This window comes from Alteromonas sp. ABH4_454, assembly GCF_056311775.1.
On record NZ_CM149972.1, the window covers coordinates 922,745 to 980,415 of the forward strand.

At 44.8% G+C, this 57,671-nt stretch carries 53 protein-coding genes, 1 pseudogene and 1 riboswitch (2 of these 55 running past the window's edge); of the genes and pseudogenes, 28 read left to right on the forward strand and 26 right to left on the reverse strand.

Features of this window, described 5'->3' with window-relative positions:
* Positions 1–55 carry the 3' portion of a protein DpdD gene (gene dpdD / locus ACYX4W_RS04060; protein WP_476074748.1) on the forward strand. Its footprint begins 2,153 nt before the window's first position, so the window shows 55 of its 2,208 coding nt (coding positions 2,154–2,208); its start codon lies beyond the left edge, outside the window; it ends in the stop codon at positions 53–55.
* 133 nt (positions 56–188) lie between these two features.
* Here dpdD and ACYX4W_RS04065 read toward each other — a convergent pair whose 3' ends face one another.
* From ACYX4W_RS04065 to queD, 7 genes are all read right to left on the reverse strand, one after another.
* Positions 189–1,085 (reverse strand): HNH endonuclease, encoded by an 897-nt coding sequence (locus tag ACYX4W_RS04065; protein ID WP_476074749.1) that lies wholly within the window; start codon positions 1,083–1,085, stop codon positions 189–191.
* Positions 1,085–2,359, reverse strand: a complete 1,275-nt coding sequence (locus ACYX4W_RS04070) for a ParB N-terminal domain-containing protein (protein WP_476074750.1) — start codon at positions 2,357–2,359, stop codon at positions 1,085–1,087. Before ACYX4W_RS04070 ends, ACYX4W_RS04065 begins: the two co-directional genes overlap by 1 nt.
* A gap of 142 nt (positions 2,360–2,501) precedes the next feature.
* Positions 2,502–3,161 carry a 7-cyano-7-deazaguanine synthase QueC gene (gene queC, locus ACYX4W_RS04075; RefSeq protein ID WP_476074751.1) on the reverse strand — a complete coding sequence of 220 codons (660 nt, stop codon included), beginning with the start codon at positions 3,159–3,161 and terminating at the stop codon, positions 2,502–2,504.
* Positions 3,162–4,256 carry a DGQHR domain-containing protein DpdB gene (dbpB, locus tag ACYX4W_RS04080; protein ID WP_476074752.1) on the reverse strand — a complete coding sequence of 365 codons (1,095 nt, stop codon included), beginning with the start codon at positions 4,254–4,256 and terminating at the stop codon, positions 3,162–3,164.
* A gap of 2 nt (positions 4,257–4,258) precedes the next feature.
* Complete coding sequence (gene dpdA, locus ACYX4W_RS04085) at positions 4,259–5,509, reverse strand: tRNA-guanine transglycosylase DpdA (RefSeq protein ID WP_476074753.1); 1,251 nt, start codon at positions 5,507–5,509, stop codon at positions 4,259–4,261.
* Positions 5,510–5,516: 7 nt separating this feature from the next.
* Entirely contained in the window at positions 5,517–6,461 is a 945-nt protein-coding gene (locus ACYX4W_RS04090) for a DUF6884 domain-containing protein (protein ID WP_476074754.1), read from the reverse strand.
* On the reverse strand, positions 6,454–6,813 hold the full coding sequence (gene queD, locus ACYX4W_RS04095) for a 6-carboxytetrahydropterin synthase QueD (RefSeq protein ID WP_476074755.1): 360 nt from the start codon (positions 6,811–6,813) through the stop codon (positions 6,454–6,456). The genes ACYX4W_RS04090 and queD overlap by 8 nt, the downstream gene beginning before the upstream one ends.
* A gap of 189 nt (positions 6,814–7,002) precedes the next feature.
* Here queD and ACYX4W_RS04100 point away from each other — a divergent pair, with 189 nt between their 5' ends.
* Positions 7,003–7,188 carry a hypothetical protein gene (locus ACYX4W_RS04100; protein ID WP_474834174.1) on the forward strand — a complete coding sequence of 62 codons (186 nt, stop codon included), beginning with the start codon at positions 7,003–7,005 and terminating at the stop codon, positions 7,186–7,188.
* Here ACYX4W_RS04100 and ACYX4W_RS04105 read toward each other — a convergent pair.
* Entirely contained in the window at positions 7,185–7,367 is a 183-nt protein-coding gene (locus ACYX4W_RS04105) for a helix-turn-helix domain-containing protein (RefSeq protein WP_476074756.1), read from the reverse strand. The two genes, ACYX4W_RS04100 and ACYX4W_RS04105, sit on opposite strands and share 4 nt — an antisense overlap.
* A 167-nt stretch (positions 7,368–7,534) precedes the next feature.
* Between ACYX4W_RS04105 and ACYX4W_RS04110 the strand changes: the two genes are divergently transcribed.
* Entirely contained in the window at positions 7,535–7,726 is a 192-nt protein-coding gene (locus ACYX4W_RS04110) for a hypothetical protein (RefSeq protein ID WP_476074757.1), read from the forward strand.
* Positions 7,727–7,772: 46 nt separating this feature from the next.
* Here ACYX4W_RS04110 and ACYX4W_RS04115 read toward each other — a convergent pair whose 3' ends face one another.
* Positions 7,773–9,470, reverse strand: a complete 1,698-nt coding sequence (locus tag ACYX4W_RS04115; RefSeq protein WP_476074758.1) for a class I SAM-dependent methyltransferase — start codon at positions 9,468–9,470, stop codon at positions 7,773–7,775.
* A gap of 200 nt (positions 9,471–9,670) precedes the next feature.
* On the opposite strand from ACYX4W_RS04115, the gene ACYX4W_RS04120 reads away from it, so the two are divergent.
* Positions 9,671–11,764 carry a TonB-dependent siderophore receptor gene (locus tag ACYX4W_RS04120; protein ID WP_476074759.1) on the forward strand — a complete coding sequence of 698 codons (2,094 nt, stop codon included), beginning with the start codon at positions 9,671–9,673 and terminating at the stop codon, positions 11,762–11,764.
* A gap of 501 nt (positions 11,765–12,265) precedes the next feature.
* On the forward strand, positions 12,266–14,992 hold the full coding sequence (locus ACYX4W_RS04125; protein ID WP_476074760.1) for a TonB-dependent receptor plug domain-containing protein: 2,727 nt from the start codon (positions 12,266–12,268) through the stop codon (positions 14,990–14,992).
* Positions 14,993–15,116: 124 nt separating this feature from the next.
* On the opposite strand, the gene ACYX4W_RS04130 is transcribed toward ACYX4W_RS04125, so the two are convergent.
* Positions 15,117–16,337 carry an acyl-CoA dehydrogenase family protein gene (locus ACYX4W_RS04130; RefSeq protein ID WP_476074761.1) on the reverse strand — a complete coding sequence of 407 codons (1,221 nt, stop codon included), beginning with the start codon at positions 16,335–16,337 and terminating at the stop codon, positions 15,117–15,119.
* 232 nt (positions 16,338–16,569) lie between these two features.
* On the opposite strand from ACYX4W_RS04130, the gene ACYX4W_RS04135 reads away from it, so the two are divergent.
* The 4 genes from ACYX4W_RS04135 to ACYX4W_RS04150 all read left to right on the forward strand — a co-directional run bounded on the left by ACYX4W_RS04135 (position 16,570) and on the right by ACYX4W_RS04150 (position 21,130).
* A complete protein-coding gene (locus ACYX4W_RS04135) occupies positions 16,570–17,493 on the forward strand; it encodes a LysR family transcriptional regulator (protein ID WP_476074762.1) in 924 nt (307 codons plus the stop codon).
* 200 nt (positions 17,494–17,693) lie between these two features.
* Positions 17,694–18,455, forward strand: a complete 762-nt coding sequence (locus ACYX4W_RS04140) for an MBL fold metallo-hydrolase (protein ID WP_476074763.1) — start codon at positions 17,694–17,696, stop codon at positions 18,453–18,455.
* 201 nt (positions 18,456–18,656) lie between these two features.
* Positions 18,657–20,048 carry a YcjX family protein gene (locus ACYX4W_RS04145; protein WP_476074764.1) on the forward strand — a complete coding sequence of 464 codons (1,392 nt, stop codon included), beginning with the start codon at positions 18,657–18,659 and terminating at the stop codon, positions 20,046–20,048.
* The gene (locus tag ACYX4W_RS04150) at positions 20,045–21,130 is read left to right on the forward strand and encodes a DUF697 domain-containing protein (RefSeq protein WP_476074765.1); all 1,086 of its coding nucleotides are present in this window, start codon (positions 20,045–20,047) and stop codon (positions 21,128–21,130) included. The genes ACYX4W_RS04145 and ACYX4W_RS04150 overlap by 4 nt, the downstream gene beginning before the upstream one ends.
* 98 nt (positions 21,131–21,228) lie before the next feature.
* Here the strand turns inward: ACYX4W_RS04150 and ACYX4W_RS04155 are convergent, their stop codons facing one another.
* From ACYX4W_RS04155 to hemC, 11 genes and pseudogenes are all read right to left on the reverse strand, one after another.
* Positions 21,229–22,455 (reverse strand): threonine/serine exporter family protein, encoded by a 1,227-nt coding sequence (locus ACYX4W_RS04155; RefSeq protein ID WP_474857257.1) that lies wholly within the window; start codon positions 22,453–22,455, stop codon positions 21,229–21,231.
* A gap of 211 nt (positions 22,456–22,666) precedes the next feature.
* Entirely contained in the window at positions 22,667–23,800 is a 1,134-nt protein-coding gene (thiH, locus tag ACYX4W_RS04160; protein WP_476074766.1) for a 2-iminoacetate synthase ThiH, read from the reverse strand.
* Complete coding sequence (locus ACYX4W_RS04165; RefSeq protein ID WP_476074767.1) at positions 23,797–24,567, reverse strand: thiazole synthase; 771 nt, start codon at positions 24,565–24,567, stop codon at positions 23,797–23,799. The genes thiH and ACYX4W_RS04165 overlap by 4 nt, the downstream gene beginning before the upstream one ends.
* Position 24,568: 1 nt before the next feature.
* Positions 24,569–24,778 (reverse strand): sulfur carrier protein ThiS, encoded by a 210-nt coding sequence (thiS, locus tag ACYX4W_RS04170; RefSeq protein WP_476055306.1) that lies wholly within the window; start codon positions 24,776–24,778, stop codon positions 24,569–24,571.
* Complete coding sequence (locus tag ACYX4W_RS04175; protein WP_476074768.1) at positions 24,765–25,589, reverse strand: HesA/MoeB/ThiF family protein; 825 nt, start codon at positions 25,587–25,589, stop codon at positions 24,765–24,767. The genes thiS and ACYX4W_RS04175 overlap by 14 nt, the downstream gene beginning before the upstream one ends.
* Complete coding sequence (gene thiE / locus ACYX4W_RS04180) at positions 25,582–27,204, reverse strand: thiamine phosphate synthase (RefSeq protein ID WP_476074769.1); 1,623 nt, start codon at positions 27,202–27,204, stop codon at positions 25,582–25,584. Before thiE ends, ACYX4W_RS04175 begins: the two co-directional genes overlap by 8 nt.
* Complete coding sequence (gene thiC, locus ACYX4W_RS04185) at positions 27,201–29,111, reverse strand: phosphomethylpyrimidine synthase ThiC (protein ID WP_476074770.1); 1,911 nt, start codon at positions 29,109–29,111, stop codon at positions 27,201–27,203. Before thiC ends, thiE begins: the two co-directional genes overlap by 4 nt.
* Positions 29,112–29,389: 278 nt before the next feature.
* Positions 29,390–29,501: riboswitch (TPP riboswitch) on the reverse strand.
* 115 nt (positions 29,502–29,616) lie between these two features.
* Positions 29,617–30,792 (reverse strand): heme biosynthesis HemY N-terminal domain-containing protein, encoded by a 1,176-nt coding sequence (locus ACYX4W_RS04190; protein ID WP_476074771.1) that lies wholly within the window; start codon positions 30,790–30,792, stop codon positions 29,617–29,619.
* Positions 30,789–31,958: a uroporphyrinogen-III C-methyltransferase gene (locus ACYX4W_RS04195; protein WP_476074772.1), complete on the reverse strand. Its 1,170-nt coding sequence runs from the start codon at positions 31,956–31,958 to the stop codon at positions 30,789–30,791. Before ACYX4W_RS04195 ends, ACYX4W_RS04190 begins: the two co-directional genes overlap by 4 nt.
* Entirely contained in the window at positions 31,959–32,690 is a 732-nt protein-coding gene (locus ACYX4W_RS04200; RefSeq protein ID WP_476074773.1) for a uroporphyrinogen-III synthase, read from the reverse strand.
* Between the two features lie 79 nt (positions 32,691–32,769).
* Positions 32,770–33,709 (reverse strand): annotated as a pseudogene (gene hemC / locus ACYX4W_RS04205) (hydroxymethylbilane synthase).
* Positions 33,710–33,906: 197 nt separating this feature from the next.
* Between hemC and ACYX4W_RS04210 the strand changes: the two are divergent.
* Complete coding sequence (locus ACYX4W_RS04210; RefSeq protein WP_476074774.1) at positions 33,907–34,968, forward strand: GGDEF domain-containing protein; 1,062 nt, start codon at positions 33,907–33,909, stop codon at positions 34,966–34,968.
* 163 nt (positions 34,969–35,131) lie between these two features.
* Here the strand turns inward: ACYX4W_RS04210 and ACYX4W_RS04215 are convergent, their stop codons facing one another.
* Positions 35,132–35,803 carry an alpha/beta hydrolase gene (locus tag ACYX4W_RS04215; RefSeq protein WP_474802980.1) on the reverse strand — a complete coding sequence of 224 codons (672 nt, stop codon included), beginning with the start codon at positions 35,801–35,803 and terminating at the stop codon, positions 35,132–35,134.
* A 277-nt stretch (positions 35,804–36,080) separates the two neighbouring features.
* On the opposite strand from ACYX4W_RS04215, the gene gmk reads away from it, so the two are divergent.
* The 12 genes from gmk (at position 36,081) to ACYX4W_RS04275 (ending at position 48,823) form a co-directional block, all read left to right on the forward strand.
* Positions 36,081–36,722 carry a guanylate kinase gene (gmk, locus tag ACYX4W_RS04220; protein WP_476074775.1) on the forward strand — a complete coding sequence of 214 codons (642 nt, stop codon included), beginning with the start codon at positions 36,081–36,083 and terminating at the stop codon, positions 36,720–36,722.
* Positions 36,723–36,890: 168 nt separating this feature from the next.
* Entirely contained in the window at positions 36,891–37,163 is a 273-nt protein-coding gene (gene rpoZ, locus ACYX4W_RS04225) for a DNA-directed RNA polymerase subunit omega (RefSeq protein WP_015065914.1), read from the forward strand.
* A 142-nt stretch (positions 37,164–37,305) separates the two neighbouring features.
* Entirely contained in the window at positions 37,306–39,417 is a 2,112-nt protein-coding gene (gene spoT / locus ACYX4W_RS04230; RefSeq protein WP_474802975.1) for a bifunctional GTP diphosphokinase/guanosine-3',5'-bis pyrophosphate 3'-pyrophosphohydrolase, read from the forward strand.
* Between the two features lie 24 nt (positions 39,418–39,441).
* The gene (locus tag ACYX4W_RS04235; RefSeq protein ID WP_025257011.1) at positions 39,442–39,828 is read left to right on the forward strand and encodes a RidA family protein; all 387 of its coding nucleotides are present in this window, start codon (positions 39,442–39,444) and stop codon (positions 39,826–39,828) included.
* 3 nt (positions 39,829–39,831) lie between these two features.
* Positions 39,832–40,539 carry a tRNA (guanosine(18)-2'-O)-methyltransferase TrmH gene (gene trmH / locus ACYX4W_RS04240; protein WP_474857269.1) on the forward strand — a complete coding sequence of 236 codons (708 nt, stop codon included), beginning with the start codon at positions 39,832–39,834 and terminating at the stop codon, positions 40,537–40,539.
* A 188-nt stretch (positions 40,540–40,727) separates the two neighbouring features.
* Positions 40,728–42,800, forward strand: coding sequence for an ATP-dependent DNA helicase RecG (recG, locus tag ACYX4W_RS04245; RefSeq protein ID WP_476074776.1), 2,073 nt, complete (start codon positions 40,728–40,730; stop codon positions 42,798–42,800).
* Positions 42,793–43,593 carry a class I SAM-dependent methyltransferase gene (locus ACYX4W_RS04250; protein ID WP_476074777.1) on the forward strand — a complete coding sequence of 267 codons (801 nt, stop codon included), beginning with the start codon at positions 42,793–42,795 and terminating at the stop codon, positions 43,591–43,593. Before recG ends, ACYX4W_RS04250 begins: the two co-directional genes overlap by 8 nt.
* 1 nt (position 43,594) lies before the next feature.
* Positions 43,595–44,068, forward strand: a complete 474-nt coding sequence (locus tag ACYX4W_RS04255; protein ID WP_269917564.1) for a peroxiredoxin — start codon at positions 43,595–43,597, stop codon at positions 44,066–44,068.
* Positions 44,069–44,409: 341 nt separating this feature from the next.
* A complete protein-coding gene (locus ACYX4W_RS04260) occupies positions 44,410–45,219 on the forward strand; it encodes a hypothetical protein (protein WP_474802966.1) in 810 nt (269 codons plus the stop codon).
* A gap of 9 nt (positions 45,220–45,228) precedes the next feature.
* Positions 45,229–46,263: an extracellular solute-binding protein gene (locus ACYX4W_RS04265; protein WP_476074778.1), complete on the forward strand. Its 1,035-nt coding sequence runs from the start codon at positions 45,229–45,231 to the stop codon at positions 46,261–46,263.
* Positions 46,260–47,783, forward strand: coding sequence for an ABC transporter permease (locus ACYX4W_RS04270; protein ID WP_474802961.1), 1,524 nt, complete (start codon positions 46,260–46,262; stop codon positions 47,781–47,783). Before ACYX4W_RS04265 ends, ACYX4W_RS04270 begins: the two co-directional genes overlap by 4 nt.
* Positions 47,783–48,823, forward strand: a complete 1,041-nt coding sequence (locus ACYX4W_RS04275) for an ABC transporter ATP-binding protein (RefSeq protein ID WP_476074779.1) — start codon at positions 47,783–47,785, stop codon at positions 48,821–48,823. Before ACYX4W_RS04270 ends, ACYX4W_RS04275 begins: the two co-directional genes overlap by 1 nt.
* Positions 48,824–48,914: 91 nt before the next feature.
* Here the strand turns inward: ACYX4W_RS04275 and ACYX4W_RS04280 are convergent, their stop codons facing one another.
* The gene (locus tag ACYX4W_RS04280) at positions 48,915–49,745 is read right to left on the reverse strand and encodes a mechanosensitive ion channel family protein (RefSeq protein WP_476074780.1); all 831 of its coding nucleotides are present in this window, start codon (positions 49,743–49,745) and stop codon (positions 48,915–48,917) included.
* Positions 49,746–50,038: 293 nt separating this feature from the next.
* Between ACYX4W_RS04280 and ACYX4W_RS04285 the strand changes: the two genes are divergently transcribed.
* On the forward strand, positions 50,039–51,220 hold the full coding sequence (locus tag ACYX4W_RS04285; RefSeq protein WP_476074781.1) for a BaiN/RdsA family NAD(P)/FAD-dependent oxidoreductase: 1,182 nt from the start codon (positions 50,039–50,041) through the stop codon (positions 51,218–51,220).
* On the opposite strand, the gene ACYX4W_RS04290 is transcribed toward ACYX4W_RS04285, so the two are convergent.
* Positions 51,217–51,696, reverse strand: coding sequence for a hypothetical protein (locus ACYX4W_RS04290; RefSeq protein ID WP_476074782.1), 480 nt, complete (start codon positions 51,694–51,696; stop codon positions 51,217–51,219). The genes ACYX4W_RS04285 and ACYX4W_RS04290 overlap by 4 nt on opposite strands.
* A 220-nt stretch (positions 51,697–51,916) precedes the next feature.
* Between ACYX4W_RS04290 and ACYX4W_RS04295 the strand changes: the two genes are divergently transcribed.
* Both ACYX4W_RS04295 and ACYX4W_RS04300 read left to right on the forward strand, forming a co-directional pair.
* The gene (locus ACYX4W_RS04295) at positions 51,917–52,225 is read left to right on the forward strand and encodes a hypothetical protein (protein WP_476074783.1); all 309 of its coding nucleotides are present in this window, start codon (positions 51,917–51,919) and stop codon (positions 52,223–52,225) included.
* Positions 52,226–52,354: 129 nt separating this feature from the next.
* Entirely contained in the window at positions 52,355–53,938 is a 1,584-nt protein-coding gene (locus ACYX4W_RS04300; protein WP_476074784.1) for a diguanylate cyclase, read from the forward strand.
* 7 nt (positions 53,939–53,945) lie between these two features.
* On the opposite strand, the gene ACYX4W_RS04305 is transcribed toward ACYX4W_RS04300, so the two are convergent.
* The gene (locus tag ACYX4W_RS04305) at positions 53,946–54,830 is read right to left on the reverse strand and encodes an ArgP/LysG family DNA-binding transcriptional regulator (protein WP_476074785.1); all 885 of its coding nucleotides are present in this window, start codon (positions 54,828–54,830) and stop codon (positions 53,946–53,948) included.
* Positions 54,831–55,047: 217 nt separating this feature from the next.
* On the opposite strand from ACYX4W_RS04305, the gene ACYX4W_RS04310 reads away from it, so the two are divergent.
* Together ACYX4W_RS04310 and ACYX4W_RS04315 are read left to right on the forward strand one after the other, a co-directional pair.
* Positions 55,048–55,650, forward strand: coding sequence for a LysE/ArgO family amino acid transporter (locus tag ACYX4W_RS04310; RefSeq protein WP_179981984.1), 603 nt, complete (start codon positions 55,048–55,050; stop codon positions 55,648–55,650).
* A gap of 109 nt (positions 55,651–55,759) precedes the next feature.
* Positions 55,760–56,077, forward strand: a complete 318-nt coding sequence (locus ACYX4W_RS04315) for a DMT family transporter (protein ID WP_118490751.1) — start codon at positions 55,760–55,762, stop codon at positions 56,075–56,077.
* Between the two features lie 125 nt (positions 56,078–56,202).
* Here ACYX4W_RS04315 and ACYX4W_RS04320 read toward each other — a convergent pair whose 3' ends face one another.
* Positions 56,203–56,919 (reverse strand): DUF1499 domain-containing protein, encoded by a 717-nt coding sequence (locus ACYX4W_RS04320; protein WP_476074786.1) that lies wholly within the window; start codon positions 56,917–56,919, stop codon positions 56,203–56,205.
* Between the two features lie 164 nt (positions 56,920–57,083).
* Between ACYX4W_RS04320 and ACYX4W_RS04325 the strand changes: the two genes are divergently transcribed.
* On the forward strand, positions 57,084–57,671 hold the 5' portion of the coding sequence (locus ACYX4W_RS04325; RefSeq protein ID WP_476074787.1) for a DNA-J related domain-containing protein. The gene runs 84 nt beyond the window's last position; only the first 588 of its 672 coding nucleotides appear in the window; its start codon is at positions 57,084–57,086; its stop codon lies off the right edge, out of view.

A 57,671-nucleotide genomic window follows, 5' to 3' on the forward strand; every position in this document is an offset into this window, starting at 1 on the left:
AAAGGGCAGTTCTTCGATTGTGAGAGCTTTAATTGCTAATTTAGAAAGTGTTTAAGTGATTTTGCACCAGGTACTTACAGAAGAAAAAATTAAAGTTTAGCTGTACTAGTTCAAAACTAACTCTTTGCCGATACCAAAGATTCTGGGGTAACGGGCAGATCAGCTTTAAGCTAGTACAAAAGAAATTACTAACTTGTACTGCACTGATAGCAAATAGTAACTAAATTTGTCAAAAGAAATCCTCCGTCTTGTCTAACTGGTCTAATAGTCAACTCATTTTCTTCTGAATTACACGATGTACACTTAAAGTTATCAATTTCTAGACGATTATAAAACATCCTAGCTCTGTGCCCCCACGGGATATCCTCTATGGATTGATAGCAATTTTCAAACTCTTTGACTAATGGTATGCCTAAACCATTATCTTTACCACGGTTACACATTAGACATAAAACTTGCAGATTATCTATACTATTATTGCCATACCCGGATATAGGGTGAATGTGATCAACTTCTTTAGATAAACACTTTAGTTGATGCTTTTCATTATAAAGAGGTTTAAATTTGTCAGGTGATTGGCCACCTGACTCTTGTACTTTCCTATCAAACTCTAACTCCGCTTCTTCGCTAAATGAAACCTTACATGAATTGCAGCGATTGGATTGACTCTTTATCAGTTGTTCTAACTTATCCCTAACATTACCTCTCTTCTGTTCCCATTCAACTAAAGTTTTAACTACACTTATAGCCAATTTATCATTAAGTTCGCCATTCAATTTGAATTCACTAGCAATGTATTGTTTTACAACATTGACTCTAGATTCAGAGTTTGTTTTGTCCCAATTTATTGCTCTCACCGGGGCCAAATGCATTGCTAGACGAAGCCTGAACTCATAAAGCGAAAGCCTGCTGTTTAACTCATCTAACTTTAGGGTTGAAATTAAACTGTCTAAAGTGAACTTTTGAAGTTCTTTATTCTTAAGTTCACTTTGCCCTAACTTGTTTCTTTTTTCAGTTGTATTAAATAACGTAGTAGACAATATCCACTGGCATAATTCAAATTCAATATGCGAAGTGTCAAACATTATTCTTCCTTGAATATATCCAAGTTAGTTATAAATTTTCCTTGGTTTTGGATCGCTTTATCCATACAAGTTCTTAAGCGCTGATGGCCCCTTTGTGTGTCCAGGCTTTTTGCTTTCCATTCTGTAACAAAAAAAGTTTCAGGTAAAAAATCTAAAGCTACGGCTACTTCTTCTTCGATTTGTATTACGTCATTTAAAGGAGAACCTTCATTTTTTCTTATTCTTCTCGGCATATCCTGATTCATAGAGTCCAAAATTAACTCTTGCAAAACAATGAGAGATACTTTGTAGAATAATTGCCCTTCACCTTCCGTAGCACTTCTCCAAGCATCTGGATATTTGGATCTGACTGCACTCCAAAGATGAAAAAATGCACTTAACCTATATTCGTTTTCCTGTAAATCCCAGTTATTAACGTCCTTCACTAATAATTTATATTTTCTATGGAGATGCATAAATTTACTTACTAACTGATAAGCAATATTTTCAGTAATGGCTCCATTTTCACCTTCAAATCCCATATCTATGAGGCCGCGAAATGGTGAATCACGATCGTTGTTCATCTTGTGAGTCCATTCAGCCTGTTTTGCTTCAACACCTGCTTGTTTGAACCGGTCATAAAGATTTGCAATCTCTTGTTTACTAAGAGATGTTGATATAATTTTTCTGAGGTGCGTTTTATTTAGTGGCTTTGCTTTATTGTTCAACACATAAAAGTGAAAAACTTGCTCCATGTGAGGTAATCCAGGAATGATTATAACGGGAAACTTTACATCAAAATCTGGAATTTCCTTAGCTCCGAATACCCTATGCTGACCATCAAGAATTAAACCAGGTTTCGATAATCCTTTAAGGAATCCCTCTATTTCAGCCTTTTTTGTTGGTGTTAGATCAGGAAAGTTTTGTTTCGCGTTCCTTAAATTAGCGGTTAATTCTGCTAGATATGATTCTGGTGGAATATCATCGGTTATATCATCTTCTTCCACGTTTCCTGAAAATTCATCCTTGATTTTGCTATCTATACTTTCAATCTCTTGTACACTAAGTCTTTTTTCGAAAGATTCTAAAGTTATTGAAAGGAGTTGCTCTAAGTTTCGTTCTGCGGTTGAAATCACAATTTCCGGTTGGGTAATTTCGTTATCATTGACCCGGAAATTTTTTTCATCGACAGCGATAATAATAGCATTCGGAATTATGTTGTTTATTGGGTCTTCTAAAATAAAATCACTGATTTTTTCAAACCTTGAATCTAAGTCTCTCTGGTATCCAGCCATGAACCCCTCTTTACTTCGGGGGACATCGCACCATTCCAAAATATTTGAAGCTGAACAAGATGTCACGTAAATTGGTTTTGATTCAGGAGTTTGATTTATCTTTAGCGCGGGATACTTATATTCCATATATTCTATTTTCCCATTAAATATATTCAATTAAATCTGTAGATTTGTTCATTGCAAATGCTTCTAACCTTTCAACACACGAGCCACATTTGCCGCAAGCTTTTTCGAGACCTTTATAACAGGTCCAAGTTTTAGAGTAATCTAACCCCATTGCTAGGCCATCTTTTAAGATTCCAGTTTTATCTGAGTTAAGGTATGGAGCATATACTTTGACTGGTTCAAAGTTAGCTATTTTGGAAGCCTTATCCATGATTTCAACAAATTCCGGTCTGCAATCTGGGTATATCACATGATCACCAGAGTGCGCTCCATACCATACTTCACATGCCTCAATATTTACTGCGTACCCAATAGCCAGAGACAGTAAGATCATATTCCTGTTCGGCACTACGGTCGATTTCATATTGTCGGCTTCGTAGTGGCCCTCTGGTACGTCGATTTGGTCAGAAACCAACGATGAATTAGTGAACAAGGAGCTTATACTTTGGATATCTAGTATTTTATGCGGAATAGAATGTTCTTCGGTAACCTCTTGGGCACAGATGAGTTCCTTGCTGTGCTTTTGGCCATAATTAAATGATAAAGCATAAACCTCATGACCGGCATGAAGAGCTTTGTGAAGAACGGTAAAAGAATCCATACCGCCTGAATAAACCACGACTACTCTACTCATCATTTATCTCCATACTTCATTACGATACTTGCGTAACAAGTGATTGGTAAGAGTTTGTAAATCTTTAGAGATGTTTTGTAGTTCATTCCATTTTACTTTGTGGTCGATACCAAAGTCCCAGTACCCATTAGTCCATTTACAATGTGGTTTTAATAGCTCTAAATCTTGTTTGAATTGCTCTTTAGATACTAAAGCGTCATGAGTTTCAGAATGATAACGATCGTATATTGCATCCATCACATGTCCCATTGCTGAGATGCCTGCACCATGCATTAATCGTGAATCTTTTGGGTTTACGTCCCAAGCCTCAGGAAATACCTCGCTTATTGCGGTCCAGTAGTTACATAACAACGTAAACATAGAGTCAATATCGCCTTCTCCTGTTTCTGAATCTCTAAACCTATAAAGTGCACCTTCTGTAAGGCTACTTTCAATTAACTTCAAAATAGAATTGTCTTTAATCTTCCCATCAGGATTGGTCGCTGTTTTGATCATCCGATACATAGGCGACGCTTTCTGATAATTCAATTCATCTAATAACTTTGCAGGGAAACGTTTTTTCTGTAAAGGTCGAGCGAGCTTTGTTTCAGTAAATGGTAACAATTCATAAATTAACCCTTTAGGTAAAGGTTTTGTAGAATTTACTAGTATAAATTGCTCTCTTTGCTCTTGCGTATCGTTCGTTATAAATGCCGATACTGGCATTTGAAAGTCACCGCAGTCTGCCTCTCTTAGAGCTGCTGAGCGTTGCTGACCATCTACTACCCACCCAGGCTTAGTTTCTTCGGCATCAACAAGTGGAATTTTAAGTTCACCAAAAGTACCGTCTTCCGACAAAGGAGTAAAGGAAACCCGTTCATCAAATGCTATTACGATTGCGTTGGGAATCATCGGGTTATCTGACTCTAGATATCTTGCAATTTCTCCAATGTGAGAAGATACTTCTGGGCGTTGATACCCGGCTAGGTTATTTTCTTCCCGTTTAACCCGAGAAATAGAAGCGATTTCTTGAATAGATTTTCCATTGATCGCGAAGCTGAAAAGTTCTCTCTTGGGACCTTGTTTTATTTTCAAAGCAGGTATAGTCAGCATTTTCATTATTATTCCGAAATTTTCTCTAGTTCTTTGCTAATTGCATTATAAGCGTTGTAAAGATTATGAAAGCCTCTCCGGCGATTACGCGCAGCAGCTCGCTTTAGAATGACATGTATTCCAATATCTTGGCATATTTCACAAGGACAGCTTTTCCAAGGTGCGTCAGTTAACACCTTATCCATTAACTCTCTTCTGCTTTTCAGATGCGCATTTTTCAGATACAGCTTTTCATATTCGCATAGTGAATTTAATGTTTCTTCTTTTGAAACGAGCCCCTTGTCAAACTTATTAATTAAGTCCAAGCATTGCTTTTCTAATTTAAAAGCTTCTTCTTGGCTTACAGTGCCGCTAGCTACAAGTTTCCTCATTGTGTTGTTAGCGTCTACTTGAGGGACTGCTATCGATGTATACTTATGAGTTGGGGTATGGTAATTGAACTTTTCGTCTTTTAATCCTTGCATTAACGGTGAGGTAGAGTCGAAACTGGTGACACCATACTTATAAAATTCGGTGATATACTCAAGCCTGTTAATCCCAAGTAAATGCAGTTGCGTTTTCTTATTTCTTACTGTTTCTACCCGTTTCAGGATGTCTAGAATATCTTTAGTTTTGAGGGGAATCATGCCCCCTAAAGCTATCCGAGAGTACCCCATCGTTTGGAGTTCGTTGACTGATTCAGCATAGGAAGTCGGGTTCCAACCATGAGCAACTCCATAAGGCGTAAAAGGCTCATTTTCTGATACTTTCAAAAACTTACTTGCGTTCTCTAGGTTTAGTTCTTTTCTTCTCAAGCATTCAGTCAAGCGCTCGTCTACAACCTTTGGTGTTTTAACGTCATCATTTTCATAGTCAAAAATGATATGGTCCATCGCGATACCATAGGTCATTCCCGAGTTTGTGTAGAACTCTGCCACATCCTCAACAGTGTAAGGTGGTTCTTCTTCTTTTACATAGCTAAAAGCACCGCAGTCTCCAATAGTTTCATAGGATCTTGGTAGCCTGAAAAAGCGATAAATCCCTTCTCTAAAAAAGCGCTGTCTTTGTGCTACAGAATATCTACCTTTTACTCCACTTAAGCCCTCTACTATAGCTTTTGATACGAGAATTCCATCATAAACAGGCGATGAGAAAATTTCATGGGCGTATTTGTCATCTCTTTGGATAACTCGGTATTCATTGTTTGTTTCAGTAAGGAAATCAAACGTAGGGTCGACAAAATCGTGACTGTCGGGAAAGTAAAACTTAACTTTTTTCATTCTCTAACTAGCATTTAGTGTTGTTTGCGCTTTGATATAGTCTAAAGAAACGCTTTTGTTCGCACGAAAAACCTTCATCTCTGAACTGTCTAAGAAGTACAGAAGCACTTGTCTTTGTAGCAGTCGTGAGAGTTAGCTTAACTCTTATTTTTTCCAGTACTTCATCATCACTTAGCTTTTTAACAGGAGGCCTTATCACATCTTGAATTTCACTTTCTATGACTTCATAGGCTTTTTTCATTTTAGAAAGACTAAATTGGGTCTTTTGTCCTTCTTTCAGAAGATACCTCGCGACCCTGTTGTTAAGCGAGATGAGTGAACCTTTTATTTTGTTATGTGTTCGTAGTTTTTCTTTCGTTTTTACCGAATAAGTACTAAGTGCACTATGAATATCGCTCGAGACGATCAAAAGGTGGTCAGCATCAATAACTCCAGCAGAGATACAGTTGATTATGCTTTCTTGAACTACTTTTAAGTAGGCTGGGGCAGCAGCAATAATGAATATATCGCCTTTATGATTGGTAAATAAGTCTTCAATCGATAAAGAGACGTGGTTAGTTTCAACTAGTTCGTTCCACCAACGCCTATTTCGTTCATTTTGGGGGAAGTCCAAAGCGAAATTAGCACCAATAGAGTTTTTCGAGCCTGTAGCAAATGTTGCATCGTACTTTGTTATTTGGCAATTTGCATTTATGAGTCCGTACCCGGCCGATAAAATCCATAAATCGTCTGTATATTTGTTGAATATATCCCTTGCTACAGACCAATGGTCGCCAGTGTAAACATTTAGTGCTTTTGCTTTTGGGCTATTATCTAACAACTTATCAAGCCACTCACTAACATTAATGCTTCCAGTTTTTCTGATCTCAGATAAAGAGACTGGTTTCCCTAGTTTTGTAGACTTTGATTGTGTACAACTTGTTATAAAGTGCACTTTACAGTCGTTAGCCACGATAGATAACCCCAGACGTACAAGTTTCTTTTATCTCTACCGCGCTCAATTGTGGCAATAAAGGCTTTAATTTATCCCATATCCATATAGAAATTACCTCTGCGGTTGGATTTTCCAATCCATCGATTTCATTCAGATAATTATGATCTAGCATTGAAATAATAGGCTTTGCGATTGATTTAATATCTGAGAAATCAATAAACCACCCATCGGTTTCATCAATGTCGTCTTTCAGATACAGGCGAACTTTATACGAATGTCCATGAAGTCTTCCGCACTTATGACCTTTTGGTACATTAGGCAAAAAATGGGCTGCTTCAAATGTGAAATCTTTATATATCTCTACAGTCATTTAATGACCTCCTCTTTATATGAACATTGTATCGCAATGTCGCGCGCGACAGCTATACCGAATATCTGTTAAATGGCTTTATATGGTGTTATTTTTATTAAGAATGTATTAGACGGTGCTGTAATCTGTTTATATTGACATATATTCGATGAGGAACTTTACTGTACTAAGGAACGTTTAGGGGAAGCTATGATGAAAGAACAAGAATTGGTTCACTCTTTAGAAAGAATTGTAGAGGTTCTAAAGCAAAACAAAAATGGTTGTAAAGAAGAAGCAACCAACATAGCACTGGATGCGTTAGGTGTTCATGTCGAACACAATGTAATTCGAGAAATTTTAAATTCTACACAAGGCGATTACCGTCACCCTTCTTAGTCGTCTTTAACTTTTTCAAGCAAATCGCCAACACTGCAGTTAAATAGATCACATATTTTTTCTAAAGCTTCTATGTCAATTCTGGTGGCATTTTCTTTATAGAGAAGGGTGATGGTGTTCCTATTGAGACCAGTTTCCCTAGCCACATCTGCGACTTTCATTTTCTTCTCGCCCATCATTTTGGCTAAATTACACTTAATCAAACTGCTTAATCTCAACTCTTAAATAGAAAAATAGTTGAAAATGTCATTCAGGGTGCTATTTTGTCATTCTGGGTGGCATTTTCAACTTGGTCACATTCCATCTATAAAGTTACCATCTAATTTTGGCAAAAGTGAAACTATCTATGTCTAAATATGTAACAACTGCAGAGTTGGCTAGATTGATAAAATATGATGCCCGAACGATAAGAGAGCAGTTGGTTGATACTGTGCTTATCCAAGGCGTTCACTATATTCGCCCGTTTGGTGGCAGGAAGATATTGTACGATTGGGAAGTAATAGAAAAAGATATGCGACTTTTTTCAAGCGCTCGGTAAGACGCATTTTTCTGTGATTTACTGAGTTGTATTAGCTTGTTCATTATCATCGCCAATCCTCCAACTGTTGCAACGCTTTAATACGATCACGTTGCAGCGCGAACGCTTCAAATACGTCATCAAAGTTTGTGTTGCGCGGGCTTAAATTCGGAAGAGCCAAATTGGCTTGACTGAAAAATTCTGCTTGGTTATTCCGCCAACCTTGCTTCCACCAAGAGATAATTTGTTCACGAGAACTAAAAAGCTTCAAGCCAGTGGGTAACTTGTCTGATTTATTAGCGTTTATGCTCGATTTCGTTGGTAGCAAATTCCACAGGTCGTTGTTAGGCCATCGTGCAAACGGAAAAGCGTGATCGATAGCGTAGCTAGATAACCTCAAACGCTTACCTGACCAACAGCATACAACATCTTCACTTTCTAGTAATTCGTTAACGCGTTTTCGAATCCTTGAAGTGGTGCGTTCTGGATCGTCCCATTTAAGTGCATTTAGATAATCTGCTTTAGTAAGTGGCCTTTGTTTGTTTAAACCATAACCTGCCATTAAAGATGACCACTCGTTAATTAATGTCGGTTCAATCCACACGCTAAACTGTGTTAGTGAGTCCCAAATGTGCACAGGCACGTAGAACTTTCCTAGCGAAGACAAAAACTTGAAGTCTAATAATAAATCTGTTTTGGGTTTTTTAGTTTGATTAAGCTCTACGTGAAAAACACTTTTATCAGTACCAGGTAACGTGGTGTGTTTTGCGGGCATATTTTTTACAGTCGAAGCGATGTCTTTTAAAGTTCGGTAAATCGCTTGTACCGTTGCACTATCTGAATAGTGCGCGCCAATATAAAAATCATTACTGGAAAAGGCTGTAATCTGCTGCCAGCCGTCAGTTTTGATAAACCCCAACCCTCTACTAGAGTTGCTGTTTTGTTGCATTTCAAACTTATCAATTAACGGTTTATAAAGCTTCAACCAATAAAGGGCTACTAACCCAACAGGCAGAATTACGTGCTCGTTGGTTTGTTCTATAACCGCGCCCGGATGGCCTTCGGCTATTCTGAGTAGTGTCCGTAAAAGTGCAACCTTATATGTTGAGGATTTACTGTCGTTTATTACGATGTTTCTAATTAACGGAAATGCGCCTGTACCGTTATCGGGTAGTGTCAGTAAAACCGTTTGCCATTGAACGTCTGCGCGACCCAACTCATCGTTCGATTTTTCAGGGGTAAGCAGTCGATAGGTAAGCCCGAATTGACTTGCAAACTTAGCCAGTTCATCTGCTGAAACAGGGTACATGGTACGTTCGTCAGCGCAGTTGCCATGTCGCAGCGAGATAATTAACGTGCCATTAGGCTTTAGCAAAGAAGATAGCTTTCTAAAAGCCCGTTCTCGCGACGATGGCGCGATGTGCATCCAAACTGCACTTAGAAGTATCAAATCAAACTTTGTCTGCAAGCGAAAAACTTCAGTTAGTTCAGGTAATGAATCAGATATCCAATGAATTGGGTTTGAAACGGTATAGCCTTGCGCGAGTTCTCGAATGCCAGAGGCGGGTTCAACTGCGACTACACCTAAGCCTTTTGCTGCAAAATAACGAGCATCGCGACCGGAACCAGCACCTACATCCAGCACCATTCCTTCTTTAGGTATTGCCTGTAACCAGTCTTTGTGAACAGACTCGAAGGGTATGCTATCGTATTGTTTCGCAAGTTGCGAAGCGTTGGTTGAATAGTACGTTATATTTTGGGTCAAAACCGCTAACTTGTTGCCAGTCCATTGAGTTTCTATTTCTAAATCATTTACCTAATAAACTCAAACATTCCTTTCTAACAGCACCTCTCTAATTACCGAAAAGTAAATAATAACAATTATCATTTAAATTAATTTTAAGCTGTTTTATACTCCTGCCCCGAAAACATACAAACCCTTCAAAACCAATAACAGAGAAAACCATGAAATTAAGCAGTTTATTTGCACTAACGCCTATCGCGTTTGCATTGTCGGTAAATGCGCAAACTACGCAAAACGATACGGTAGAAGTTAAAGAAGCAGACGTTGAAAAAATTCGTATTGTTGGCGTTCGTCAAAATCGCGTTAGCCGCGGTGCAACGGGCTTAACCATGGAAATTAGCGAAACGCCGCAGTCTATTAGTATTCTTTCTGAAGACTTAATGCAGTCGTTTGGCGCGTTTAATATTAATGATGCGCTAAAGCTAGCGCCGGGTATTAATGTAGAAGAGTGGGAAACTAACCGTACTAACTACACCGCCCGTGGTTTTGAAATTAAAAACACCCAAATAGACGGTGTTGGCCTGCCGAACGACTGGGGCATTGTTACCGGTTCTGTAGAAGCTTACGGTTATGAAGAAATTGAAGTTATTCGTGGTGCCAACGGCCTGCTAACCGGTGTAGGTAATGCGTCGGGTACCATTAACTATGTGCGCAAGCGCCCAACGAATGAAGAGGGCGGTGAAATTGGCGCAAGCATTGGCTCGTACAACTTTAAGCGCGTGCAAGGCGACTATTCAATGCTGCTTACTGAAGACGGCAGCTGGGCAGCCCGCGTATTAGCAAGCGTTGAAGATAAAGAGTCGCACCTAGATGGATTAGAGAACGATCGCAGCTTTGTTTACGGTGTTATCGACGGCCAGTTAACCGACAACGCTACCGTAACTTTTGGTTTGTCTTATCAAGATGCAAACACCGACGGCAACACCTGGGGCGGGCTAGTATTTAACTATACCGATGGTACCCAAGCCGAGTGGGACATTAGCGATACCACGGCTCAAGAGTGGTCGAAATGGGATACCGAAACCACCAATGCGTTTGTAGAGCTAGATTACGTGTTCGACAACGATTGGCAGCTTCTGCTTAGCTATAACTACCGCGACTTTGAAGATCAAAGCAAACTGTTCTACGCCTACGGCGCAATTGATAAAGACACAGGCTTAGGCCTTGTTGGCTGGCCGGGTCGTTACGACTCAGAGCGCGATTCTCATCTTGTAGAAGGCCGTGTATTTGGTGATTTCGAGCTATTTGGTCGCAATCACGAAGTGAACTTTGGGGTAAGCCATGCTACTAGCGATGATGTGTCTTTTGTTCACGCCTTTGATTACGCTGCAACTCCTGCCTATGGCCCAACACCCGCGTTTCCTTATGCGCTTGATGCCATTGCCGAGCCAGAGTGGCTAGCTGCCGCTGAGTATTCAAATATTGAGCAAAACCTAACCCGTTACTTCGGTTCAGCCCGTTTTAGCGTTACCGATGCAATGCATGTTATTGCTGGCTTTAACGCTATTGATTTTGAGCGTACAGGGCAAAACGCTGGCGCGGTTATCGATAACTCAGAAAGCGAAGCCAGCCCTTACGTTGGTGCCACTTACGCGGTAACTGAAGATGTGAATGCGTACGTAAGTTATTCAGATGTGTACCAGCCGCAAGAACAGTACGACATTAACGGCCAGTACCTAGACCCTACCAAAGGTCAAAACTTTGAAGCGGGCGTGAAAGCCCAATGGTTCGACGACCGTTTATTAACTACGTTTTCTTACTTTACTGCCGAGCAAGATAACCTAGCCGCCTACGCTGGCACTAACCCAGAAACGCTACAGTATTACTATGAAGGCGTATCGGTAGAGTCTGATGGTTTTGAAATTGAAGTAGCCGGCCAGGTAACCGATGCATTGCGTGTTAACGCGTCTTATACCGCTATCGACGTAGAAGACGAGCAAGGTAACGATGCTAACCTTTGGGCACCGCGCGACGTAGTTACTTTCCAGCTAGCGTACACAGTGCCGCAAGCTCCAGAGGTTGAAGTAGGCTTTGGTGGTCGTTGGCAGTCTGAGATAAGCAATGTTGATTATAACGTTGAACAAGGTGCGTATTTCTTGGGTAATGTGTACGCATCGCAAGCGTTTACTGAAAACCTAACCGTTCGCATGAACATCAACAATATCTTTGATAAGAAATACATCAATAGCCTACATACCGTGGGTTACTACGGCGCAGGCATTAACGCGCAGCTAAGTGCTTCATATAGCTTTTAATTAAAGCGCTGTATTTAAGTGATGGTAGCTAATCTTTAAGGGTTAGCTACGGCTTCGCTTTTAATTGGATACCATGCCCGCCGTGTAAATGCATACCTAGCAAAACACTGTGGGCATTTTTGTTTCTTAATCTTAATTCCCTCACATTACCTACTAGCAACGCTATGCGCTAGTTTAACGCGCAAAAGTGCGCCCATTAAAAACCTAAAGAATCGTTAATCCTTTTTTGCCTAGCGCTGCCTACCGTCGAAAGCATCGCTAATTCTATCCTTCTGTAAATTCGTGAAAGCAGGATTATCCTAAAGGCTAATATAAATTGCGCCTTATGAGTGATAATTATCTCTATTGGTAAGATTTTTTAGTTGTTCTGTTCTAATTATTCAGTGTTTATTAGTTTGGCTGTCACGCACGTTAGCTGCGGCCACTTATAAGTATTGCTCACGCCAATAATAAAAATATAAAAACCATATAAAAAACAACAAGTCTTGAAGGAGAAACACAGTGGATCAAGGTAACTTCCCTAAGGGGAAAAAACTTAATCGAATAACCTCAGCCATTATTGCTAGTTCGTTACCGTTTTTTGCGGCAATGTCAGCGCCTACTTTTGCACAAGAAGCAGAAGAAAAAGCAGAAGATGTTGAAAATATAATTGTAACCGGTACGCGTATGAGCAACCGTTCAGCGGCTGATTCACCCGTACCTGTAGACGTAATTACCGGTGATGAATTCCGTCAAAACTCATCTAGCGACGTGCAAGATATGCTGCGTACTAACGTACCGTCGTTTGATGTAAACACCCAGCCAATTAGTGATGCGGCTACCATTGTGCGCCCGGCTAACATGCGCGGCCTATCACCAGATAACGTGTTGGTGTTGGTAAACGGTAAACGTCGTCACCGCGGCTCAATCATTTCTTTCCTAGGCGGTGGTATTTCAGACGGTGCGCAGGGGGTGGATATTTCAGCAATTCCTTCGCTTGCGCTAAAACAAGTTGAAGTACTGCGTGATGGTGCATCGTCTCAGTACGGTTCAGATGCTATCGCAGGCGTACTTAACTTCTTACTTCGCGATAACGACGAAGGGTTTGAGTTCCGCGCAAACTACGGCTCTACCTATGAAGGCGATGGTGACAACTACACCATTTCTGCTAACGCTGGTTTCTCACTAGGTGCCGACGGCTTTGTGAACATCACTGGTGAAATTCGTGATGTTGAAGGTACCGTGCGCTCAGTAGTACGTAACGACGTTCAAGGTATGGTAGATGCGGGTTACTTAAGCCAGTCAGACTTTTCTACTATCAATACCTATACCAATGAAGTGCCACAGTATTGGGGCCAGCCAGACGTAGAGGACGACTATAAAGTTTTTATTAACTCAGCGTATGAGCTAAACGACAAAGCTGAACTTTACCTATTTGGTAACTACGGCAAACGTACGGTTACCGGTGGTTTCTTCTACCGTAACCCAGTAACCGAAGGCAGCCAACGCGGCGGTGTATATGCAGGCCCACTGGTTGACCCACTAACAGGTTTAGAAGATCCAGACGGTGTACACTCAGTGCTTGTAGGCGACCTTGATGGCGTTGGCGTAGGTGGAAGCTGTATCGACGGTATTCCAATTGGCGGTAATGGTAATGTATTCCCAGACCCAACGTTCCTAGCGCAAGTACAGGCAGACGATAACTGTTTCTCGTTTATCGAAACTATTCCAACGGGCTTTGTACCGCGCTTTGGTGGCGATAACGAAGACATGGCGTTTACTGTAGGTGTACGTGGTGACTTAGAAATTGGTAACGGCTTAGGTTACGACTTCAGCGCGCAGCGTGGCTCTAACCGCACAGATTTCTTCATTAAAAACACCATTAATGCCTCGTTAGGCCCAGATACGCCTCGCGACTTTGTACCTGGTGGCCAAGAGCAAACCGAAACCCTAGTTAACCTTAACTTTGTGTACGGTGTTGATGTAGGTTTAGCGTCTGACTTAAATGTTGCGTTTGGTGCTGAATACCGTAAAGAAGAGTTTGACTTATTTGCCGGGGATGAAGCGTCTTATGCGCTTGGTCCGCTAGCAAGCCAAGGCTTCTCATCTAGCTCGAACGGTTTTGGTGGTTTTCCTCGTGATACTAGCTCGTCACAAGACAGTAACGCGGTCTATATTGACTTGGAAGCTGACGTAACAGACCAACTAACCTTGCAAGCAGCGCTGCGTCGTGAAGACTTCAGTGAATTTGGTGATACTACCGACTTTAAACTGGCCGGTATTTTCCACGTAACGGACGACTTCCGTTTACGCGGTGCATACTCAACCGGTTTCCACGCGCCAACAGCGGGCCAGGCAAGCATTACTAACGTTACCACGCAAAACGTGAATGGTGTGCTAATTGACCAAGGTACACTGCCATTATCATCGGCGGCAGGTCAGCTAGCGGCTGATTTCATTGAAAGTCAAGGCAACGGTCGTCCAGAGCTAGGGCCAGAGGAAGCGGTTAACTTCTCATTCGGTGCATCAATTGATGTGGCAGATATGAGCTGGACCATCGACTTCTACAACATTGAAATGGAAAATCGTGTAGCACTAGGTGCCAACGTAAACTTCCTAGATGCGCTTAATTTCGCTGGTGGCGGTACAGACTACGCAACCGTATCTGAAGCGCTTACTGAGCTTGATGCGTCGGGTATTATCGACCGCTCAGACTTTATCGGTCTAGATGACCTATCGCAGTTCCGCTTCTTCTCGAACAGCTTCGACACCACTACACGCGGTATCGACATTGTAGGTAACTACAGCTTCGATTTATGGGAAGGCAATTCACGTATTACGCTAGCGGCAAACTACAACGAAACCGAAGTAGACGATGTAGGTACGCTTAACCCTATTGGTGAAGGCCGTGTTGCTGCAATTGAAGACTTACTGCCAAACCTTCGCGGTAATATTTCATGGACACACACCCAAGGGGCACTTCGCACTCTAGTTCGCGCTAACTACTACGGTGGTTGGGACGACACAGGCAATGGTGTAGACGGCATTGATGCGGCTATTTTGATAGACGTAGAAGCCAAGTACTCTTATAGCGAAAACCTTGATCTTGTTATTGGTGTGAACAACCTGTTCGACGAATACCCAGAAGAAAACCCAAGCGCAGGAAGCTTAGGTCAGCTTTACTCAGAAGCTAGTCCGTTTGGTTTCAATGGTGGTATGTGGTACGTGCAAGCGCGCTACACTTACTAAGCCTTAAAGCAATAAAAAATGCCGTTTCATTGAAACGGCATTTTTGTTTCTGGCCCTAAATTGGGCGCCTTATAAGTAGGCTTCTATCAAGCTTGCTTTGTTTTCAAACGCCCTTGTAGAAAGCTTATTGATATTTTTTAAGTTCTAACCTAGAAACCATACCCTTGTGCACTTCGTCAGGGCCATCTGCCAAGCGAAGGGCTCTTGCGCCAGCGGCAAAACGGGCGAGTGGGAAGTCGCTACACATTCCCGCGCCACCGTGAATTTGCAGTGCCATATCCACTACGCTTTGCAACATGTTTGGCACTACCACTTTAATGGCCGAGATCTCTGTCATAGCGTGCTTAACGCCTAAGTTATCTATCTTCCACGCCGCGTGAAGAGTAAGTAATCGCGCTTGCTCAATCGCCATACGAGCATCGGCTACGCGTTCTAAGTTGCCACCTAAACGGATGATAGGCTTACCAAAGGCAACCCGTTCGTGTCCGCGTTTAAGCGCAAGCTCTAACGCTTTTTCTGCCATGCCGATAGCGCGCATACAGTGGTGAATACGGCCAGGGCCTAAGCGACCTTGTGCTATAGCAAACCCTTTGCCTAAACCCATGATAATGTTGTCTTTGCTTACGCGCACATTGTCGAAATGCATTTCGCCATGGCCGTAAGGCGCATCGTAATCGCCATAGGCATCTAGCATGCGCTTAATGGTAATTCCGGGTGTATCTAGCGGCACTATCACCATACTGTGGCGGCTGTGTTTGTCGTTATCTGGGTTCGATAAACCCATGAAGATGGTAAATGCTGCGTTAGGGTGCCCCAAGCCTGTCGACCACCACTTCTTGCCGTTAATAACGACGTCGTCACCATCTTCAATGATGGTTGCCGCCATATTGGTGGCATCAGACGAGGCAACGTCAGGTTCAGTCATGCCAAACACTGAGCGAATCTCACCAGCCAGTAAGGGTGTTAGCCACTGTTCTTTTTGTTCATCGTTGCCGAAGTGATAAAGCACTTCCATGTTGCCGGTGTCTGGCGCATTACAGTTGAATATTTCAGGGGCAAATAAGTATTTACCCATGCGTTCAGCCATTGGCGCGTATTCCAGTGTGGTAAGGCCTTCACCTAGTTCAGCATCGGGCAAGAATAAGTTCGCTAAGCCTGCTTCACGTGCCTTGGCTTTTAGTGCCTCTGTGCCAGGGTGCAGCTTCCAGTTTTTCCAGTCGCCGTGGTTATTCTCTTTATGATGAAAGTCGTAAACCTCATTTTCAATTGGCGCAATATGCTCAGCAATGAAGTTATCCAGCTTTTCTAATAAGGCTTTGGTTTTGTCGTTATGTGAAAAATCCATAGGGTACCTTTATTTTTAAATTGTTCGCTTTAGTTTGTAATGCTTGCAAGCAGCGTATTTAGGCTTTGCATCACATGATTAGCCTGCTTGTTAAGTGCACACTAAATTCATGTTTCTTAGCTATCGCCTAAGGTGTGAAGTGCTTCGTTATCTTCATACTAGAGAAACTTGCTCAGTGAATGAAATGAAATATAATCCTTAGATGGTGTGAATACTATTCATGGTTTAGGCAATGCTTGAAAGCAGACAATTTGAAAAACTCGATCTGAATTTATTGAAGGTGTTTGAAGCCCTTTGGCAGCATAGAAACATGACCCGTGTGGCTGAAGCGCTGCATATTACACCGTCTGCCGTTAGTCATGCCATGCGCCGATTTCGGGATATTCTAGGTGACCCGCTTTTTGTAAAAGAAAAGCAAAGCATGTTGCCTACCGCTGCCTGCGAAAGATTAGCGCCAGCCATCTTAAAAGCCTTGAGCGATATTCGAAAGGCGTTAGGGGAGTTTACCGATTTCGACCCGTTACGCAGCCATCAACGTTTTGTTGTTGCCATGCAGGAGTCGTTAGAGTTAGGGGTTTTGCCCATACTGCTGTCAACCTTGGAGAAACAAGCGCCTAATATCGAAATAGTAAGCACTCGCTTACATCGCGATACCATGTTGGCAGACCTATCAAATCGAAACCTTCATTTAGTTATTGATATTGGCCGCGCCGTTGCCGCGCCTATTTCACACTCGCTATTGCGTCGCGACACCTACAAAGTGCTGATGAATAAGCACAACCCATTAGCGCAGAATTTAGATAAGAAAAGGTATGTGGCGGCCCGTCACATTACGGTGTCTAACCGGGCTAAAGGGGCATCGGTAGAAGAAATTGCATTGCAACAGTTGGGAGTAAGTCGGCCTTCTTTGTGGCGCTGCCAAAACTATCGTGCGGCTGCTGATGTGGTGGCTAATACCGAGGCTTTGTTAACCCTACCGGGTTCTGTAGCCGATGCAGTAAGCGATGATAACTTGATAAGCACTAAACTGCCTTATCAAATACCCGCACTGGAAACACACCTTTACTGGCATAGCCAGCAAGAAGGCGAGCCAGGGTTGATGTGGCTGCGGGATTTAATGCTACACTTGTTCGCTGAATCTGGTCTTACCAGATAGGTTCTGATAGGATTTAACCCAATCAATGCTGGTGACACACGGGTATTAGCATAAGGTTTTACGTAGTAATGGCTGGCAACTTTCACAGTAAAAAGCGCCAAGATATATGGGTAATACGTGGGTAACTAGAAGTAAGTGCTTAGGCTTATTAGGAAGTACTTTTAGCAAGCGTTACAGGTTCGGGTGAAAAGGAAGCGGTAATGAAAATTCACACATTAGCAGGCTATATACAGCACATTTATCTTGTTGAAGACAGCAACGGCATACTATTGCTTGATGGCTGTAGCCGGGCCGATGTAGACAATGTGTGCAAATACATTACCCAAACCCTAGGCCGCCCGTTAACCGACTTAAAGCTTGTTGTGGTTACCCACATGCACCCCGATCACGCCGGTGGGGCTATTAAATTGCGCAAGCGTACGGGGGCACAAGTAGCATCACACCCCAAAGCGATTAAGTGGTATGCGGGCTTTGCCGGGCGTACCGCTCACGGTATTGATTTGCTGCTAACCTGGTGGGTGGCAAACCGTATTGGCAAGCCTAGAATGCCTATTTGGTATAACCCAATATTAGCGCCAGATATCACGCTTGCCGACAATCAGCGGTTGCCGGGTTTTCCCGATTGGCAGGTAATGTACACGCCGGGTCATACCGATCACGACCTAACCCTTGCGCATATTCCCACGCAACAGGCTTACATTGCCGATGTGTTGGTACAGGTTAAAGGAGAGCTAGTACCGCCATACCCCTTATGTCACCCCAATCAATATCGTGAAAGCTTGAAAAAATTGGCGCAGTCACAAATTGATACATTCTTTTGTGCACATGTACCGCTAACTAAAAAGTCGGATATTGATTTTGAGCATGTTATCGAGAATGCACCTCGCAAACCTAAGAACCACTGGCACTCCAGTAAAAACCGTATAAAGAAAAAGTTCTTTAACCAAACTCGCGAACATTAACTTTCAGACTAAGGGTAACCTTACTTTTCCTGCTAAACGGCGTGTTTAAATGGCACTGCCCTTGCTTTTACACGTACAAAACCTCATTACTCTTATATCGCGAACTTTATAGCAAAGTAAGTGCAGTCCCTCTCGGCACGTTATGTTTGTTGGGATAGGCTCAAAGGTATAGGAGCTGCAAAGGCAGAATATAAAACAATAATGCAGAAAAATATCGCTACGCTTTTTGACAAAACTCGGGAAATAGCGTCGCTAACCGGCGACAAACTAAGTAGTGCGTTTAACAAAGAAACGCACCGATTCACTATTACTGGGCTAAGTCGAAGCGGTAAGTCCATGTTATTTACCAGCCTTATTACTATGCTGAAAAGCCGTAGTGAAGAGGGTTATGCGTGTTTGCCCCTGTTGCGATATTTACCGCCTTCCCACGTGCTTGATATGCGCATTGAGCCCATTGAAGGCTATAAACCATTCCCGCATTTGCAGAATGTTGCTGATCTTGAAAACGGCCAGTGGCCTAAAGCGACTGAGGAAGCGTTTGGTTTTAAGTTAGTGGTACGTTTAAAAGAAACGGCTTCACTAAAGCGCCATGTTTTGCCCCATAGCGAAGTGGTGTTTGAATTCATTGATTACCCTGGCGAGTGGGTAACCGACATTCCCATGTTAAGTAAAACCTATGCTCATTGGTCAGACTCTGCGTGGGCGCAGCTTAGCAGCGGACCGCAACAATATTTTGCCAGCCAGTGGAAAGCTTTTGTTAATCAGTTCGACTTTGAACAAGAGCCCACAGAACAGCGCATTCAGCTGTTAGTTAACGCCTACCGAGATTATTTGGTTGAAGCTAAAGCGAACGGTATATCTTTGCTGCAGCCGGGTAGTTTTTTATTAGAGTCGAGCGACTTTGATTGGCAGGCCTTTGGCTTTACGCCGCTGCCTTCTAGCATTACCAGCGATGTGTCGCACCCTTGGTTTAAAATCTTTGATAAGCATTTTTCAAAATTTCAAAGCGGGTGGTTAACGCCGTTAAAACAGTCCATTTTCAAAGAAACCGATAAGCAAATTATTTTGGTAGATTTGTTTGAAGGGCTTAACCATAGCAGACAGCATTTGTATCAGCTAAAGGAAACCCTAAGCCATTTGGCCGATACTTTCGTGTACGGGCAAAGCAATTGGTTTTCGCGCAATGTGCTTAAAAAAGAACAAATAGGCAAGGTGGCGTTTGTGGCCACTAAGTCTGACTTGGTGCCGGTAAGTCAGCGCGGTAATTTACTTAATTTGCTTACCCAGATTACCGAAGGGGCACGAGCACGGTTCGACGGTAAACCTATTCAGTTTGAACATTTCTTAGTGTCTAGCATGCAAGTCACAGACGACGGAAGCAATGAAGACGCTATTCGCTATAAAGACAGCGAAGGCCGCTATGTAGAATCTACGTTTGAACCCATACCCAGCACACTAAAAGATATGGAAGAGGGCAGTCATTTCCCAGTACCTAATGTGAGTGTGCCCAGCGATTTTAAAGCGCGTATTTTAGCAGGTAAGGGCGTAGACAGATTGCTTCAGTTTTTACTGGGCAAAGGAGAACAAGAATGAGCGAAAAACCTTATACATTTGATGAAAGCCCAGAGCCGTTTAGCTCGTCCGATATTAGTAATTCGCCCAGTTCGACCGTTTCTAGAAGTGACGCGCTTTATGGCGCGAATAGCGATCAGCAAGATAATGCAGACACGCATTCTCAAACAGCGTCTCAGGAAGACCAACAAACTAGTGCGGTGAACAAGCCACAGTATAAAACCAAGGTTAAAACGCAAACCTTAGATATTGCGCAACCGGAAACCAAGCTTCCGCAGCAGGTTGGTGAAGATGTGTGGGAAGTTGAAGCTAAGAAAGACGGTTTTTCGTTAGGTGCCGCCACCTTGGGCTTTGGTGTAGTGTCGTTAATTGGCTTTTTTGTATTTGAAGCCTATACCACCCTTGCGGCGAACCTTTCTGAGCACCCCATTGGTACAGGCGTTTTGGGTGCGCTGCTGGTGGGGTTTGTTAGCTGTTTCAGCTTTTTAAGCTTTAAAGAGTGGCGTGGCTATAAGCAAGTAAATACAGCGATGGAAGATGCTGGTGTTATCCGGGAACTACTGGCTAATAACGGTAGTGAAACATCGCCGCAACAAATAGACCGCGTGTTAAGTCAGCACGGCAAACGCTTTTCTAGAGGGTCTTACGCGGCCCATTGTTTCGACCGTTACAAGCAGCAGCTTCAAGATGACATGACGGGGCTAGAACGCCTTGGTCTTTACGAAGATACGGTATTAAAGCCTGTTCAAGAAAAAGCACATAAGGTACTAAATAAAGAGTCGGTGACCGCAGGAAGCCTGGCGTTTATTAGCCCAAATAACCTTATTCAAACTTTTGCCGTGGTTTGGATTAGCTTTCGCACCATTCGCCGTATGGCGCGAGTATACGGGTTAAGGCCAAGCACAGCGGGTAACTGGAAGTTACTAAAAGTACTGGCACAAAACATTGCGGCACAGGGCGTGTTCGACTTGGCTACCGACGAAGTAGCCAACCAGATTGGCGGCAGTTTGTCGGCCAAGTTTATGGAAAACTCGGCTGAAGCCATTGCCGCTGGCGCGCTTAACGCCCGTTTAGGACGAGCGTTAATCAAGTTGCTTAAATAGCACGTCTTGCCCACTTGTTAGGTTGCGCTAGCAATTTTGCGCAGCCTAATGGTACCAGTCGCGCTCTAACGCGAAACCCTCAGGTTACTGCATTAACGTTATAGCGCCTTTTTGGTGGGCATAACCACGTTAGCAAAGATAAGCCCCGCCACTAGCGACATAAAGATCAGAAACACTTCTTGGCCCAAATGGTCGGCCTTTACAAAGTCTTGGCCGGTCATAAACGAGTTCAAGCCAATATAGGTTTTAGAACCCGGCACCAGAACAATAAGCCCGTGCATTGCAACAATGGTGGCGGGCTGATCGGCAATGCGGGTGAACGCATTAGCAAAAATGCCTAGCGCAAATGCGCCTACGAATGCACCAAGCCCGGGGCTCATGTAATCTGAACTCCACGCAGTTGCACTGTAAGCAATAAACGCAGCTGCCAGTGCCCAAGGTATGTGCTTAATACGGGTTCTAAAAATGGCCACAAGAGCAATACACAGCAGGAACACCGCTAGCCAAGTTGCCCAGTAAGGCAGGGATTCAGCAGGGGTATACACGTTTTCACCAAATACGCTAAAGCCTACTGATACACCCAAAAACGCACCGAAATACAGTTTAAATAGCTGCATAATGGCGTCCATTGTACGGGCGGTACCCGACACCATATTTCGCGATGAAAGCTCGGCTAAGCCCATCGTCAGCGCAAGCCCAGGCACAAATACAATGACGGAAGAAAGCACAACCAAAGGAATATTAATGCCCGGGTCAACGTACTGGCTTATGGCACAGGTTAAAATGCCGCCTACAAATGCGGTAACAGGCTCTAGCATTAGGTTTACACGCTTCGAACGTTCTGCCCATAACGTCCACAGGTAGGCCACAATTCCCAGCGCAGCAGACCAACCTATTTCGCTCCAGCTTGCACCCATTAGCATAGCGAATGCGCCGGTGGCCATGGCAAATGCCGTACCGGTAGATAATTTACCGTAGGGGCTGCCCATCGCATCTATTTCATTTAGGCGCTTATCGGCTTCTGCTAGCGAAAGGTTTCCCGATAGTAGCTCGCTGGCTAATTCGTCGGTTAGCGACAGAGCATTCATGTCCAAATCGCCTGGCTGCAATCGCGCCGAGTGGTTGTACTCATCTTCGTGACGGTCACTCCAGATAACAAAAGTAAGCGAGGTTGGAGTAGAGATAAAAGAAGCATGTACACCTAAATACTCAGCCACGTCGCCAAGGTAGGCCTCTAGCCGAAATGCAGGCGTACCGTATTTGTGAAGCATTTTTCCAAGCTTCACAATAAATTTTCGAATTTGAATAAATTCAAAAGTATCCAACGCCAATTCCTTAACTTCTGATAAATGTAATATGGGATAAATAAGACGAAAAAGCCAGACACACAGGTAACGTGCCTGGCTAAAATTTGGGCGGATTCTACGGAGGGTTTTACATGAAAGCAAAACAAATTTTTTATTTGTTTTGCCCTAAAAAAACTAATCTTTTAATGCGTGATAAAGAAGCGTTTAACTGCCGCTTCAACGGAAACATTTATGCTCGTGCTTCAAAGGGCATCCAATCCTTCCAAACAGGCTCTAGTCCTTTCCTAGCAATTGCGTTTACCACTTCTGGCACCGAGCGGCTATCATCAATATCAAACTGATTTAAAGCCTGTGAAGGTTCGCTGTAACCGCCTGGCTGAGTTTGAGATGCAGCACTCATTGATGTTATCCCAAGCGGCATTACGCCGTCTCTGAATACCGCCGACTCGCGGGTAGACAGAGATAATTCCGCTTGCGGGTTAAACAAGCGATGAGCACATATCAGCTGCAGCAGATCTCTTTCGTTAGGTAGTTTGTTATTGGTAAGAGCGTTGCCGCCACTGCTATTACCTTCACAGCTTCTGAGGCGCGGAAAAGCAATAGATACACGGCTTTGCCAATAGTGCTGCTGTATTAATTTGCCGTGAAGGGCGGTCATGGCACTATCAACTCTCCAGTCACCTAAACCAAGTAACGCACCTATGCCTATTTTATCGATACCGGCCTGCCCTATGCGGTCGCTGGCTTCCAGTCTCCATAAAAAGTCCTGTTTCTTACCTCGGGTATGATAGCTGGCGTATTGCTGGGGCGAATAGGTTTCTTGATATACCAAAACAGCATCTAACCCTTGGTGTTTCAGTGTTTCGTATTGCTCCCTTTTTAGCGGCTGCACCTCCATCATAAGGTAGCTTACCTTGTCGCGAATGGCGCTGAGGGTTTGCTCAAAATAGTCTATGCCCACTTTGGTTTCATGTTCGCCAGTTACCAGCAATACCTGAGAAAAGCCCATATCTTTAATAGCTTCAATCTCGGTAAGCACTTCACTTATAGATAGGGTCTTGCGCTTTATTTTGTTGCTCATGGTAAAGCCGCAATAGGTACATTCGTTGGCACACAGGTTCGACAGGTACAAAGGCACGAATAGCTGCATGGTATTGCCAAAGCGATGACGGGTTAGCGCCTGCGCGCGACTTGCCATGGCTTCCAGATAATGTGAGCCGGCAGGTGAGATCAGCGCCATAAAGTCGTCTAACGAAAGTGTATTTGCGTTTAACGCTCGCTCTACATCGCTCGCGGTTTTACTGTTTATCGATAAAGCAAAATGCGACAAATCTTGCTGCATTAATGCCTGTGCTACCTTCATAGTGTTGGCTCCAAAAAGGCAGTAAGTGGGCTAGAGGCCTGCGCCAAATCAGATGTTGCACCAAGCCCTGCTTCAAACGCTTTTCGGCCTGTTTCTACAGCGCTTGCAAAGGCCTCTGCCATGGCAACAGGGTTTTGGGCGGTTGCAATAGCCGTATTTACTAATACTGCGTCAACGCCCATTTCCATAGCCGCCATGGCTTCACTGGGCTTGCCAATACCCGCATCGACAATGACTGGAATAGACGATTGCTCAACAATAATTTGCAAAAAAGGCTTAGTTTGTAAGCCTTGATTACTGCCTATAGGGGCGCCTAACGGCATAACAGCGGCGCAGCCTGCTTCTTCTAGGCGTTTACACAAAACGGGGTCTGCGCCACAGTAAGGCAGCACGTTAAACCCTTTCTTTACCAAAGCCTCGGCGGCCTGAAGAGTTTCGATTGGGTCGGGCAGCAGGTAGCGCTGGTCGGGGTGAATTTCCAACTTTATCCATGGGCTACCTAGTGCTTCATAAGAAAGTTCTGCGGCAAATATCGCTTCTTGGGCATTTTTAGCCCCCGATGTATTAGGCAGCAGGGTAACCCCTAACTCTCGAAGGGCCGTTAGCGTTTCGTCTTGCGCGCTATTACTTGCCACGCGCTTCATTGCCAGGGTAACAATGTTACTTTGTGCAGCGGCCACCGCGTCTTTCATAGTGGCGGCGTTGCTGAACTTTCCTGTACCGGTTAAAAGACGTGATGAAAAGGTGTGGTTTGCAAGCGTTAGCATATTAGCCTCCTGCAACTAGGGTGAAGATATCAACGGTGTCGTTGTCTTTAAGATAAGTGATCGACCATTCTTTTTTACTCACTATGGCGGCATTTCTAGCAATGGCGGTACCGTCGTCATTCAGTTGTTTCAGGGCGATTAACTCGCTAAGTGAAATGGGCGAAATCACGTTCATAGGTTGATTGTTTACGTTCACTTTAATTTGTGTCATTGCACACCTCGCAAGTAGAAGAGGGGGGTAACGCAAAGCTTTGAAGCGAACCAAGGCCTGCATTCCCAGTTAGGTAGTGGCCCCACTTGATGTCAGAATCGAATCCTTTTGCTAAAAACAACAAAGCCTGGGTTGCCTGATGACAAGCAGCCATACCAACAACAGGGCCAAGTACGCCTTTACTTACGCAGTCTTCACGTACGGAAACCTTGTCCACAAGGCACTCGTAACAACCAAAGGAAGTAGAGTTTTGTGGCAAGTTCAGTGCTTGCCATGTAAGGCCGCTGGCGGCTGCGATAAAAAGCGGAATAGAGGCGCAGTAGGTCGCAGCATTAATCTGGCGCCTTACCCTAATGTTGTCGGTGCAATCCAATACACAAGTGGCTGATGAAATTAAAGTTGGTAAGTTATTACTATCAACAAACTTGCTTTTAAACTGTATGTTTAAGTGAGAATTAACTTTTCGAAGCTCGTTATATAGAGATTTGGCTTTAAGTTCGCCTAGGTGCATTTCGTTGTAGCTAACCTGGCGCTGCAAGTTACTGATATCGACAGTGTCTCCATCTATCAATGTGATATTGCCAACACCAGCGCCAGCTAGATAGCGGGCGGTTAAGCTTCCTAGTCCGCCCAGCCCCACAACCACAGCGTGTGCGTTTGCTAAATTAAGCTGGCCGTCATTATCAATACAGTCGAGTAAGAGCTGCCTGCTGTAACGCTGTATGTCTTGATGTTCAATCTGGGCGCTAGCGAAGCCATTAGCGTTATTGACTGAGACTGTAGCGGTACGATGTGCTGATTGACTAAGCAAAACCTGCCTCCTGAACCAATGCTTGGTAGGCTTTAAGCGGATGCTCCGCATGAGTAATGGCACTAACCACGGCAATACCGTCAACACCGGTTTTAGCCACGTCTCTAATGCGCGATAAGTTAATACCGCCAATGGCGACGGTGGGTATGCCTTCACACAGCTTCACATATTTTGCCAAGCGCTCTACACCTTGGGGTTTAGAGGGCATGTCTTTGGTATTGGTTGGAAATATATGACCAAGGGCGATGTAAGACGGGTTTAAAGCGCGAACCCGCTGAATCTCAGCGAATCCATGAGTTGAAATGCCCAGTCTTAGCCCGGCGCTTCGAATAGCGTTTAAATCTGCAGTATCAAGATCTTCTTGGCCCAAATGCACACCGTAAGCCCCAAGCTCTATAGCTAGCTCCCAATAGTCGTTAATAAATAACTGACAGTTGGTGTGTTCCACTAACTCAATGGCCTCTTTTATCTGTTGGCGAATGTCTTGTTGTGAGCCTTTCTTTACCCTCAGTTGAATGATTTTTACGCCCGTTGGCCAAAGCCTCGCTATCCACTGAACGCTATCTACTACGGGGTATATGTCTAGGTTCGTATGAGTGAGTGTAGGGAAACGGGCTACATTACCTAGCACACTTTCTGAGGGGAGGTCGCTGTTCGACAAATTCTCTAGGCACAAATCTTTATTGTGAAAAACAGCGCTACCTTGGTGAAAATTTACCTTTGGAAAACTTACGGCGTGGGCGGGGAAACCGTTAGTTCGCGGGAAGTACGAGGGCAAATTAGCCCCATTATTATGAGCCTTAGTGCTGTCCGTATCAGACTCGCAAAGGGTCTTTCGCCTTACTTCACACACATAAGCATTAGCTAGGGTGAGCGCATCTTCAATGCAATAGTCGTTAACAATAAAAGCTGCAATGGCACTTGCTAACATGCAGCCAGTGCCCCGAAGTTTACCGTTATTGATTATCGGCTGACTAAAGTGAAGGGTGTGCGAGGCACAAACAAAGGTGTCATATACCTGAGTCTGCCATTCGGCGTGGCCGCCTTTGACGTAAACACTCTTCGCCCCTTTTCCAATAAGCCGGTTTATTGCTGACGCTAGGCTGGTATCGTCGTTTACCGGCAAATTAGCCAGCCAAGCGAGCTCGTCGATATTTGGGGCAACCAAATCTACTGTGTTCAGCAACTCGTCAACAACGCTTTCGCTTAAATCGCTTAACATGCCGCCAGATGAAGAAGACTGCACAGGGTCCCATATCACAAACGGGCGAGGCTTTATTAACGACTGAATACGTGCGCAAAGTAAAAGCGCTTGCTCATCGTTTGCGATAGCGCCAATTTTAATAGCGCGTGGCGGCGTATCTTCGTAAAGCACTTGCCACTGCTGGTTTAACGCAGATGCACTCATGCTTTCTGTACTAAGCAGATGCTGGTTTGATTGCACAGTAAGTTGTGTGGTGAGCACACAGGCATGAACGCTTAAATCGGCAAGCGTGATGGCGTCGCGGGTTATACCCGCGCCACCGCTTGAATCAACGCCGCCTATACACCATACCACCGGCAGCCTTGCGCTAGGTGGCTCTAGTATGGGAGTGGTTAGGTGGCTGTTTGTCATGGCAGCTCTACCTTGCTATCTGCAGTGTGATAAAGCTCAGCGCCCGATTGATTAAACGCATCAGCCATATCTTTCATGCCTTTTTGTTTCTCAAGCGCTTGGGTTTCTGCTTGTTTAGCGACGTCACGTACTTCCTGAGAAATTTTCATACTGCAGAATTTTGGGCCGCACATAGAGCAAAAGTGCGCAACTTTACCAGAAGCCTGCGGCAAGGTTTCATCGTGATAGGCACGGGCAGTGTGAGGGTCTAATGCCAGGTTAAACTGGTCTTCCCATCTAAACTCGAAGCGCGCTTTCGACATAGCATTGTCGCGTATTTGCGCGCCGGGGTGGCCCTTCGCCAAGTCGGCAGCGTGAGCCGCTATTTTGTACGTGATAAGCCCCTGTTTAACGTCTTCTTTGTTAGGTAAACCCAAATGCTCTTTAGGCGTTACGTAGCACAGCATTGCGCAGCCGTACCAACCAATCATGGCGGCACCAATACCTGAGGTGAAGTGATCGTAGCCAGGTGCAATGTCTGTGGTAAGCGGGCCAAGGGTATAAAACGGCGCTTCGTGACAGTGCTTAAGCTGCTCTTCCATGTTCGCTTTAATCATATGCATTGGCACATGACCAGGGCCTTCAATCATTACCTGAACATCGTATTCCCATGCTATTTTGGTCAGCTCACCAAGGGTATGTAATTCAGAGAACTGCGCATCATCGTTAGCGTCAGCCACGCTACCAGGGCGCAAGCCATCACCTAGCGACAGCGCTACATCGTATTTCGCGCAAATTTCGCAGATATCGTGGAAATGTTCATACAAAAAGCTTTGCTGGTGGTGGCTTAAGCACCACTTCGCCATGATTGAACCGCCGCGGGATACAATGCCAGTAACTCGCTTTGCGGTAAGGTGCACGTACTCTAGCAATACGCCAGCGTGAATGGTGAAGTAGTCTACCCCTTGCTCGGCCTGCTCAATTAGTGTGTCTTTAAACATCTCCCAGGTTAAGTCTTCAGCAACACCGTTTACTTTTTCCAGCGCTTGGTAGATAGGTACGGTGCCAAGAGGTACCGGGCTATTTCGCAGCAGCCACTCGCGGGTTTCGTGAATATTTCTGCCGGTAGATAAGTCCATGATGGTATCGGCACCCCAGCGCGTTGACCACACCAGCTTTTCTACTTCTTCTTCGATAGACGAGGTGACTGCTGAGTTACCAATGTTGGCGTTGATTTTCACCAAGAAGTTGCGGCCGATAATCATTGGCTCTAGTTCGGGGTGGTTAATGTTACAGGGAATGATGGCGCGGCCTGCGGCTACTTCTTGGCGAACAAATTCAGGCGTGATGGTATCGGGCAAATTCGCGCCAAAATGCTCGCCTTTGTGCTGCTGCGTTAGCTCCGCATCTTTAATGGCTTGACGGCCCATGTTTTCACGAATGGCAATGTATTCCATTTCAGGGGTAATAATGCCCTGTCTTGCGTAGTGAAGCTGAGTGACGTTTTTTCCTGCTTTTGCTTTTAGTGGTTTGCGGCTGCGAATAAAGCGGAAATCTTCGGTAAAAATGTCGTTTTCACGCTCTTTTGCAAAGCTTGATGAAACGCCTTCTAGCTCGAATGTATCGCTGCGCTCTTCAATCCACTTCTGGCGAAGCAGGCTTAAACCTTTATGTACATCTATGTTTTCTTGCGGGTCGCCGTAGGGCCCTGAGGTGTCATACACTGGAATAGGTGGGTTCGGCTCTAAGATAGGGTTTTCTTCGGTGCCACCGATTAGGCTATCGTGCTGGTGGATAAGGCGCATGGCCACGCGGATATCGTTGCGGCTACCACACTCGTAGTGGCGTGTGGAATTGGGGTAAGCTTCGCCGGCTAGTTCATTTATGAATTGTTGAGCTTGTTGGCGTTGTTCGCGTCTGTTCGACATAGCATTTTACCTTGTAAATTTAGGTTCTAAAAATGCTTGTCAGGAGTGAAGGAGAATACAGTGTGTAAGTGTTTGAAGGGGATAAGCCCGTTACTTTAGCGAGATTGTTGGTGAAGGTACTGGTGATTTCAGCACTTTACACCGTTGATATTCACTTGATGATAAACTTGAGCAGTTTACCTTGAGTAACTAGCAACACCGTAATGGGTTTGCCTGTACATCAACAAACAGCAAAACAATTTCGCTTCACAATGCCAAACTGTTGCTTAACATCGTGCACATTGTATTTTCTTGTTCCCTTCGCAGGTACTAGCCTGATCAGGTTCTACGGATCCCACTTACGCGGTCTCAGCTTACTGGGTTAACAGTGAAGCACTCCGACAAGTTGTTTGTGTCAATTAGGGCTGTTTGTTGTTGAAACAGCCCTAATTGAGAATTCCTTTTTACTATATCTTCAACTTTAGTAGGAATACAAGTACTACCAGAAAGCTAAACGAATATTCATTTAGCTAGCTAGTTGCTGTCCTTCTTTGTAAAGCTGAAGGGCGGTGGCTGTGTCATGCTTGCGCTCACTAATGGCAGATAGCAGCAATAAGTCTTCTTTGCGCGACTGCATTTTAGTGGCTTTAAGCAATGCTTTTTCAGCTAACACATCGTCGCCCGAGTTGAATGCCACTTGGCCCAGCGTGGAATAAAGCTCAACGTTTTCTTCGTCTTGCTTTATCCAGCTTTCAAGTAAACGTAATGATGGCGATGCATCAGGAATATTAAGCTGCGTGAACAGTGGGAATAGCGCGCTGTTCGACCCACGTTTTTGCCATTCAACTAACAAATTTTGAGCGTCGGCATGCATACCTTGGTCAAGAAGCTGTTGAATGTAAGCGGCGCGATAAGCGTCGTCGTGACGTAATTTACGAGGCAGCGTGTCCCAGTATGATTTAAGCTCAACGGCACCTTGTTTACTGGCAATTTCTGCAAACTTACCTTTGGCAATACGCTGGCTCCACGCGGTGTAGTCAGCTTTAGGCAAGGCTTTACGCCAGCCCGATAAATTCTCTTGAAGCACCTGCCACTTACCTAGCTTGGCAAGAATTTGCGCTTTCAACTGCACAACCTGCTTGTTGTCACGATCTTGCTCGTCTAGTTCGTTAAGCTTTTCGAGTGCAGCCTCAAACTTTTCTTCAGCTACATCAATGCGTGCATGCATTACCGTTGCAGCTACTTTCGCTTTCGGAAAGTCGGTGGCTTGAACCAGAAAGTAACGAGCTTTGGCTAGGTCGTCGTTGGCAAAGGCAATTTGCGCTGAGGCTAAATAGTTTACGCCTTCAAAATCACCATTGGTGGTTTTGCCTAACGCTTTTTGTGCCGAATCAAAATCACCTGCGGCCATGGCGTGCAAGCCATCGTAAAACGCGCGCTTGCGTTTGCGTTCACCTAAGGTGCCGAACCATTTATGTGAGCCTGTAATTAAGCTTAATGCCCACAGAACAAAACGGGATAGCACATACCAGGCAATAACGGCACCAATAACCAAAATACAGAAGCTGATCACGGTCATTTCAATAGCTGTACTTCCTAGAGAAATAAGCACGTAACCTTTGTCGCCAAGTATCATTGGACCAACAATAAGCGCAACAACGAATGCGGCTAATACCGCAAGGGCAATAGCTAACCATTTCATAGTGCACTTGCTCCTTGTCCAAACACCTGCTTAACGCGGCTATCCAGTAGACGTTCTAACGGTTTTTGTGACGCTAGCTCTGTTGGAATTGGACGCGATACATCGGTAGCCATTAGGTTTTGAAGTGCATCCACAAAGCCGGTTACCTGGCTTTTTTCAGTATCGTATTTTTCCGTAAGCAGCGTTTGTGCATATTGAAGTGATTGGCTGTAAAGGCCAGCATCGCCTTGAAGTGCGGCGGTTTGTGCGTGCATAAGCTGCAGACGAAGCTGCTCTTTTGCCAAGAACTGCGCTTCTAATGAAAGTACTGGCTCAACCGGGCCTTCAATAGTTTTAATAGTAAGAAAATCATTTACCAATGAGCGCCATACTTTTGCTAAATTTTCCTGCCAATCGTCAGCCGACTCTGACAAGGTGGTGTCTTCTGCGTTAGCGTCTTCAGGCTTCTCAAAAGTATCAAGGGGAAGCTTATCAATTTGTGCAATCATGCCGGTAAGCGCAAGCGCCACTGAGCTTTGCGACACCGGGTTTAGCTGTTGAAGGGTTTGAATATCTTCAGCTAGGTTAGCGCGAACGGGTAGTACCGACGGGTCAGCCAAAGACTTTAAGCGCTTATCTGCATTAACCAATAGCAAAATTGCTGTGCGAACATCGTTTTCCAGCCAAAGCTTTCTACCAGCCATACGAACTAAATAGTCAGCTTCCGCAATTAGCCAGTCGGCTGGGCGGCGACCTTCCATATTATTAAGCTGTTGAAGGGTAGACTCGGCCTGTAAGCTAAGTTTCTCGTTCTCAGATTTAAGTTCATCGACCGTATCTTGTAAGGCTTTATTCGTTCGCGACACGTCTTCTAGCGTCGCTAAAATGTCGCTACGCTCGCGCTCAATACTGTTTAACTTTGCTGTGTTGCTTTGCTGTGCGTTTGCGGAGTCTGCGCTAGCCGATTGCTGCTGCATGTAATACCAGTAGCCTGCGCCAGCCATGCCTATTACGGCTAAGAACAAAATGATTACAACGAACCACAATAGGCCGTTGCCTGATGATTTCTTCTTAGCGCCAGATTCAGTCGATTCACTCTGCGTGGCAGAAGACTCAATTACTTCTTTTTCAGCTTCCACTTTTACGAGTTCCTCTTTTTGTGGGCTATTTTCATTATTGTTGGCCATTCAATACTCCCAGTTATCCTTTACCCAGGCGATGAGTGCCTGATCGGTGGCTCGCTGACATACCGCTACCTCTTTAACACCTTTACTGTTAAGGGTTTGCGCGACTCGGTCACTCACTGTTAACCATTTAAAGGCTAACAAAGCGTTACCAAATTGTTCTATCAGTTGCAGTGCCATTGCTTCGCTTGTAGCGATAATGCCGCTAACTTCGCCCATTTTCCAATGTTTTGTGTAAATTGGGCGTGTAAGTTGCTCCCTTTTATAAACGCAAAAGCTATTCACTAAAATACCTTTTTCGTCTAATCCTTTTGCTATGGCTTCTCGTCCACCTTCACCTTTAATAATAACGACATGCTTACAGTTTGCCTCATTAAGCTGATGCATTGCCAGTATACCTTCGGATGTATGGACCTTTGGAGTAACAACATTCGCCGAAGAAAACGTTTCAAGGCCAGCCTGCAGTTTGCGCGCAGTGGCATCGCCAACGGCAATAATCAAAGGGAGTGGGGGGGTTGTGTCACGCAGCCCCGAAATAACACTATTCACAGCGTATACGCTGGTAACAATAATTGCGTTTACTGTATTTAGGGCTAAATACTCTGCCGCGGCTTTTTGTTCAGAAGAGATGTTAATAATGTCAGAAGTGGCGATCCCAACCGCATTAATGCCCGCTTGTTCGAAAGCCGAAGCACTCGCTTTTAATTTTGGCAGTGGGCGCGTGAACAGAAGCATTTTATTTAACTCTCATCCTTTTAAGTCTGCTGCGCATTCCTATGTGCCTATAGAAATGCGCGCTTCTACCAAATATAACTTAGTTATAAAGTGCTTTAAGAATTTCCCCAGCACCTTGCTCTAAAAGCGCTTCCGCTACTTCAACACCTATGTCTGCGGCTTTTTCGCGTGACGCAGTAGCAGACGCAAACAGCAGTTCAGAGCCATCTGGTTTTCCAACCATACCCGTTAAGGTTAGTACGTCGCCATCTAGGGTAGCAAAACTACCAATAGGGACTTGGCAGCCGCCTTCCAATCTCTCATTCATGGCGCGCTCTGCGGTAACACGGGTGTTGGTGTCGGTATGATTCAGTGCTTGTAGCAAGTTAATTAGCTCTTCGTCGTCGTTACGGCATTCAATACCTACAGCACCTTGGCCTACAGCCGGCAGCGAAATGTCGGCAGGCAACGGCATACGAATACGAGATTCCATTTCAAGGCGAATAAGGCCAGCGGAAGCTAGGATAATGGCGTCGTATTCACCCGCATCTAGCTTTGCTAATCGCGTGTTCACATTACCGCGTAAATCTTTAATGATGAGATCCGGACGATATTTGCGAATTTGGCACTGTCTGCGAAGGCTAGATGTGCCGACAACTGCACCTTGTGGCAACGCATCTAGGCTATCGTGGTCATTAGAAACAAAGGCATCAAACGGGTTTTCGCGTTCACAAATAGCGTGTAAACCAAAACCTTCAGGAAACTCTACTGGGACGTCTTTCATTGAGTGAACCGCGATATCAGCACGGCCTTCCAACATGGCTATTTCAAGTTCTTTAATGAACAGTCCTTTACCGCCAATTTTCGCTAATGGCGTATCTAAAATTTTATCGCCCTGCGTACTCATAGGCACAAGACTCAACGGTCATTGATGGATAATGCTCCATTAATTTTGCCTTCACATACTCTGCTTGCCAAAGCGCTAGCGCGCTTTTTCTAGTAGCAATTCGAACGGTGCGGGTAGTGTTGAGGTGACTCATGGCTATTCCAAACTCTGTAAAAAAAGAAACTTAAACGCTGTAACACAACGTTATACGAGATACTTCGTAGTATACGCATTTTCTGGGTTAATGTTTGAAATTAGGCGCAGTTTTCTATTTGGTTTTTGTGCACATATACGTCTATGCTGTAGTTGGATGAAGTGTCTGCTTATAAATTCGGGGAGTAGAGTTGTTAGATGGACAACACGCCAATTGGTCAATTACTAAGAAACGCACAACAAGACGAAGCTGAAGTAAAAAGACGCAAACTGACGTTGTATTTTATTTCCTATGTTGGTGGCACCATAATCGCATTTATGGCGTGGCTCAATTTTGGTACCAATAACCCATTGTTGGTTAGTGTATTAGCTACATCCGCAACCGTTATTTACCTTAACGTTGCGCTTTCACATATTTTCCCCAAAAGTGATGTGTTCTATTATTTTGCAGGGCTTATTGTTCTTTTTACCATCAATGCCTTGATTTATACCGGCGGGCTGAATAACACTGGACTGTACTTCATTTTTCCTTTGCTTTTCGTACAAATAATAGTGGTGCGATTCAAGCCTGCCATGGTCTATGTTGCTGTCACCATGGTGCTGTCGATTTATATGCTCTACAACCAAGACACTATTGTTGCTACATACCCTGATGAGCATGTTTCACGGTTCTTGATCGCTACATTCTGTTTTATTTGCGTTGCTTTTATTGGCGAAAATTTTTGGCACAAAAGTCGAAAAGAAATGCTGCGTGAAAACTTAGAGCGGATGAAACAGGCAAATACTGATCCACTCACCAAGTTACCGAATAGACGATTTTTAGAAACTGTCTTTTTTGAACGTGCCATGAAAGACCCTGGTGCCTATTTCCCCCTTACCGCAGTGGTTGTCGATATAGACCACTTCAAAAAAATAAACGACTCCTATGGGCATGATATTGGTGATGAGGTACTAATTCACTTTACTAGCATTATCAAAAGCGCCGTTAGAGCATCTGATGTTATTGCGCGCACCGGTGGTGAAGAGTTTTTAGTCCTCTTTCCTTTGGCGCCGTTGAGCCAAGGCGTAAAACTTGCGGAAAAAATGAGAAAACTGGTTGAAGAAAGTCCATTTATAGAAGCGGATATCAATCACAAGATTACCGCCAGTTTTGGCGTGGCTACCGCACTTACCGATGACAAACTGCACGCTAGTTTAAAACAGGCTGACGACAACCTATATAAAGCAAAAAATGGGGGCAGAAACCGTGTTGCTGAATAGCGCTATGTTTGAGAGTTTCTGCTTCTTGTCTTAATGCCAAGTATAGCGGAGACGAGTAAATCTAATGGTAATCGCCGAAAAGTCGCTTGACGCAGTGTGATAATTAGCCCTGTAGCTAGCTATCACACTGGGTATGGCATTGTTGAGTAAGGCATCGTAAAAGTTAGTTTAAAACCTTCTGAAGCCAAGCGCTGATATCGTTTAGTTCTTGCATGCAGACATTATGCTGCATTGTATACGTCTGCCAAGTAGCGTTAAAACCGCTCTCATTTATCGTTTTAAATGCCGCGTTGCCCATAAATACCGGTACCACTTCGTCCTGGTCACCATGGGCCATCATAATAGGCGTTTCACGGTTGGTGTCTGTTGCCTCACTCGCAAGTAGCGATGGCTCACACATGTAGGTTGATAGCGCGATAACGCCAGCAAACTTACGGGCATATCTAGGCGCTAAGTGAAGCGCAATAACACCGCCTTGAGAAAATCCAGCAAGCACTATGCGTTCACTGGGTATACCACTTTCAATTTGTGCTTCAATAAGTGCTTCTACTTGTGCAGCAGACTCTTTCACGCCTTCTAAATCGGCACGACTTTCAAAGTCTAATGATTTGATGTCGTACCATGCACGCATACGCATCCCACCGTTAATGGTAACGGGGCGCTCAGGTGCATGGGGAAAGAGAAATTTGACCGCCATTGATTCGGGAAGTTTAAGTTCAGGCACGATAGGCGCAAACCCGTGGCCGGAATCGCCTAAACCGTGTAGCCAGATAACGCAGGCATCAGGCGTAGTGGATGGGTTTATCTCTACGCACGGCAGAAGTTGCTGAGTCATTCTTTATTTCCTAGTTTTGTTGTTGCTTTATCACCAATGGTTATCCTTTCTCACGGGCAATCTCTGTCTTCCCAAGAATGGTGGGGTCAGAGTCACGACTCTGACCCCATAATTCTTGGAAAATTATTATTGTTATTTATTTTGCTAACACCGGTCTGCGACTAAAGAGTATGTACCATCAATGAATAAACCAGATAATCGCAGTTACGGCGCAATGGCTTCATATGCTATCATTGCCACTTGAAATCACCACATTTTGATAGAATTTTAATATCCTATGGCTTCACTACTCGGTAATTTATTTATTCTTGCTGCTCCTTCAGGAGCAGGAAAATCAAGCCTTATCAAGGCACTAATGGAAAAGTATGAAGGCAATGCAGCCACGCCTATGCAGGTGTCTGTGTCTCATACCACACGTCAACCGCGGCCGGGTGAAGTCGACGGTGTGCATTACCATTTTGTAAGCCGGAAACAGTTTGAAGCACTTATCGAACAGGGTGTATTTTTTGAGTACGCAGAAGTGTTTGGCAATTATTACGGTACATCCCGTGTGACTATTGAGCAAACATTGCATCGCGGTATTGATGTGTTTTTAGATATTGATTGGCAGGGTGCTCGCCAAGTCAAAAAGCTTATGCCAGACACATGCGGCATTTTCATTCTTCCACCGTCACTTGATGTATTAGAACAGCGCTTAAACAACCGCGGTCAAGACAGTGAAGAAGTCATTGCGGGGCGTATGGCACAAGCAGTAGCAGAGATGTCTCACTTTAGTGAGTTTGATAGCGTGATCATCAACGATGATTTTGCGACTGCACTAAGCGATTTAGAAGCCATTGTGACAGCGCAGCGTTTACGTACAGTAAAACAGCAGATGCGTCATCAAGTGCTATTGGACGAATTGCTCGGTAGCGCGTAAGCTTAATAATATTATGGGTGTTTTGTTTAACATCAGGCGATCGCTGCTAAATTTGCACGATCTGACTGCTTCAATTTCAAACAAAATGCTAGGATCGCGCTACGTATCTGTGTATACTACGCGGCCGTTTTTTGAATAACTTGCTCAACCTAATTTTCGGAGAAATACATGGCTCGCGTAACTGTAGAAGATGCCGTAGATAAAATTGGTAACCGCTTTGACCTAGTGCTTGTTGCTGCACGCCGTGCACGTCAAATTGCCACTGAAGGCAAAGATCCTATGGTTGACGTTCAAAACGACAAGCCAACTGTTACAGCACTTCGTGAAATTGAAGAAGGTTTTGTAACTGCTGCAACCCTTGAACAAGCAGAACTTCAAGCACAAGAGCAGCAAGAACACGCTGAATTTGCATCAGTAGCAAATATTTTATCTGATCAATAAGACCTCTTTTTAACGGTTTTATCGGTATTTTGGCGCCAGTGCTTTGAAAAAAGCACTGGCGCTTTGCTTTTGGTGTATTGGCTTATTGCACAATTAAACGTATTCTTAGGGTTGTAACGTTAGATAAGGGTCACGCTCCACTGTGTATTTGTTTGAAGGTTTAAAGCAGAAAGTTGTAGAGTACTTGCCAGCAGAGCGCGTTCAGCTGGTTCAGAATTCTTTTGTGCTAGCTCAAGATGCTCACGATGGGCAAATGCGTTCAAGCGGCGACCCGTACATTACTCACCCTGTTGCGGTTGCGGGTATTCTTGCCGACATGCACCTTGATCACGAAACGATCATGGCGGCACTTCTTCACGACGTTATTGAAGATACCCATTACAGCAAAGAAGATTTAGCTGAAGCGTTTGGTGATACCGTTGCAGAATTGGTAGAAGGCGTTAGTAAGCTTGATAAACTTGCCTTTAGTACCAAGCAAGAAGCGCAGGCGGAAAACTTCCGCAAAATGATGATGGCCATGGTGCAAGACATCAGGGTTATTCTTATCAAGCTTGCCGACCGTACTCACAATATGCGCACGCTGGGCTCGCTTCGCCCAGATAAGCGCCGTCGTATCGCACGCGAAACGCTAGAAATATATGCACCTATTGCCCACCGTTTGGGTATTCACGATATTAAAAATGAGCTTGAAGACTTAGGTTTCCAGGCCATGTACCCCATGCGCCATCGCGCATTGAAATCTGCCGTACGTCAGGCACGTGGTAATCGTAAAGAAATCATCGAGAATATTCGCGAAGAGCTTAACACGCGCCTTGATGCCTACGAGATTGAGTCTGATGTATTAGGCCGCGAGAAGCACCTGTATTCCATTTACCGAAAAATGAAAAACAAAGAACTGATGTTCAACGAGGTAATGGATATTTATGCGTTTCGTATCGTGGTCAAATCAGTAGATAACTGCTATCGCGCCCTTGGCGCTATGCATGGTTTATACAAGCCAATTGAAAATCGTTTTAAAGACTATATCGCTATTCCGCGTACCAACGGCTATCAGTCGTTGCACACGTCATTAATTGGTCCTCATGGTATTCCTGTTGAAATTCAAATTCGTACCCAGGAAATGGACCAAATGGCGGATAAAGGGGTAGCGGCCCACTGGCTTTATAAAGAGCCAGGCGATAATGGCACCACTGCACAGCTGCGCGCACGCAAGTGGATGCAAAGCTTACTTGAACTTCAGCAGTCAGCCAGTTCATCGTTCGAATTCATCGAGTCGGTTAAGACAGACCTGTTTCCTGACGAAATTTACGTGTTTACACCAGACGGGCGAATTATTGAATTGCCAATGGGCGCGACCGCTGTCGATTTTGCCTACGCCGTACACTCTGATGTAGGCAATACCTGCGTAGGTGTGCGCGTAGAGCGCAGAAACTTTAGCTTAAGCAAGCCCCTTGAAAACGGCCAAACCGTAGAAATTATTACCTCGCCAAAAGCGAAGCCTAATGCGAATTGGCTGAACTTTGTAGTGAGTGCTCGCGCACGTACCCGTATTCGCCAGTATCTGCGTAAGCAGCATTCTCAAGAAGCCGTGAACATGGGTAACCGTCTACTTCGTCATGCATTAGGTGCAGTGAAATTAGATGATATTCCTAATGAAGATATTGAACGTGTGGTGGCAGAAACCAAGCACGCAAATTTTGACGATTTGTTAGTAGATATCGGCTTAGGTAACGAACTAAGTGCTATCGTGGCTCGCCGTTTGTTAGGTGAGAGCACAACAGACTTATCAGATAAGAAAGGTAATGTAGCCATTCGCGGCACAGAAGGCCTGCTTGTTCACTATTCTCGCTGTTGTCACCCTATACCTGATGATGAGATTGTAGCGGTATTAAGCCCAGGCCGCGGTATGACCATTCACCAAACTGGCTGTAACAATATTCGCAAGCTTACCCGTGAAGAGCCTCAGCGCGTGCTACCCATGCAGTGGGATGACAATCCGCAGGGTGAATTTAAAGCGTCTCTGCGTATAGAACTGATAAACCATCAGGGCACACTGGCAACATTAACGAACACTATTTCAGGGTGCGATTCCAATATCATTGGCCTGCAAACTGAAGAAAAAGAGAGTAATATCTACTTTATCGACCTAGAACTTACCACGCACAACCGTGTGCACTTGGCGCGAGTCATGAAGAAAATACGCACCATGCCGGAAGTTCAGAAAGTGTCTCGTCATAGTCAATCACGACACTAATTACTCAAATATTTAGGAACTACTATGTCTAAGTCTATTATTCAGACCGATAAGGCTCCTGCTGCTATTGGTACTTACAGCCAAGCGGTTAAAGCAGGTACTACTGTTTATCTTTCAGGCCAAATTCCACTTGTTGCTGAAACAATGGAAATGGTTTCTGATGACTTTGAAGCCCAGGCGGTACAAGTTTTTGAAAACATCAAAGCGGTGTGTGACGCTGCTGGCGGCACCACGAACGACTTAGTAAAAGTGAACATCTTTCTTATTGACCTAGGTCACTTTGCAACGGTTAATGAAATTATGAGCCGTTACTTCAATAAGCCTTACCCAGCGCGCGCTGCCGTTCAGGTGTCTGCATTGCCTAAAGGTGCACAAATTGAAATTGATGGTGTGATGGAACTGCCGGAGTAAGCCATGTCACCTGAGCGTTACCAGCGCATTAGAGATGTGTTGGAAAAAAGACAAACCGATTTAACGGTATGCCTTGAAAATGTACACAAGCCTCATAATGTTTCGGCAATAGTAAGAACTTGTGACGCAGTAGGCATTCATCGCGTTCACACCGTGTGGGAAAAGAAATACCAGTTTCGCCGTGGTACGGCTATGGGCAGCCAGCAATGGGTGCGCCAAACCAACCACGATGGTATTAGTGATGCGATGGCTGAATTAAAAGGCCAAGGCATGCAGGTGTTGGTTACCCATTTATCTGACACCGCGGTCGATTTTCGCGATGTCGATTACACCAAACCTACCGCAATTTTGTTTGGTCAGGAAAAGTATGGTGCCTCTGATGAGGCGAAAGCCATTGCCGATCAAGACATCGTTATTCCCATGATGGGCATGGTGCAGTCGCTAAATGTATCGGTAGCCGCAGCTTTGGTTCTTTATGAAGCACAGCGCCAGCGCACTATTGCGGGTATGTACAATACACAGCAGTTGCCGGAAGAAGAATGTCAGGCTTTGGCATTTCAAAACGGTTATCCTCGCTTGTACAAACTATGCCAACGCAAAGGTTTGCCACTGCCTGCTATTAACGCTATAGGTGAAGTGGATGCTGACGATAGTTGGTGGCGAGAAATGCAAATTACTAAGGCGGAAGCTAACGCGCTAGAAGCCGACTAAGAACTAATGTACAAGTTTTGCTTTTACTGTCACCTTTGTATAGGCCAGCGTAAAAAACTGGCCTAAAGCGTACTCGCCAACCTCTCAACAATCCTTTACACTTCTTTTCCTATAACATGTTGAATAACACCAGCTTGTGCCTTTTTAAAGGTTAAGCCATTTATGTTTAAAAAGAAGGATGTCGTTTGATGCAAGCACTGGCCACTACACCCATAACTGCGCTTAAAGGCGTGGGTGCAAAGGTGGCAGAAAAACTTAATAAAATAGGCTTGTTTACCCTTCAAGATATACTGTTTCACCTTCCTCATCGCTATGAAGACAGAACCCGTATTTACAGTGTGGCTGAGTGCCGCCCGTTTACCCATGTAAGCGTGCAGGGCGAGGTAATGAGCGCCGACATTCAGTACGGCAAAAAACGCATGCTAGTGGTGAAGCTAAGTGATGGTACAGGTACTATAACCCTAAGGTTTTTCCACTTTGGCGCGGTACAGCGGTCAATTATGACGCCGGGCAACACGGTGCGCTGTTTCGGTGAAGTGCGTACCGGCAAGTGGGGCATTGAAATGATGCACCCCGAATTTAAGTTAGTGGACGAAGACGCACCGCCCACAGAAGAATCATTGACGCCGGTTTATCCCACCACAGACGGTGTAAAACAGTTAACCCTCCGCAACTTAACTGACCAGGCCTTAAAACTTCTAGATAAAGGAGCGCTGGCCGACCTACTGCCAGAGGGTATTTACGACGAGCAAATTAGCTTAAACGAAGCCCTTCATTTGGTGCACCGCCCGCCACCGGATGTAGACGTACACGAAATGGAAGAGGGGCTTCATCCTGCCCAGTATCGTTTGATATTAGAAGAGCTTCTGTCGCATCACCTAAGTGTGCTTAAAGTACGCAAGCTATCTGACGCACAGCCAGGTATTCCTATTAGTGTGAATCAGCCGCTTATCGATAAAATGCTCGCTCAGCTGCCGTTTTCACCAACGGGTGCACAGGCTAGAGTAGTACAAGACATTCAAAAAGATATGCAGCACCCTCGGCCTATGATGCGCCTTGTACAAGGGGACGTAGGCTCGGGCAAAACCTTGGTTGCTGCACTGGCAGCGCTATCAGCCATTGGGGCTGGCCACCAGGTGGCGTTAATGGCCCCCACTGAGCTTTTGGCTGAGCAGCACGCGAATAACTTCCGTGGCTGGTTGGAACCACTTGGTATTGAAGTCGGCTGGCTTGCGGGAAAGCTAAAGGGTAAAGCCCGCAATGAAGTTTTAGCTCGCTTAGAAGCCGGAGACATTCAAATGTTGGTGGGTACTCACGCTATTTTCCAAGAGAGCGTGAACTACCAGCAGCTAGCGTTGGTTATTGTGGATGAGCAGCACCGCTTTGGTGTACATCAGCGCTTGGCCCTTCGTGATAAGGGTGAACAGCAAGGTCGCTACCCTCATCAGCTGATCATGACGGCTACGCCTATTCCAAGAACGCTGGCCATGACAGCCTATGCCGATTTAGACACCTCGGTCATAGACGAACTGCCGCCGGGCAGAACGCCGGTACAAACTGTTGTGCTACCAGATACACGCAGGGCCGATGTGATAGAGCGAGTGCGTCAGGCCTGTAAAGACAACGGTCGACAAGCCTACTGGGTATGTACGCTTATTGATGAGTCGGAAGTGTTGGAATGTCAGGCAGCAGAAGATGCCGCGGTTACCTTGCGTACCGCATTGCCAGACTTACACGTTGGCTTGGTACACGGGCGGTTAAAGCCCGCTGAAAAAGCGCAGGTTATGGCCGACTTTAAAGACGGTAAGCTGGATTTACTTGTAGCAACTACGGTTATTGAAGTTGGCGTAGACGTACCTAACGCCAGTATTATGATTATTGAAAACCCCGAACGTTTGGGTTTAGCACAGCTTCACCAGTTACGTGGCCGAGTAGGGCGTGGTGCGGTAGAAAGTCAGTGTGTACTTATGTACCAAAGCCCGCTATCGAAAACCGCTACTCAGCGCCTAGGCGTATTGCGTGAGTCTAACGACGGTTTTTATATTGCACAGCGCGATTTAGAAATTCGTGGCCCAGGTGAATTTATGGGTACCAAGCAAACGGGAATGGCAGAGCTTAAAATAGCAGATTTGGTACGCGACGCCGCCCTTATTCCGAAAGTACAGGAAATAGCCTATACCTTGTGGGATAAATACCCGTCTCACGCTCAAGCCATCATAAATAGATGGATAGGGCATAAGGAGCAATACGGTCATGCTTAAAAGTGTGCCTTTGATTGATTGCGATGACGGCAACAGCGCTAACGCCAATAGCGAAGACGCTGGGCTAATTAGCGCAATTAGCGAAAAATGGGGCTTTCCCGTTGTTAGTAGCAGTGAAAAGCCCGTCGAAGGCTTGTACTTACAGGTGCAAAACGGCGTGCTAGGGCTTGCCGACGCTGGCGAGAAAAAAGTGAACCCAGTAGAGGTAGATTTTGCTTCGCCAGCTAGTTTGTATCGCAAGCAACACGGCGGAGGGCGCAAAGAGCCCATTGTTAAGGCCATTGGTCTTAAAGGCAATGAAGCATGGCACGTAGTGGATGCAACGCCTGGGCTAGGTCGTGATGCCTTTGTGTTGGTAAGCGTTGGCTGCAAGGTCACAATGATAGAGCGATCGCCCGTGGTTGCCGCTTTACTTGAAGACGGCATTCGCAGATTAGCACTTAGTTTTCCAGAACTTGCAGCTAAAATGTCGCTTCAACATGGAAATAGCGCTGAGGTAATGCAATACTTCACTGGTGAGAATGTGAACGCTATTTATCTAGACCCCATGTTCCCACATAAAAAGAAGTCAGCCTTGGTGAAAAAGGAAATGCGGCTGTTTCAGCAACTGCTTGGTCATGACCCAGACGCAGATGCGCTGTTACCGCCAGCACTCAAGCTAGCTACGCACCGGGTAGTGGTTAAACGCCCAAACAGTGCAGATGTGCTGGCAGGAATAAAAGCATCAATGGCTATTGAAAGCAAAAAACACAGATTTGATGTGTATTTGTGTCAAAAAAATCTAGGAGAGTAGCATGATACAAGTTGGGGGCACTTTGCCTGAAGTAGATTTTAGCCTTTTAGTAAATGGCGAAATAACTAACCCAGGAACGAACGAACTGTTTTCAGAAAAGCGCGTTGTACTATTCGCTGTACCCGGCGCTTTTACACCTACTTGCTCACAAGCACATTTGCCAGGCTATGTAGCGCTTGCTGATAAGCTTAAGGCAAAAGGTGTTGATAGTATTATTTGCCTAAGTGTGAACGATGCATTCGTTATGGATGCGTGGGGTAAAGCAAACAATGCAGAAGAAATTACCATGCTAGCCGACGGCAATGGTTTCTTTACCAAGCAAATTGGCTTAGACATGAGTACAGGTAACTTCGGTGGCTTACGTTCGCTTCGTTATTCTATGCTTGTAGAAGATGGCGAAGTTAAAAAGCTAAACGTTGAAGACCCTGGTCGTTTCGATGTAAGCGATGCCCAAACCATGTTAGATAGCCTTTAATTTTTAAAAGGCGTTAAATACTCAAAGCCCGCAACAATTGTTGCGGGCTTTTTTCGTTTAGTCTTTTGTGAATATTCATTAATTTATATATGCGTATACTTGGTCGCTATTTTCATTAAAATGTAACCCAATTATGATCTAGCGTTTTGCAAATTGCGTTGAATATCAAAGTGTTCAGCGAGGGTTAATGAACTTAATTGCATCATTGTGCGTTGAAAATGCAGTGAAATTAAAGGTTCATGTACTGCGTTACTTAGCGTGTAGCCTCGTTTAGTTACCTTTACTTGATTAATGATAATAAGTATCATTTGCGAGAAAAGACAAACGTTTTAGGAAAAAATATGACAATAACACTGAAAAAAATAAGTGCTTTAGTAATGGCTTCGGCCGTTACTTTTTCGATGTTTTCTTCACAGGCGCTTGCTAACGGTGCAATTGGTGATCACGTAAACAACTTGCATGCGCATATTGGTGAATACACCGAAGAAGTACATTGGTTAGAAAGTAAATTTGGCAGTGTTGTTGATGCGTATGAAGCAAAAGATAAATCGCTTAAAACCGACGCGCTAATTGAGTATTGGGAAGAAGTAGACTTCCACTCAGCTATCGAAACCCAGTACGTGCCTATCTATGCTTCTATTTGGCAAGGTATTTATGGTGTAAAGGTAGCTATTGATGAAGGTAAGCCAGTTTCTGACGTGCGCGTAGAGCAAGAGAAGCTAAATCATGCCTTGTGGCAGGCGCTAGGCGCAGTTAAACTTGCGTCTCAATATCAGAAGAAAGGTCTGGTAGGTAAAGTTCAAACCACTGAAAAAGAACCAACTACAGGGCCTGAAGTTATCGACGATATCAAAACACGTCTTGATCGCGTTGTTGCTAAATATGCAGAGCAGCTTCACGAGGTTGCAACAACACTAGTGCACGACACCTACCTTCAACGTTTTGAAGGTGTAGAGGGTGACTTGATTGCAAAAGACGCAGCCTTGGTTGAAGACCTAGAAAAAGATTTTAACGTAACGCTTCCGCAAGCCATTTCGAAAGATACTGGCGTAGATGCAGTACGCAAAGTAGTAGAGTCTATGCAGGCTAAACTTGATCGCGCTCGTACACTGCTAGTTGAAGTAGAACAAAGTCGTAAAGACGTATTTTAAGGAAGGGGTATGCAACGTAGAACATTCTTACAAGGCTTAGCAGCAGCCGGTGCATTGACTGGCTTGCCGTTTAGTTTTGCCCACGCCATGACCCAAACTGGCAGTGTGTCAGTTGAGTCTTTGCCTAAATTAGAAGGTGATCTCACCCTTTATTTAGGGCGTGGCGAAGGCGGCCTGTACGAAAATGTTCTAAAAGCCATTGAAAAGCGCAACCCCAAGTTGAACCTAAAAGTTAGACGCGGCGGCTCAGCAGCACTGGCAAATACCATTGTTGCTGAAACAAAAGCGGGCGTTAAACGCGCTGACTTGTTTTGGGCGGTCGATACAGGGTCTATTGGCGTTGTGACTGACGCAGGCGCTGCAAAGCCGTTGCCTGATGACTTGCGTTCGCAGCTTCGCGAAGATTTTCAGTACCCTAGCTGGTCACCGGTAACTGGGCGTGTGCGTACACTGCCGTATAACACAGAGCGCGTTAAGCCCGAACAAATCCCGGAAAGCGTGATGGCGTTAGCTGATAGCGATTTGAAAGTGGGCTGGGCACCGGCTTATTCATCATTTCAGTCTTTCGTCACCGCCATGCGTATTTTGGAAGGCGATAAAGCCACTAAATCATGGCTTAAAGGCATTAATAAGCATTCGAAAAAGTATGCGGGTGAACTTGGTGTAGTGATGGGCGTTGAACGTGGCGAAGTAGATATTGGCTTTGCAAATCACTACTACACTCTTCGCCTTAAATCGGGTAAACCAAACGCAAATGTGGCCCTTGCTTACAGCAAAGGCGATGCAGGTTGCTTGGTTAATGCGTCTGGCATTGTGGCATTAAGCGACGGTGACTTACCGGTTAACTTTATCCGGTATCTGCTGTCGCACGAAGTACAGTCTTACCTTGCTCGCGAGGCATATGAAATACCTTTGGTTCAAGGGGTTGAACCACCACAAGGCTTGGCGGATTTAAGCACGCTTTCGCCACCTGAAATGGATCTTCGTAAACTGGCTGATTTACGCCCAACGCTTAACCTTATGAGGGAAGTTGGCGTACTGTGACAAACTGGCCAAAGTCGTATCCACTGGCACTACTTATTGCGCTGATGGCTTTATTGCCCGTCGGCGTTTTGTTTTCTTTAGCTCAAGATAGTGCCCAGCTTTTCGATACCCATAACCTTCGTGTACTAGGCAATACTATTTCATTGGTAGTACTTACCATCATTGGTTCGGTGCTTATTGGTGTACCCCTTGCCTTTTTAACCGCCTATGTGCAAATGCCGTTCAAGCGCTTCTGGCTAATTCTACTTGCTGCGCCACTGGCGTTGCCTAGCTATATTGGCGCATTCGCCATGTACTTCTCATTTGGTATTGGCGGAGAGATTGAAAACGTTCTAGGAATTAGCACACCCCCTATTAGCGGCTTGTGGGGCTCAGCGTTGGTCATGAGCCTATACACCTATCCCTTTGTAATGATGACAACACGCTCGAGCCTGTTGAGTTTAGATGCAAGCTTAGTTAACGCGGCGCGTACGCTAGGTCTGTCGTTAGGTGCTAGCTTATGGCGTGTGGTGCTACCGCGCGTAGTAAACAGCGTTGCTGCGGGGGCACTTCTTGCTGCGCTTTACGCGTTATCTGATTTTGGCACACCCGCAATAATGGGCTTCGACACCTTTACCCGCGTTATCTTTGTTGAATATAACGCTTTTGGTTTGAGCCAGGCGGCTATGCTAAGTCTGCAGCTTATGGTGATTGTTGGGCTTATTCTGTTTATAGAAAGCCGAATAGGTGGGGCGCAAGAACGCCCAGGAAAGCACTTATCTTTATTTCCTGCACGCTGGCAGCGCAACCTCATGTTGCTTGCGACCATGCCCGTTGTATTTATGGCTATTGTACTTCCCCTAGCTATTTTCACGCTGTGGTTAGTGCGAGAGGGCACAGGTGGCTTTGAATTAAGCTATGCATGGAATTCAGCCCATGCGTCATTTATTGCCGCGATTGTGGCCGTGCTTCTTGCCATTCCGGTTGCTCACGCGGCTATTGCAGGCAAAGCTGGCCGCTTTATGGAGCGTATTACTTATTTCGGCTTTGGTGTACCAGGTATCGTTATGGGAACAGCGCTGGTGTACGTGGGCCTTAAGTACTTACCTGCGCTGTATCAAACTTTAAGTTTATTGGTTATGGCCTATGTACTGCGTTTTATTCCTCTTGCGGTGGGAAGTGTTAGAAGTACCGCCGAGAATATAGATTCGGGGTTGGTTAAAGCTGCCCGCGTACTTGGTGCTAGCCCAAGGGAAGCCTTTATACGGGTTACGCTGCCGCTTACCCTTCGTGGTATGATTGCAGGGGCTGCTTTAGTATTTTTAGAAGCCATGCGTGAGCTGCCTGCCACGCTGATGTTGGGGCCTACAGGTTTTGAAACCTTAGCCACTTACATGTGGCGTGTTTACGAGGCGGGTTACTTTGGACGTGCTGCCGTACCTGGCCTTCTACTTGTTTTATTATCTGGTGTGGGATTAATTCTCATGCTGTCGGGCGAAAGAAAAGCCCAGTTCACCGTTACCGAGGATGATCGTTCGTAATGCTTAGTGTAAGTAATTTGTCAGTGAATTATGGGTCTACCCGCGTTGTCGACAAGTTAAATCTTGAGCTTGGGCAAGACGAAATCCTGATGTTGGTGGGGCCAACTGGCTGCGGTAAAACGACTATTTTGCAGGCATTGGCAGGGCTTATCCCTATTTCAGAAGGTGCAATGAGCCTGGGTAAATGGGAAAGTACAGCAAGCAAACACGTGCCGCCAGAAAAGCGAAACGTGGGCATGGTGTTTCAAGACTTTGCGTTGTTTCCACACCTTACCGTTCAGCAGAACGTTTGTTTTCGCTTAAAAGATACTAAGCTTGCCGATCATTGGCTGAAACTGTTAGGTTTAGATAACTTCCGCGATGCTAAACCTGCACGCCTTTCCGGTGGGCAAAAGCAGCGTGTTGCGCTGGCAAGAACCCTTGCGCACGAACCTTCTTTTGTACTGCTAGACGAGCCACTTTCAAACCTTGATGCAGCGTTAAAAGACAGCTTGCGCTGGGAAATTCGCGATGCGCTTAAAAAGGCAGGCGTGCCCGCAATTTGGGTAACCCACGATCAGGAAGAAGCGTTAAGTGTTGGCGATAGAGTGGGCATATTAAACAAAGGCGTGTTGGAGCAACTAGACACACCTGAAGCCTGCTACTCTTCGCCAGCTAGCCGATTTGTGGCGCGCTTTATGGGTGAAGCAAGCTTCTTAACTGCAACCTTTGACGGTAGCGCAGCAAATATAGACAAGACAGTAGTAACTGAAATTGGAAACGTGCCGGGCACGCCGCTTCAAGGTGCTAACGGCAATGTGGATTTGCTCGTACGCCCTGACGATTTAAGCCTAGATGCAGCTCACAGCGAAACTAACTGTACGGTAGAGTGGGTGCGCTATGAGGGCGAAAGCAGACTTTATGCAGTTATGCTAGACAGCGGCGATGAACTTAAAGTACGTGTAAGCCATGAAAACGCCATTAAGCCAAATACTCGTGCGTTCGTTCAGTTAATTACTACGCATCCCTTAGCCGTGTTTCCTAAAAAAGATAAGGCGTAAGTCGGTTCATAACTGACTAAAACCAGAACATAAAAAGGGCAGCCAATCGGCTGCCTTTTTGCTTACTAGGACGTTATTACTTACCTGCGCGCTATGCGTTTTCGTTTACCACAATCACTTTACGGTGCGGGAACGGAATTTCAATGTTAGCTTCATCTAGCGCTTTCTTAATCTTCTCTGGCACTGAGAACAGAATATCGAAGTAATGCTCGCCGTGACAGAATGGACGCACAATAAAGTCTACTGAGCTATCGTTAAGGGTAGACACTTCAACAAATGGTGCTGGGTCTTTAAGTACGTGCGGGTGGTCTGCCAACACTTTGTCGATAACGGCACGAGCAGCATCAATGTTTTCGTTGTAGGCAATACCAAAGGTCATGTCTACGCCACGAATTTCATGGTGAGAATGGTTAACAATTTGCTCGCCCCAAATTTGGCTATTTGGAATGATAATTTGCTGATTATCGAAGGTTTGCAAAATAGTAGTGAATAAGTCGATTTCGGTTACTTTACCGAACTTACCCGCAGCATCGACAAAGTCATTTACTTTATAGGGGCGGAAGATAAGTAGCATGACGCCTGCAGCCAAGTTAGATAGTGTACCTTGAAGTGCTAAGCCTATCGCTAAACCTGCGGCACCTAACAGCGCAATAATAGATGCTGTTTGTACACCAAAGCGATTAAGTACCGCTATGCCAACAAAAGCAAGAATGGTATAGCGCGCTACGCTACCAAAAAACTTAAATAGTGTGTCATCAAGTTGAGGGTGGCTATTAGCAATAGCGACAATAGCGTTATACACCTTACTCGCTACCCATAGGCCAATTATTAAAATTGCCAAAGCAAGTAATATGTTCGTTGCCCACGCCAAGGCGGCTGGCAGGTATTGGTTAATATCAAGTGACGCTAAGAACTCTTCCATGGATACAATCCTCTGTAATTTGTGAAGTAGTTACTGCTTGTTTTGTTCGTTTGTTTGTTCGTTCAAATTGAGTTGCACCTCAATCTTGGAGCGTATTTATAGAGGAATTAAAATTTCTTTAGTATTGTTAAAAAGTATTAAAACCCATAATTTTCTACTAAAGAACTAGATTAAATTTACAGTAAGATTGGGCTTTGCGTTGTGCAGCAAGGCTTATTACGTATAATCCCGAACTCTTAACCTACGCTTGAATGAGCGTGAGTTTTTTTGGCTTGATGTAAGGTGAATACAAAGTGATTAAGCGCGATGTTATTGTTATTGGAGCAGGTGCAGCAGGGCTTTTCTGTGCGTCACAGGCAGGCGCGCGCGGGCGCAGTGTAGAAGTGCTCGATCATGCCAAAAAAGTAGGCCGTAAGATCCTTATGTCTGGCGGTGGGCGCTGCAATTTCACTAATATGTACGCTGGGCCAGAAAATTTCCTTTCGCAAAACCCGCACTTTTGTAAGTCGGCATTAAGCCGCTATACCCAGTGGGACTTTATCGGTTTGGTTGCTGAACATGGTATTGCCTATCACGAAAAAACCTTAGGTCAGCTATTTTGTGATGACAGCGCAAAAGACATCGTCGACTTATTACTTAACGAGTGTAAAAAAGCAGGTGTCACCATAACCACTCGCTGTGAAATCTCAAGCGTAGAAAAAGTTGAGGGTGGGTACTTACTAACTACTTCCAATGGCGAATATAGCTGTGAGTCTTTAGTAATCGCGACCGGTGGTTTAAGTATGCCAAAGCTGGGGGCGACGCCATTCGGTTACAAAATTGCGCAGCAATTTGGCCTGAACGTATTACCCACGCGGGCCGCTCTTGTGCCCTTTACCTTACACGATAAAGACAAAGAGACGCTGGCAGAGCTTAGCGGTATAGCCGTTGACGTGTACGCTAGCTGTAACGACACTACGTTTAAAGAAGCGATGCTCTTTACCCATCGTGGATTGAGCGGCCCGGCTATGCTGCAAATTTCAAGTTATTGGGAGGCAGGTGACAGCTTAAGCATTAATACGCTGCCTAATGATGATGCCACGGCACTTATACAAACTGCTCGCACCGAAACGCCAGATGCACTGCTTGCTACCTGCTTAAATAAAGTATTCCCCAAACGCATGGTGCAAAGCTTTATTGATTATCATAACTGGCGCAATGTACCGGTAAAACAGCTAACTCACAGCGAATGCGATGCTATTGCTGACACATTAGAAAATTGGCAAATAAAGCCTAATGGCACCGAAGGCTACCGAACAGCAGAAGTTACCATTGGTGGCGTAGACACCAACGAACTTTCGTCAAAAACCATGATGGCTAAAAACGTAGAAGGCTTGTACTTCATTGGTGAGGTAGTTGACGTTACTGGCTGGCTCGGTGGCTTTAACTTCCAATGGGCGTGGAGTAGCGGTTGGGCAGCAGGGCAGGTGGTTTAAAACGACATACCAATTGCTAACCCAGCAACAACGGCGCTTTTGTGGTTTCTGTGGTAATCGTAATGAAGCTGGGGCGATACGGTAAAACCCGACATTTCAAACTCGTACAATAAGCCTACTCGGGCTACTTCCATCTTGTGGCTGCCGTGAAACTCAACGCCAGGGCCTATTTGTGCGATAAAGTTATTAGTAATGTGAAGGTCGGCAACAAGTAGATAAGTATAAGCGTCTAAGTCTTCAAAGGCATATTCAGCAACAAAACCCACCCCTAAGAAATCACTTAGCCGGTATTCATAATCGATGCCCAATGTGAATGCGTTACCACATTCTTTCGTGTAGGTTGTGCCCACAAGAGCAGACAAGTGATGAGGGGACGTTTCCCAATGATGAGCATTTCCTTTTGCTGCCCCCTTAGCTGTAACAAGGGGAGCAAACGCCAAGACTGTTATCATTCCCAAGGCTATTTTTACTCGCATAGTGATGCTCGCTTACGTTTGTCTGTGACTTCCTGGAAAGTTTAACTTCCAGCACTTGATAAAGCGTAGGTGGTATATGGCGTTCTCACCAATGAACTTTAGTTGCAGTTATCGATAGTACTAAGAGCGAGGGCAACGCGACATTTAGCTAACTTTGATGGCGCTATCTAAAACTAGCAAATGCCGCTATGGTATACCGGCGAATAAAAGGAATGCGAAAATGCAAAACGAGAGTGAAAAACAACTATTTTTAGACGCTTGCAAAGAGCAACTGGTAAGCCTTTACAAAGCAAGTAAAGATGGGAAAAAGGTAGAGGCAGAAAAGTATCGCGTGCAAGGATTCATGCACGCCGGTGAAGTCATAGGCTTAATCAGCAAAGAAGAAGGTAAGGCCCTTATAGCCGATTTGCACATGGAAGTATTTGGGGAAACCATTAATGAAAGAGCGCAGAGAAAGCGCAAACTCGATGCATTAAAAGAGTCAGACTTAGATGCTTACTTTGCCATACCCGCCATTGAACGACGTTAAATAAAAGTAAAATTTTTCGAGCGAACTTAAATTTATAAACTAAACTTAATGTGTGTTGGTTTTTATACCTAAATATAACCGAGCATAACTTATCTTAGTGTAATAGCCGTACAGGGATATTTTTGCTACATGGATTTGGCTGCGGTACCAGTAGGAAGCAAATCTATGACATGGCGTGTGTCAGGTAATTTTATTCGCTTATTATTAGGGCTTGTCTTATGTGCAGCAAGCTCTTACTCGCTTGCTAAATGTAACTTCAAAAACGAAATTGATGCATCCACTTCAACAACCTTTCTTCTTAAAGCGGGTGATCAGCGGCTTGCGTTGAGCTGTAATGTCGATGCGCAATATGTTCTGTATTTTCCGCGTAATTATATTAATTACAACCAGCTATACGATAGCAAAATGCGCAAAGTTGAAAGATTACCTAGTGCCTTTGAAGCATACATAATCAACAATTCAAACAACCGCTTTTATTTAGATATCAACGCACAGGTGGAACGCCGCGTATCGGTCAAGGTGACGCCGCTTGGTGATTTTCATAAATTTGCTTCTATTCACACTCTCACAATGAGCTTATTTATTGGCTTTTGTTTGGCACTTACTCTATACGTAGGCATGCTGGGGGCAAGTATGCGCAACTATGGCCTGTATTCGTATAGCTTCTACGTTTTCAGTGCTGGCGTATTCTTTTTGCTCCAAGAAGGGCTGTTGAACATTGTATTTCCGCAAGTCGCTTTGCTTGCGAATTTCCAACTGCATTTACTATTTGCTGGAATTACCCTTTTTGCAGGTGTGAAATTCTTAGATCAGCTACTTGATTTTAAAACGCTTCTAAAAGGTTGGCAGCGCCAATTTATGCTTGGAATGGCATGTGCAGCACTCGCGCTTTCTGTCGTTCAGTTGATTCTTCCAGGCTCAGATGCCATGAAAATTAACAGCATGTTGAGTCTGATTACACTTATTACTATGACGTGCACGCTATCAAGTTGTGTTTATGCTGCCTATCGTAAGGTGCATTGTGCAAATTTAGTAATGCTTGGGATTGCAGTGATGGTTTTGTCCATGCTTTTCCGTTTGGTTTTTACAGAAGTATCGCCATTTTTATATCGATACTCCCTTGTATTAGGGATAACTATCGAGGCCTTTATTTTTGCCATTGCAACGTCAAGAAAAGTGAAAAAGCTTAATGACGACAGGCTTAGTGCATTTAAACGCGCATCTACAGACTCTTTATGTAATGTGTTAAACCGCGCCGGTTGGGAAGGCGTAGCGCAGACGCTGCTGAATAATTTCAACAAAGAGGGTGGCTACTTAACACTGCTTTTCATTGATATTGATAAATTTAAAGAGATTAATGACCAATATGGACACCACGCAGGAGATAAGGTCTTGCAGGTGGTGGCAAAAATTTTAATGAGTCGCTGTCGCGAGCAAGACGCCGTGGGGCGCCTAGGAGGCGATGAGTTTGTGGTATTAAGTCACTGCTATAGTGAAGGTCAGTCTGAGCGATTGGCCGCCCGCATTGAGGAAAGCTTATCCGAGCGTGATATCAGAACAGAAAATGTGGTGATAAACACCACGGCGAGTGTAGGTGCTTACATCACAAAAGAACGCTACAAAGACTTGCCGAGTTTGCTAAACAAAGCCGACAAATTGATGTATAGCGTCAAAGAAAAGCGTAAAAACGCGGTGTTTGCTACTAGCTCTTGATGTGGCGTTATCTTAATTGTGCCTTCGCGACCTGTTTTACAGCTTTAGTGAGGTCGGCAAGCGCAGCCGACTCGAGCGTTGCATAGTGCCAAAAAAGAGGAACAGCTAGCGCCTTGTCTGGGAAAAGCGCAATAAGCTCGCCTTCTTTCACTTCTTGTGCCACCTGAAGAGTCGGGAGTAGGGCCCACACCACGCCGTCCAGTGCCATTTTTACAAACCCATGAGACGAGGGATACCAGTGACACGTGGTAAAAGTAGGCGAAATATTTAAACATTCCCTTTGATAGTCAGTAAGTAACGTAACATCGTATTCATCATATAAAAGGCCTGGCGTATTCATCACGTTGTCAGGCGTTATGCCCTTGTGAAGATATCGCTCAATAAACCGTGGTGACGCATAAAGTTGATAGCGCATGGTGCCCAGTCTTACCGATTGCCCGCCAGTAACCGGTGTACCTGTTTGACTAATACATGCCATAACGCGACCTTGCTGAAGAATGTCTCGTGTTTGGGTTTGATCCGCGTTAACAATGTGAACTGGGTTGGCCCGCTTATCGCTGAATGCTGCCATAACTTGCGAAAACCAAGTAGCGAGCACATCGTTATTCACCGCTACGCTGATAGGTACCGCCGAGGCTTCTAAACCACTTTTTATATTCAGCGCTTCTTCTAGCACACTCACTTTTTGTATATGCGCTAGCAATTCTTGCCCTAACGGTGTAGCACGAAGGGGCTTTGTTCGCACCATAACAGGCCCGCCCACGCTTTGTTCAAGACGTTTAATTTTTTGCGACACCGCAGACTGCGTAAGGTTTAGCGCCTGAGCGCCTTTTTCAAAGCCACCATAGCGCAGTACTTCATGAAAGCATCGAAGGGCATCGTAATCGAGCATTTTTTAGAACCTGTGAAAGGAAAGTTAAAGTTATTAATTTTACTTATTGAATACAAGTATCATTAATTTAATTAAGTATCGCAAGCTGTATAAAATAGCGCCACTTCAAATTCTTGTTTGGCCGGCTACACCTAACGTTAGGCACCATAAAGCCAAGCAGCGAAAGACCGAGCAATAGAAGCGTACTTTCAATTTATTATTTTAAGAGGCATTTGGCATGTTAGCGGCAGCAACGAGTGGTTTTGTAATGGGCGGCACCCTTATCATCGCAGTAGGTGCGCAAAACAGCTTTCTGATTGAGCAGTCCATGAAAAAACAGTGGACCACACTATTTGTCTTACTGTTTATTCTAAGCGATGCCATTTCGATTAGCTTAGGCGCTATGGGATTCGGCTTATTGCTGCAAGAGTACCCAATGCTAGTTACGGTAACTAAGTGGGCTGGCGTAGCCTTTTTGTTGTGGATAGCGTTTAACAAAATAAAGTCTTCGCTGGCTAATGATGCCCTTGTATTAGAGATGGCACAAAAGCAGCTGTCGTTTAAAAAAGCGCTACTTATTGCGCTAGCCGTAACTTGGCTAAACCCACACTTTTATTTAGATACATTGCTGCTAATGGGTAATTTGGCGAGCCAGTGGCAGGAAAATAAATGGTGGTTTGTGGGTGGTGCGATAGGTGCGTCTATTGTGTGGTTTATTGGTTTAAGTACGCTTACAGCACGTTTTGCCCATCATATGCAGCGGCCCAATTTTTGGCGTTGGTTTAACCGTTTAAATGCTGCGGTTTTGGGGATGGTAAGTATCCAGCTGGCGAGCCTTTAGTGAAAAAACGCTGAATAGCAAAATACTAAGGTGCGTTGAGTATCTTGCTTTCAACGAATAAGTATACTTTTACAAATAAGCCAAACCTGCTGTTTTGAAGGATACATAAGTGAGCTGGATTTATTTGATTGTTGCGGGCTTACTGGAAATTGGATGGCCCGTAGGACTTAAGATGTCGCAAGAGGCGGAAACCCGCATTATGGGAATTCTGCTAGCCATAGGTTTCATGGCTGCCAGTGGTTTTTGCCTTTGGATGGCACAAAAGCAAATACCCATAGGTACAGCGTATGCTGTATGGACAGGGATAGGTGCCGCGGGCACATTTTTAGTAGGCGTAATGTTTTACGGCGACCCGTCGTCCTTAGCGCGTTACTTTGGCGTGGCGCTTATTGTGGCCGGCGTTGTGGTACTCAAACTCGCGCACTAGTACTCCAAAACCGAGTTCTGGTTTTAATGGGGGTGTTTAGCCCGTTTGATAGGTTGATAAAATAAAAAGCCCGACAGTGATTAACTGTCGGGCTTTTTATTTTGCGTTTGATTTTCTAGGTGAGCTTATTGATAACCTAGCTGGTTTCGTAGCTCTGCCATAAAGGTTTCGATGCGTTCAGCATTTTTGCCCAAGTCACTTTTACCTACGCGCGACTTACTGCGAATATCAACAAGGGTATCGTCGCTCTTAACTGTCAAGCGAATGACCACATCATCCTTAAACCCGAACCACGCCGTTGTATCTGTGGCTTCTAGTGTGTTTGGCAGTGCGCCCTCATTTACGCGTTCCCAACCCAGAGCTTCTATGGCTTTTTCAGCAGCCATATACACCTGATTTGTAGGTTGAGGAAGCAGCTGAGTTTTAATTTCAGGGTATGCTTCAAGCTGTTGCTTCGTCACATCACCGCCTTCATAGGCAATAGAATTTGGCGCACCTTCTCTAAGCGGTGCAATGGCAACAAATTCAGGCGGGTTCGTTACGTCGGTGGTAATATCGTGAATTGGCGGTACGGCGCTAGCCTTGCTCATCATGCTAACGGGCATGCCAACGGCTACTAGAGCAAGAACAGCACATATAAATGTACTACCCCAACTTACGTTCTTACGATTAATTAATACTTGTAGAATAATCAGTATCAACGCCGCACCACCTACGTATACACCAAAGCGTAGTGACGTAAATGCGGTGCCTAAACTGACACCAGCATACTGATATAGTGGTCCGGGTAACACCACCATCAAAAAACCAACAATACTGGTAAGGGCAATGAGTGCTTTCAAGGGAACTCCAAAGTTATTCTTTTTAGTTTGACCAACCTACTTTAACAGCGAAAGCGGTAATTTGGTTTACTTTCGTTAAAGAAAAATTCGACTAGGCCCGCGGGTAACATATTTGTACACTGGTCCTGTCTTTTTTATCGGCATCAAGTTATAGGTACCAGGTTTTGTATACACAACCGGACGCTAGCCACACGTACGCAATGCAAGCTGAACTCCTCGTTGATATCTTATCGACGCAAAAAAGCCAGTTTATCAATGGCATTACGGAATATGCGCTTATTGAAATATTAAAAAAGCCGCCTTATCAGCTTTTCGATGAAGATGCTTTGCGTGACCCGCTCATGCTTTTTAAAACGCACTTTATTCTGTTTCATGCACTGTATCAATTGAGGCAGTATTGGATAGAACAAAACGAAGGTGTGTTAGAGATTCACGCACTTGGCATAAAGCTAAACCTGTTTAATGAGCGTCATTTGACGCAAAGCAATAATGGTTTAGGTGTGACGACGCTGGAAAACCCTGATCCACTTGCTGCGTACTATCTAAATTGGGAGAATTTTGAAGAGGCTGATCGCGATACGGTCGATAACCTGCTAAACGCGTTTTGGGAAAGGATGCTGAAGGGAGATACTGTCAGCTATAAGCAAGGTGATATTGAAAAAGCGCATGCTGTACTTGGTCTTTCCCTGAACGAGCCTGTCACGCTGCTGCAGTTAAAACGTATCTACAAACGCTCGCTGCAATCGGCGCAC

Bases quoted from the DNA above. Each gene is read 5' to 3' on its own strand.
- ACYX4W_RS04280 (WP_476074780.1), bottom strand. From the start codon at position 49,745: ATGGAAGAGTTCTTAGCGTCACTTGATATTAACCAATACCTGCCAGCC.
- ACYX4W_RS04105 (WP_476074756.1), bottom strand. From the start codon at position 7,367: ATGATGGGCGAGAAGAAAATGAAAGTCGCAGATGTGGCTAGGGAAACT.
- gmk (WP_476074775.1), top strand. From the start codon at position 36,081: ATGGCTTCACTACTCGGTAATTTATTTATTCTTGCTGCTCCTTCAGGA.
- ACYX4W_RS04295 (WP_476074783.1), top strand. From the start codon at position 51,917: ATGCAAAACGAGAGTGAAAAACAACTATTTTTAGACGCTTGCAAAGAG.
- ACYX4W_RS04250 (WP_476074777.1), top strand. From the start codon at position 42,793: ATGCTTAAAAGTGTGCCTTTGATTGATTGCGATGACGGCAACAGCGCT.
- trmH (WP_474857269.1), top strand. From the start codon at position 39,832: ATGTCACCTGAGCGTTACCAGCGCATTAGAGATGTGTTGGAAAAAAGA.
- thiH (WP_476074766.1), bottom strand. From the start codon at position 23,800: ATGAAGGTAGCACAGGCATTAATGCAGCAAGATTTGTCGCATTTTGCT.
- ACYX4W_RS04200 (WP_476074773.1), bottom strand. From the start codon at position 32,690: ATGCTTCTGTTCACGCGCCCACTGCCAAAATTAAAAGCGAGTGCTTCG.
- thiS (WP_476055306.1), bottom strand. From the start codon at position 24,778: ATGACACAAATTAAAGTGAACGTAAACAATCAACCTATGAACGTGATT.
- ACYX4W_RS04305 (WP_476074785.1), bottom strand. From the start codon at position 54,830: ATGCTCGATTACGATGCCCTTCGATGCTTTCATGAAGTACTGCGCTAT.
- ACYX4W_RS04195 (WP_476074772.1), bottom strand. From the start codon at position 31,958: ATGGCCAACAATAATGAAAATAGCCCACAAAAAGAGGAACTCGTAAAA.
- ACYX4W_RS04120 (WP_476074759.1), top strand. From the start codon at position 9,671: ATGAAATTAAGCAGTTTATTTGCACTAACGCCTATCGCGTTTGCATTG.
- ACYX4W_RS04140 (WP_476074763.1), top strand. From the start codon at position 17,694: ATGAAAATTCACACATTAGCAGGCTATATACAGCACATTTATCTTGTT.
- ACYX4W_RS04135 (WP_476074762.1), top strand. From the start codon at position 16,570: ATGCTTGAAAGCAGACAATTTGAAAAACTCGATCTGAATTTATTGAAG.
- recG (WP_476074776.1), top strand. From the start codon at position 40,728: ATGCAAGCACTGGCCACTACACCCATAACTGCGCTTAAAGGCGTGGGT.
- ACYX4W_RS04100 (WP_474834174.1), top strand. From the start codon at position 7,003: ATGATGAAAGAACAAGAATTGGTTCACTCTTTAGAAAGAATTGTAGAG.
- ACYX4W_RS04260 (WP_474802966.1), top strand. From the start codon at position 44,410: ATGACAATAACACTGAAAAAAATAAGTGCTTTAGTAATGGCTTCGGCC.
- queD (WP_476074755.1), bottom strand. From the start codon at position 6,813: ATGACTGTAGAGATATATAAAGATTTCACATTTGAAGCAGCCCATTTT.
- ACYX4W_RS04300 (WP_476074784.1), top strand. From the start codon at position 52,355: ATGGATTTGGCTGCGGTACCAGTAGGAAGCAAATCTATGACATGGCGT.
- ACYX4W_RS04255 (WP_269917564.1), top strand. From the start codon at position 43,595: ATGATACAAGTTGGGGGCACTTTGCCTGAAGTAGATTTTAGCCTTTTA.
- dpdA (WP_476074753.1), bottom strand. From the start codon at position 5,509: ATGAAAAAAGTTAAGTTTTACTTTCCCGACAGTCACGATTTTGTCGAC.
- ACYX4W_RS04130 (WP_476074761.1), bottom strand. From the start codon at position 16,337: ATGGATTTTTCACATAACGACAAAACCAAAGCCTTATTAGAAAAGCTG.
- ACYX4W_RS04210 (WP_476074774.1), top strand. From the start codon at position 33,907: ATGGACAACACGCCAATTGGTCAATTACTAAGAAACGCACAACAAGAC.
- dbpB (WP_476074752.1), bottom strand. From the start codon at position 4,256: ATGAAAATGCTGACTATACCTGCTTTGAAAATAAAACAAGGTCCCAAG.
- ACYX4W_RS04065 (WP_476074749.1), bottom strand. From the start codon at position 1,085: ATGTTTGACACTTCGCATATTGAATTTGAATTATGCCAGTGGATATTG.
- ACYX4W_RS04145 (WP_476074764.1), top strand. From the start codon at position 18,657: ATGCAGAAAAATATCGCTACGCTTTTTGACAAAACTCGGGAAATAGCG.
- thiE (WP_476074769.1), bottom strand. From the start codon at position 27,204: ATGACAAACAGCCACCTAACCACTCCCATACTAGAGCCACCTAGCGCA.
- ACYX4W_RS04190 (WP_476074771.1), bottom strand. From the start codon at position 30,792: ATGAAATGGTTAGCTATTGCCCTTGCGGTATTAGCCGCATTCGTTGTT.
- ACYX4W_RS04110 (WP_476074757.1), top strand. From the start codon at position 7,535: ATGTCTAAATATGTAACAACTGCAGAGTTGGCTAGATTGATAAAATAT.
- ACYX4W_RS04215 (WP_474802980.1), bottom strand. From the start codon at position 35,803: ATGACTCAGCAACTTCTGCCGTGCGTAGAGATAAACCCATCCACTACG.
- ACYX4W_RS04310 (WP_179981984.1), top strand. From the start codon at position 55,048: ATGTTAGCGGCAGCAACGAGTGGTTTTGTAATGGGCGGCACCCTTATC.
- queC (WP_476074751.1), bottom strand. From the start codon at position 3,161: ATGATGAGTAGAGTAGTCGTGGTTTATTCAGGCGGTATGGATTCTTTT.
- ACYX4W_RS04070 (WP_476074750.1), bottom strand. From the start codon at position 2,359: ATGGCTGGATACCAGAGAGACTTAGATTCAAGGTTTGAAAAAATCAGT.
- ACYX4W_RS04165 (WP_476074767.1), bottom strand. From the start codon at position 24,567: ATGCTAACGCTTGCAAACCACACCTTTTCATCACGTCTTTTAACCGGT.
- ACYX4W_RS04265 (WP_476074778.1), top strand. From the start codon at position 45,229: ATGCAACGTAGAACATTCTTACAAGGCTTAGCAGCAGCCGGTGCATTG.
- ACYX4W_RS04275 (WP_476074779.1), top strand. From the start codon at position 47,783: ATGCTTAGTGTAAGTAATTTGTCAGTGAATTATGGGTCTACCCGCGTT.
- thiC (WP_476074770.1), bottom strand. From the start codon at position 29,111: ATGTCGAACAGACGCGAACAACGCCAACAAGCTCAACAATTCATAAAT.
- rpoZ (WP_015065914.1), top strand. From the start codon at position 36,891: ATGGCTCGCGTAACTGTAGAAGATGCCGTAGATAAAATTGGTAACCGC.
- ACYX4W_RS04150 (WP_476074765.1), top strand. From the start codon at position 20,045: ATGAGCGAAAAACCTTATACATTTGATGAAAGCCCAGAGCCGTTTAGC.
- ACYX4W_RS04290 (WP_476074782.1), bottom strand. From the start codon at position 51,696: ATGCGAGTAAAAATAGCCTTGGGAATGATAACAGTCTTGGCGTTTGCT.
- ACYX4W_RS04235 (WP_025257011.1), top strand. From the start codon at position 39,442: ATGTCTAAGTCTATTATTCAGACCGATAAGGCTCCTGCTGCTATTGGT.